Source organism: Methylobacterium mesophilicum, from assembly GCF_036441335.1.
Taxonomy (GTDB): Bacteria; Pseudomonadota; Alphaproteobacteria; order Rhizobiales; family Beijerinckiaceae; genus Methylobacterium; species Methylobacterium mesophilicum_B.
The window spans coordinates 59326-114517 of the sequence record NZ_MLBW01000004.1; the positions used below are offsets into that span (position 1 = coordinate 59326).

Annotated in this window: 51 protein-coding genes and 3 pseudogenes (1 of these 54 cut by a window edge); 28 read left to right on the forward strand and 26 right to left on the reverse strand. The window is 72.2% G+C overall.

Features of this window, described 5'->3' with window-relative positions; genetic code table 11:
• Positions 1–166 precede the first annotated feature (166 nt).
• From MMR14E_RS02575 to MMR14E_RS02595, 5 genes are all read right to left on the reverse strand, one after another.
• The gene (locus MMR14E_RS02575; protein WP_331312676.1) at positions 167–1495 is read right to left on the reverse strand and encodes an MFS transporter; all 1329 of its coding nucleotides are present in this window, start codon (positions 1493–1495) and stop codon (positions 167–169) included.
• 223 nt (positions 1496–1718) lie between these two features.
• Positions 1719–2645 carry a hydroxymethylglutaryl-CoA lyase gene (locus MMR14E_RS02580; RefSeq protein WP_331312677.1) on the reverse strand — a complete coding sequence of 309 codons (927 nt, stop codon included), beginning with the start codon at positions 2643–2645 and terminating at the stop codon, positions 1719–1721.
• Positions 2642–3835 carry a CaiB/BaiF CoA-transferase family protein gene (locus MMR14E_RS02585; RefSeq protein ID WP_331312678.1) on the reverse strand — a complete coding sequence of 398 codons (1194 nt, stop codon included), beginning with the start codon at positions 3833–3835 and terminating at the stop codon, positions 2642–2644. Before MMR14E_RS02585 ends, MMR14E_RS02580 begins: the two co-directional genes overlap by 4 nt.
• A 100-nt stretch (positions 3836–3935) precedes the next feature.
• Complete coding sequence (locus MMR14E_RS02590) at positions 3936–4856, reverse strand: LysR substrate-binding domain-containing protein (RefSeq protein ID WP_331312679.1); 921 nt, start codon at positions 4854–4856, stop codon at positions 3936–3938.
• Between the two features lie 25 nt (positions 4857–4881).
• Positions 4882–5256, reverse strand: coding sequence for a hypothetical protein (locus MMR14E_RS02595; RefSeq protein ID WP_331312680.1), 375 nt, complete (start codon positions 5254–5256; stop codon positions 4882–4884).
• Positions 5257–5486: 230 nt separating this feature from the next.
• Here MMR14E_RS02595 and MMR14E_RS02600 point away from each other — a divergent pair, with 230 nt between their 5' ends.
• From MMR14E_RS02600 to MMR14E_RS02640, 9 genes are all read left to right on the forward strand, one after another.
• Positions 5487–6110, forward strand: coding sequence for a LemA family protein (locus MMR14E_RS02600; RefSeq protein ID WP_376738905.1), 624 nt, complete (start codon positions 5487–5489; stop codon positions 6108–6110).
• Positions 6111–6144: 34 nt separating this feature from the next.
• Positions 6145–6933, forward strand: coding sequence for a TPM domain-containing protein (locus tag MMR14E_RS02605; RefSeq protein WP_419539294.1), 789 nt, complete (start codon positions 6145–6147; stop codon positions 6931–6933).
• Positions 6923–7555: a TPM domain-containing protein gene (locus MMR14E_RS02610; RefSeq protein WP_091980021.1), complete on the forward strand. Its 633-nt coding sequence runs from the start codon at positions 6923–6925 to the stop codon at positions 7553–7555. Before MMR14E_RS02605 ends, MMR14E_RS02610 begins: the two co-directional genes overlap by 11 nt.
• Before the next feature lie 287 nt (positions 7556–7842).
• Positions 7843–9159, forward strand: a complete 1317-nt coding sequence (locus MMR14E_RS02615) for a glycosyltransferase (protein WP_331312681.1) — start codon at positions 7843–7845, stop codon at positions 9157–9159.
• Positions 9156–9395, forward strand: a complete 240-nt coding sequence (locus MMR14E_RS02620) for a ferredoxin (protein ID WP_331312682.1) — start codon at positions 9156–9158, stop codon at positions 9393–9395. The genes MMR14E_RS02615 and MMR14E_RS02620 overlap by 4 nt, the downstream gene beginning before the upstream one ends.
• A gap of 30 nt (positions 9396–9425) precedes the next feature.
• Entirely contained in the window at positions 9426–10454 is a 1029-nt protein-coding gene (locus tag MMR14E_RS02625) for an NAD(P)/FAD-dependent oxidoreductase (protein WP_331312747.1), read from the forward strand.
• A complete protein-coding gene (locus MMR14E_RS02630) occupies positions 10447–11688 on the forward strand; it encodes a cytochrome P450 (RefSeq protein ID WP_331312683.1) in 1242 nt (413 codons plus the stop codon). The genes MMR14E_RS02625 and MMR14E_RS02630 overlap by 8 nt, the downstream gene beginning before the upstream one ends.
• 185 nt (positions 11689–11873) lie before the next feature.
• A complete protein-coding gene (locus MMR14E_RS02635; protein ID WP_331312684.1) occupies positions 11874–13049 on the forward strand; it encodes a zinc-dependent alcohol dehydrogenase in 1176 nt (391 codons plus the stop codon).
• 114 nt (positions 13050–13163) lie between these two features.
• Positions 13164–13832, forward strand: coding sequence for an SOS response-associated peptidase (locus MMR14E_RS02640; RefSeq protein ID WP_331312685.1), 669 nt, complete (start codon positions 13164–13166; stop codon positions 13830–13832).
• Between the two features lie 264 nt (positions 13833–14096).
• Here MMR14E_RS02640 and MMR14E_RS02645 read toward each other — a convergent pair whose 3' ends face one another.
• Positions 14097–14357, reverse strand: a complete 261-nt coding sequence (locus tag MMR14E_RS02645; protein ID WP_331312686.1) for a hypothetical protein — start codon at positions 14355–14357, stop codon at positions 14097–14099.
• A gap of 47 nt (positions 14358–14404) precedes the next feature.
• Positions 14405–14695, reverse strand: coding sequence for a hypothetical protein (locus MMR14E_RS02650; RefSeq protein WP_331312687.1), 291 nt, complete (start codon positions 14693–14695; stop codon positions 14405–14407).
• A 136-nt stretch (positions 14696–14831) separates the two neighbouring features.
• Here MMR14E_RS02650 and MMR14E_RS02655 point away from each other — a divergent pair, with 136 nt between their 5' ends.
• Positions 14832–15053, forward strand: coding sequence for a hypothetical protein (locus tag MMR14E_RS02655; protein WP_331312688.1), 222 nt, complete (start codon positions 14832–14834; stop codon positions 15051–15053).
• Between the two features lie 78 nt (positions 15054–15131).
• Here the strand turns inward: MMR14E_RS02655 and MMR14E_RS02660 are convergent, their stop codons facing one another.
• Positions 15132–16361, reverse strand: a complete 1230-nt coding sequence (locus MMR14E_RS02660) for a hypothetical protein (protein ID WP_331312748.1) — start codon at positions 16359–16361, stop codon at positions 15132–15134.
• Positions 16362–16489: 128 nt separating this feature from the next.
• Between MMR14E_RS02660 and MMR14E_RS02665 the strand changes: the two genes are divergently transcribed.
• From MMR14E_RS02665 to der, 3 genes are all read left to right on the forward strand, one after another.
• On the forward strand, positions 16490–17101 hold the full coding sequence (locus MMR14E_RS02665) for an NnrU family protein (protein WP_331312689.1): 612 nt from the start codon (positions 16490–16492) through the stop codon (positions 17099–17101).
• 152 nt (positions 17102–17253) lie between these two features.
• Entirely contained in the window at positions 17254–17964 is a 711-nt protein-coding gene (locus MMR14E_RS02670; protein WP_331312690.1) for a tetratricopeptide repeat protein, read from the forward strand.
• Between the two features lie 31 nt (positions 17965–17995).
• Positions 17996–19345, forward strand: a complete 1350-nt coding sequence (gene der, locus MMR14E_RS02675; RefSeq protein WP_331312691.1) for a ribosome biogenesis GTPase Der — start codon at positions 17996–17998, stop codon at positions 19343–19345.
• A 122-nt stretch (positions 19346–19467) separates the two neighbouring features.
• On the opposite strand, the gene MMR14E_RS02680 is transcribed toward der, so the two are convergent.
• The 6 genes from MMR14E_RS02680 to MMR14E_RS29140 form a co-directional block, all read right to left on the reverse strand.
• On the reverse strand, positions 19468–20586 hold the full coding sequence (locus MMR14E_RS02680; protein ID WP_331312692.1) for a carboxylate-amine ligase: 1119 nt from the start codon (positions 20584–20586) through the stop codon (positions 19468–19470).
• A 61-nt stretch (positions 20587–20647) separates the two neighbouring features.
• Entirely contained in the window at positions 20648–21058 is a 411-nt protein-coding gene (locus MMR14E_RS02685; protein ID WP_012320823.1) for a dihydrofolate reductase, read from the reverse strand.
• Positions 21059–21121: 63 nt separating this feature from the next.
• A complete protein-coding gene (locus MMR14E_RS02690; protein ID WP_331312693.1) occupies positions 21122–21871 on the reverse strand; it encodes an SDR family NAD(P)-dependent oxidoreductase in 750 nt (249 codons plus the stop codon).
• Positions 21872–21935: 64 nt separating this feature from the next.
• Positions 21936–23411: an amidophosphoribosyltransferase gene (gene purF, locus MMR14E_RS02695; protein WP_091681890.1), complete on the reverse strand. Its 1476-nt coding sequence runs from the start codon at positions 23409–23411 to the stop codon at positions 21936–21938.
• A gap of 131 nt (positions 23412–23542) precedes the next feature.
• Positions 23543–24151, reverse strand: a complete 609-nt coding sequence (locus MMR14E_RS02700; protein ID WP_056523728.1) for a CvpA family protein — start codon at positions 24149–24151, stop codon at positions 23543–23545.
• A 270-nt stretch (positions 24152–24421) separates the two neighbouring features.
• Positions 24422–24757 (reverse strand): DUF6968 family protein, encoded by a 336-nt coding sequence (locus tag MMR14E_RS29140; protein ID WP_419539288.1) that lies wholly within the window; start codon positions 24755–24757, stop codon positions 24422–24424.
• Between the two features lie 699 nt (positions 24758–25456).
• Between MMR14E_RS29140 and alr the strand changes: the two genes are divergently transcribed.
• Both alr and radA read left to right on the forward strand, forming a co-directional pair.
• Complete coding sequence (alr, locus tag MMR14E_RS02710) at positions 25457–26545, forward strand: alanine racemase (RefSeq protein WP_331312695.1); 1089 nt, start codon at positions 25457–25459, stop codon at positions 26543–26545.
• Positions 26546–26589: 44 nt separating this feature from the next.
• Entirely contained in the window at positions 26590–28026 is a 1437-nt protein-coding gene (radA, locus tag MMR14E_RS02715) for a DNA repair protein RadA (protein WP_091681792.1), read from the forward strand.
• A gap of 110 nt (positions 28027–28136) precedes the next feature.
• Here the strand turns inward: radA and moaA are convergent, their stop codons facing one another.
• The gene (gene moaA, locus MMR14E_RS02720; RefSeq protein WP_331312696.1) at positions 28137–29189 is read right to left on the reverse strand and encodes a GTP 3',8-cyclase MoaA; all 1053 of its coding nucleotides are present in this window, start codon (positions 29187–29189) and stop codon (positions 28137–28139) included.
• Positions 29190–29270: 81 nt separating this feature from the next.
• On the opposite strand from moaA, the gene MMR14E_RS02725 reads away from it, so the two are divergent.
• Positions 29271–29693: a DUF971 domain-containing protein gene (locus MMR14E_RS02725; protein WP_331312697.1), complete on the forward strand. Its 423-nt coding sequence runs from the start codon at positions 29271–29273 to the stop codon at positions 29691–29693.
• 172 nt (positions 29694–29865) lie between these two features.
• Complete coding sequence (locus MMR14E_RS02730) at positions 29866–30186, forward strand: cupin domain-containing protein (RefSeq protein WP_091980002.1); 321 nt, start codon at positions 29866–29868, stop codon at positions 30184–30186.
• 221 nt (positions 30187–30407) lie between these two features.
• Here the strand turns inward: MMR14E_RS02730 and MMR14E_RS02735 are convergent, their stop codons facing one another.
• Both MMR14E_RS02735 and mdoH read right to left on the reverse strand, forming a co-directional pair.
• Positions 30408–31073: a L,D-transpeptidase gene (locus MMR14E_RS02735; protein ID WP_012320832.1), complete on the reverse strand. Its 666-nt coding sequence runs from the start codon at positions 31071–31073 to the stop codon at positions 30408–30410.
• Positions 31074–31373: 300 nt separating this feature from the next.
• Positions 31374–33269, reverse strand: a pseudogene (gene mdoH, locus MMR14E_RS02740) (glucans biosynthesis glucosyltransferase MdoH); the annotation flags it as partial.
• Between the two features lie 271 nt (positions 33270–33540).
• Between mdoH and MMR14E_RS02745 the strand changes: the two are divergent.
• Positions 33541–35055, forward strand: a complete 1515-nt coding sequence (locus MMR14E_RS02745) for a glucan biosynthesis protein (RefSeq protein ID WP_331312698.1) — start codon at positions 33541–33543, stop codon at positions 35053–35055.
• A 34-nt stretch (positions 35056–35089) separates the two neighbouring features.
• Here the strand turns inward: MMR14E_RS02745 and MMR14E_RS02750 are convergent, their stop codons facing one another.
• Both MMR14E_RS02750 and zwf read right to left on the reverse strand, forming a co-directional pair.
• Positions 35090–35290, reverse strand: a complete 201-nt coding sequence (locus MMR14E_RS02750; protein ID WP_331312699.1) for a hypothetical protein — start codon at positions 35288–35290, stop codon at positions 35090–35092.
• Between the two features lie 122 nt (positions 35291–35412).
• Complete coding sequence (zwf, locus tag MMR14E_RS02755) at positions 35413–36885, reverse strand: glucose-6-phosphate dehydrogenase (RefSeq protein ID WP_331312700.1); 1473 nt, start codon at positions 36883–36885, stop codon at positions 35413–35415.
• A gap of 219 nt (positions 36886–37104) precedes the next feature.
• Between zwf and MMR14E_RS02760 the strand changes: the two genes are divergently transcribed.
• On the forward strand, positions 37105–37392 hold the full coding sequence (locus MMR14E_RS02760; protein ID WP_331312701.1) for a GIY-YIG nuclease family protein: 288 nt from the start codon (positions 37105–37107) through the stop codon (positions 37390–37392).
• 150 nt (positions 37393–37542) lie between these two features.
• On the opposite strand, the pseudogene MMR14E_RS02765 reads toward MMR14E_RS02760, so the two are convergent.
• Positions 37543–38289, reverse strand: a pseudogene (locus MMR14E_RS02765) (SDR family NAD(P)-dependent oxidoreductase); the annotation flags it as partial.
• Between the two features lie 57 nt (positions 38290–38346).
• Between MMR14E_RS02765 and MMR14E_RS02770 the strand changes: the two are divergent.
• A complete protein-coding gene (locus tag MMR14E_RS02770) occupies positions 38347–39411 on the forward strand; it encodes an endo-1,4-beta-xylanase (RefSeq protein WP_331312702.1) in 1065 nt (354 codons plus the stop codon).
• On the opposite strand, the gene MMR14E_RS02775 is transcribed toward MMR14E_RS02770, so the two are convergent.
• Positions 39398–40516: an acyltransferase gene (locus tag MMR14E_RS02775; protein WP_331312703.1), complete on the reverse strand. Its 1119-nt coding sequence runs from the start codon at positions 40514–40516 to the stop codon at positions 39398–39400. The two genes, MMR14E_RS02770 and MMR14E_RS02775, sit on opposite strands and share 14 nt — an antisense overlap.
• A 594-nt stretch (positions 40517–41110) precedes the next feature.
• Between MMR14E_RS02775 and MMR14E_RS02780 the strand changes: the two genes are divergently transcribed.
• Both MMR14E_RS02780 and MMR14E_RS02785 read left to right on the forward strand, forming a co-directional pair.
• Positions 41111–42430 carry a L,D-transpeptidase family protein gene (locus tag MMR14E_RS02780; RefSeq protein WP_419539290.1) on the forward strand — a complete coding sequence of 440 codons (1320 nt, stop codon included), beginning with the start codon at positions 41111–41113 and terminating at the stop codon, positions 42428–42430.
• A 243-nt stretch (positions 42431–42673) separates the two neighbouring features.
• Positions 42674–43207: a DNA starvation/stationary phase protection protein gene (locus MMR14E_RS02785; RefSeq protein WP_331312704.1), complete on the forward strand. Its 534-nt coding sequence runs from the start codon at positions 42674–42676 to the stop codon at positions 43205–43207.
• A 57-nt stretch (positions 43208–43264) separates the two neighbouring features.
• Here MMR14E_RS02785 and MMR14E_RS02790 read toward each other — a convergent pair.
• Positions 43265–45917 (reverse strand): annotated as a pseudogene (locus tag MMR14E_RS02790) (bifunctional acetate--CoA ligase family protein/GNAT family N-acetyltransferase).
• Positions 45918–46317: 400 nt separating this feature from the next.
• Between MMR14E_RS02790 and MMR14E_RS02795 the strand changes: the two are divergent.
• A complete protein-coding gene (locus MMR14E_RS02795; protein ID WP_331312705.1) occupies positions 46318–46731 on the forward strand; it encodes a MucR family transcriptional regulator in 414 nt (137 codons plus the stop codon).
• Positions 46732–46841: 110 nt separating this feature from the next.
• The gene (locus tag MMR14E_RS02800; RefSeq protein ID WP_331312706.1) at positions 46842–47591 is read left to right on the forward strand and encodes a restriction endonuclease; all 750 of its coding nucleotides are present in this window, start codon (positions 46842–46844) and stop codon (positions 47589–47591) included.
• Positions 47592–47597: 6 nt separating this feature from the next.
• On the opposite strand, the gene MMR14E_RS02805 is transcribed toward MMR14E_RS02800, so the two are convergent.
• From MMR14E_RS02805 to MMR14E_RS02815, 3 genes are all read right to left on the reverse strand, one after another.
• Complete coding sequence (locus MMR14E_RS02805) at positions 47598–48239, reverse strand: DedA family protein (RefSeq protein ID WP_331294624.1); 642 nt, start codon at positions 48237–48239, stop codon at positions 47598–47600.
• A gap of 91 nt (positions 48240–48330) precedes the next feature.
• Positions 48331–48810, reverse strand: a complete 480-nt coding sequence (locus MMR14E_RS02810) for a peroxiredoxin (protein WP_020093824.1) — start codon at positions 48808–48810, stop codon at positions 48331–48333.
• Between the two features lie 102 nt (positions 48811–48912).
• Entirely contained in the window at positions 48913–49254 is a 342-nt protein-coding gene (locus MMR14E_RS02815; protein ID WP_331312707.1) for a hypothetical protein, read from the reverse strand.
• A gap of 187 nt (positions 49255–49441) precedes the next feature.
• Here MMR14E_RS02815 and MMR14E_RS02820 point away from each other — a divergent pair, with 187 nt between their 5' ends.
• Positions 49442–50080 (forward strand): YqgE/AlgH family protein, encoded by a 639-nt coding sequence (locus MMR14E_RS02820; protein WP_331312708.1) that lies wholly within the window; start codon positions 49442–49444, stop codon positions 50078–50080.
• A gap of 86 nt (positions 50081–50166) precedes the next feature.
• Here MMR14E_RS02820 and MMR14E_RS02825 read toward each other — a convergent pair whose 3' ends face one another.
• Entirely contained in the window at positions 50167–51126 is a 960-nt protein-coding gene (locus tag MMR14E_RS02825) for a hypothetical protein (protein ID WP_331312709.1), read from the reverse strand.
• A 392-nt stretch (positions 51127–51518) separates the two neighbouring features.
• On the opposite strand from MMR14E_RS02825, the gene dnaK reads away from it, so the two are divergent.
• From dnaK to MMR14E_RS02840, 3 genes are all read left to right on the forward strand, one after another.
• A complete protein-coding gene (dnaK, locus tag MMR14E_RS02830; protein WP_029359089.1) occupies positions 51519–53435 on the forward strand; it encodes a molecular chaperone DnaK in 1917 nt (638 codons plus the stop codon).
• A gap of 250 nt (positions 53436–53685) precedes the next feature.
• A complete protein-coding gene (gene dnaJ / locus MMR14E_RS02835) occupies positions 53686–54831 on the forward strand; it encodes a molecular chaperone DnaJ (protein WP_331312710.1) in 1146 nt (381 codons plus the stop codon).
• A gap of 139 nt (positions 54832–54970) precedes the next feature.
• Positions 54971–55192: the 5' portion of a phospholipid methyltransferase gene (locus tag MMR14E_RS02840; RefSeq protein ID WP_331312711.1), read on the forward strand. 417 nt of this gene lie beyond the right edge of the window; the window shows 222 of its 639 coding nt (coding positions 1–222); its start codon is at positions 54971–54973; its stop codon lies beyond the right edge, outside the window.

The following is a 55192-nucleotide window of genomic DNA, read 5'->3' on the forward strand; positions in this document are numbered from 1 at the left end:
ACCCGCCTGTCGATCGGCCCGCTGGCCCATACCGGCGGCTTCACCGGCCGGGCCCCCTGCGCCCGCCGGTTCAGGGATCGCCACGGTCTGACACCGCGCGTGCCGGCAATCGGCCGTCACGGGCGCCCCGCAGGTCATCCGACCCGGGGCGCCCACTGCCGCCCGGTCAGGGCGCGCGGTCGCTCCGGCGCAGGCTCGCCGGCATGGCGAAGAGCGCGAGCCCGGCGGCGACGAGGCAGAGCACGCCGATCCCGTACAGGGCCGGCGTGGTCGAGCCGGTCAGGTCCTTCACCCAGCCGACCATCACCGGGCTGACGATGCCGCCGAACTGGCCGAGGGTGTTGATCAGCGCGATCCCGCCCGCCGCGCCGACGCCGGTGACGAGCTTGGCCGGCAGCGTCCAGAAGGTCGGGATCGACGCGACGATGCCGGCGCCCAGCAGCGCCAGGGCGACCATCAGCGGCACGATGTGCTTGTCGAACAGGCCGGCGCCGAAGAAGCCGAGCGCGGCCGCGATGGCGAGGCCGGCGACGAATTTCGGCCGCTCGCCCGAGGCGTCGGACAGGCGCCCGATCACCACCATGCTGATCGCCCCGCAGATGTAGGGGATCGCCGTCAGGAAGCCCACGGACGCCGCCTGCCCGCCGCTCGCGGTCTTGATCAGGTCCGGCCCCCAGAAGTTCAGGCCGTAGGAGCCGATCTGGAGCAGGAAGTAGATCAGCCCGATCAGCAGGAATCCCGGCTGCCTGATCGCCCCGAGGAGGGAGTGGTCGCCGATATCCCGGTTGTGGTGCGCGATCCGGCTCGACAGCAGCGCCTTCTCGGGCTCCGAGAGCCACGTCGCGTCGGCGATCCGGTCGTCCAGGCGCATCAGCACCAGCACGCCGAGGACGAGGCAGGGCAGGCCGCCGGCCAGGAACAGCCATTGCCAGCCGGCGAGGCCGCCGACGCCGTTGAGGCCGCCGAGGATCAGCCCCGCCACCGGCGCGCCGAAGATGCCCGAGAAGGCAGAGGCCACGAACATGAACGAGGTGATCCGCCCGCGATGCGAGGCCGGGAACCAGATGGTCAGGTAATAGAGGATGCCGGGCGCGAAGCCCGCCTCCATGGCGCCGATCAGGAAGCGCAGGGCGTAGAAGTGCCACTCGCTGCGGATGAAGATCATCAGCGCGGTGGCGATGCCCCAGGAGATCATGATCCGGGCGATCCAGCGCCGCGCCCCGACCCGGTAGAGGAACAGGTTCGAGGGGACCTCGAAGATCACGTAGCCGACGACGAACATGCTCGCGCCGAGCCCGTAGGCGACGTTGCTGAAGCCGAGGTCGCTCTGGAGCTGGAACTTGGCGAAGCTGATGTTGATGCGGTCGAAGAACGCGAACATGTAGCAGATCATGATCAGCGGCATGAGCCGCCACGCGACCTTGCGGACGACGCCGGTCTCCGTCACCGCGCCGGCCTCGACGGCAGCCGGCGACCCGGACAGGGCTGCGGTCATGGTTTCCTCCGTAGTGTGTTTTTCGGGGACGTGTCGTGGGCGGTGCCGCCTTCGGGCGGGCGGCTTCCCGCGAAGTCAGGTTCGGGCGCAGCTCAAGGCACACGACGGCGATGCCGCCTTCGCCGGACGAGGCGCGGGTCCCCTCTCCCGTTCGGGCGAGGGAGCGCGTCGCGTCCGACGCGTGGGGCGGGCCGTTGTGAGCCCGCCCCTCTCCGTCTCCGGCTCAGGCCGCCCTGGCGGGTGCCGGGTGCAGGTCGCAGGGCCGTCCGGCCTTGGCGACCTGGCCGGGCACGTCGTGGCCGACGAGGCGCGGCAGGTCCCGCGACAGGCCGATCAGCGCCGGGAGGTCGAGGCCCGTCGGCACGCCCATCTCGTGGGCCATGCTGACGAGATCCTCGGTGCAGATGTTGCCGGTGGCGCCGGGCGCGAACGGGCAGCCGCCCAGGCCGCCGAGCGCCGCGTCGAAGCGCCGGGCGCCCGCGTCGTAGGCCGCCAGCACGTTGGCGAGGCCGAGGCCGCGCGTGTTGTGGAAGTGGAGCGTCAGGCGCCCGGGACCGACCAGCGGCAGGACCCGCGCGACGAGGCGGCTCACCTGCCGGGGATTGGCCATGCCGGTCGTGTCGGCCAGCGTCACGCCGTCGACGCCCAGCGACAGGTAGCGCTCCACCTGCGCGACGACCCTGTCGGCCGGCTGGTCGCCCTCGAACGGGCAGCCGAAGGCGGTCGCCACCGTGGCGTTGGTGCTGAGCGGGGCGCCGCGCACCGAATCCATGATCCGCGCGAAGCCGGCGATCGAGTCGGCCGGGCTCATGCCCATATTGGCGCGGTTGTGGGTCTCGCTCACCGAGGCGACGAGGTTGATCTCGTCGACCCTGGCGGCGAGCGCCCGCTCGGCGCCCTTCGGGTTCGGCACCAGGGCGACGTAGACGGTCCCGGGCCGGCGCCGGATCCCGGAGAAGACCTCGGCCGCGTCGGCGAGCGCCGGCACCGCCTTCGGCGAGACGAAGGACGAGACCTCGATCCGGCTGAAGCCGGCCTCCGCCAGGGCGTCGATCAGCCGGATCTTCTCGGCCGTCGGCACGAAGACCGGCTCGATCTGGAAGCCGTCGCGGGTCGCGACCTCCTGAACGATCAGCGCATCGCCGCTCATGCCACGGCTCCCTTCTCGCGCAGCGCGGCGATGCGCGCCGGGTCGAGGCCGAGCTCGGCGAGGACGGAATCGGTGTGGGCGCCGAGGGCCGGCCCCTGCCAGCGGACCTCGCCGGGCGTGTCGGAGAGCTTCGGCACGATGCCGGGCATCTTCACGGCCGTGCCGCCCGGCAGCTCCGCCTGCAGGATCATCTCGCGCGCCTGGTAGTGCGGGTCGGCCACGATGTCGGCCACCGAGTAGATCCGGCCGGCCGGCACGTCGGCGGCGTCGAGGACGGCCAGCGCCTCCTCCACACTCTTGGTCTTCGACCAGTCGGCGATGGTGCCGTCCAGCATCGCGGATTGCTGGGAGCGGCCCGCGTTGTTGCGCAGCGCCGGGTCGTCCGCGAGGTCGGGACGGCCGATCGCCGTCATGAGACGGCGGAAGATCGGGTCGCTGTTGCCGGCGATGACCACGTAGCCGCCGTCCCGCGTCGGGTAGGTGTTCGACGGGGTGATGCCCGGCAGCGCGCCGCCGGTGCGCGTCCGGACCTCGCCCAGCAGGTCGTATTCCGGGACGAGGCTCTCCATGACGTTGAACACGCTCTCGACGAGCGAGACGTCGATCACCTGGCCGGCGCCCTGCCCGGTCTTGACCCGCAGCAGGGCCATCAGCGCGCCGATGACGCCGTGGAGCGAGGCCAGGGTGTCGCCGATGCTGACGCCGACCCGGGCCGGCGGGGCCTCCGGGCTTCCCGTGGTGAAGCGGATGCCGCCCATCGACTCGCCGATGGCGCCGAAGCCGGGCCGGTCGCGGTAGGGGCCGGTCTGGCCGTAGCCCGAGATCCGGACCATCACGAGGTTCGGGTTGAGCGCCGAGAGCACGTCCCAGCCGAGGCCGAGCTTCTCCAGGCCGCCGGGCCGGAAGTTCTCGACGACCACGTCGGCGCTCGCGGCGAGCTGCTTGACGATGTCGAGCCCCTCGGGCGACTTCAGATTGACGGCGATCGACTTCTTGTTGCGCGACTGGAGATACCACCAGAGCGAGGTGCCCTCGTGCATCTTGCGCCACTTCCGGAGGGGATCGCCCTCGCCCGGGGGCTCGACCTTGATGACCTCGGCGCCGAACTCGGCCATCAACCGCGTCGCGAAGGGCGCGGCGATCAGCTGACCGAGTTCGAGAACGCGGATACCGCTGAGCGGACCGGACACGGCTCTCCTCCATCGTTTGTTGCCCCCGAGATAGGGCTCTTCCCGCGGCGAAGTCCAAACGCGATGCGCCACCGTGCGTTCACCGCGGGAGAACGCACGCTCAGCGGCCGGCGGCCCGGAGATGCTCCAGCAGGAGGGACGCCGCGGGCGACAGCGCGCCCGGGCGGACCACGAGGCGCAGCGTGCGCGCGGCCCAGGGATCGGTGAGCGGCACCGCGGCGAGCCGCATCGGCGGGCCGAGCAGGGCGTAGACGCGCTCCGGCACGGTCCCGAGGCCGAGCCCGACCTGCGCCATGCGGCAGATCGCGTCGAAGCTCGGGACGTGCATGCGCAGCCGCAGCGGCCGGCCGAGGCGCCGGGCCTCGTCGCGCAGGGCCGCGTAGATCGAGCTCTCCGCGTGCAGCCCGACATGGTCGTAGTCGAGGGTGTCGGCCAGCGCGACGGCGTCGCGGTCGCACAGGGGATGCCCGGCCGGCATCACCAGGACGAGGCGGTCGCTCCGGTACGGGTAGGCGGTGAGGCTGCGGGTGTCGGTGTTGTCGGCGCACAGGCCGAGATCGGCGAAGCCCTCCTCGACGCCGGCGACGACGCCGCCGCTCGGCCGCTCCTCCAGGTCGACCCGGATCCCGTCCTGCGCCGCCAGGAAGGCCTGCAGGTCCTCGGGCAGGAACTCCACGATGGCCGAGAGGTTGGCGAGCACCCGAACGAATCCGCGCACGCCCCGGGCGTGCTCGGCGAGTTCCAGGGCGATCTGCTCGGCGCTCGCCAGGATCCGGCGGGTGTGGTGCAGCAGGGTCTCGCCCGCCGGGGTGGGCCGCATGCCGCGCGGCTCGCGGGTGAGCAGGGTGCAGCCCAGCGCGTGCTCCAGCTCGGCGAGGCGCTTGCTCACCGCCGAGGGCGCGATGGCCGCCCGGCGGGCCGCGCCGTTCAGGGTGCCCTCCGCGCAGATGGCCGCGAACAGCCGGAGCGTCTTCAGGTCGAGGCGGCTGAGGGTCGCGGCCGCGGGCAGGTCGGCGGACATCCGGCGGCTCGATCCGGGGGCACCGTCAGTCGCGCGATCCGACCGGCTGGCCGTAGGTGCCGAGCCCGGCCTTGGCCCCCTCCCGGTTGACGAGGCCGAACCGCAGCACCGCCTGCTCCAGGTAGTCGATCGCGTCGACCAGATGGGCGCGCGCCGCGGCGACGCTCTCGTCGCCCTCCTCGACCGGCGTCTCGGCGAGCTTCACGGCGGCGATCAGGACGCGGTCGCGCTCGTCCTCGATCCGCGGATCGCGGGCGAGGTGGCCCCGGACCCGGGCGTCGAACGTCTCGATGACCGACCAGGGCAGCGCGTCCTTGCCGGACGGCGCCCGGTACGCGCGGGCGTGGCGCCGCGCGTCGGCGCTGGCGGCCCTGACATGATCGGCGAGTGCTGCATCCATTCCCGGCCTCCGCGGCGCCGCGCCGATCGATCCCCGGCCGGACCATCGGCTCGAGGGTCCGAACGTGCGCCGACCCGGTCCGTTGCCGACGCCCTTAGCGGGCCGCGCCACAAACCTTCAAGACCCTGTGGGCGAGGGCCTTACCTTGGCGGTTCCGGCCCTTATCTCTCGGGCTCGTGATCAAGCGGCCGAGTCTCGGCCGGCAGATGGGGGACGATATGGGAACGACGCTGACGGCCGGCGCGGTGCGCCGGACATCGCCCGCGGCGCGCCTCCTCGGCGTGCTCTCGGTGATCCTGGTGGCCGCGGGTCTCTCCGGCTGCGGAGCGGTCAACCGGGTGCCGACGCTGCAGGAGCAGGCCAAATCCGCGTGGAGCGAGGTGCAGAACCAGTACCAGCGCCGGGCCGACCTGATCCCCAACCTCGTCGAGACCGTGAAGGGCTACGCCCAGCAGGAGAAGGACGTGCTGATCGGCGTCACCGAGGCGCGCGCCAAGGCGTCGAGCGTGAAGGTCGACGCCTCCACGGTCAGCGACCCGCAGAAGTTCAAGGAGTACCAGGACGCCCAGAACCAGCTCTCGGGCGCGCTCGGTCGCCTGCTGGTGACGGTGGAGAGATACCCCGACCTCAAGTCGAACCAGAACTTCCTCGCCCTGCAATCCCAGCTGGAGGGCACCGAGAACCGCATCGCGGTGGCGCGGCGCGACTACATCACGGCGGTCCAGGCCTACAACACGGAGGTGCGCACGATCCCGGGCCGCTGGATCGCGGCCGTGCTGTACCCCGACGCCAAGCCGATGGAGACCTTCACGGCCACGCCGAACGCCGACCGGCCGCCGAACGTGAAGTTCTAGGGTGGCGCATATGGGCCGGACCGTGTGCCGGGCCATGCCCTTCCGGGCGCGGCACGTCCTGTCGCTCGCCGTCCTGGCGGCGTGCCTGACGATCACCGCGATCGGGGCGATGGCGGCCGAGCTGACCTTCCCGCCGCTGACCGGACGCGTGGTCGACGCGGCGGGCATCCTGACGCCGGAGCAGCGCGGCACCCTGGAGGCCAAGCTCAAGGCGCACGAGGACAAGACCTCGGATCAGGTGGTCGTCGCCACGGTGCCGAACCTGCAGGGCACGACCGTCGAGGACTACGCCAACCGCCTGTTCCGGGACTGGAAGCTCGGGCAGGCCAAAACCAATAACGGCGTCCTGCTGCTGGTGGCGCCGAGCGAGCGGAAGGTCCGGATCGAGGTCGGCTACGGCCTGGAGGGGGCGCTGACCGACGCCCTGTCCAAGGTCATCATCGCGAGCGCCATCACGCCGCGCTTCAAGACCGGCGACTATTTCGGCGGCCTGGACGCCGGCGTCGACGGCATCCTGTCGATCCTGGCCGGAGACGCGCAGGACTGGCAGCGCAAGCCCGAGGTGCGGGCCGACGAGGTCGATCCCACCCAGGTGGCGGTCTTCGTCGTCCTTCTCCTGATCGTGGTCTTCGTCGCGTGGCGCATGAGCCGGGGCGGCCGGTCGAGGCCCGGCGGCCTCGTCATCCTGCCGGGGCCCGGCTCGGGCGGCTGGGGCGGCGGCTTCTCGGACGGCGGCTCGGGCGGCTCCTCGGGCGGTTTCGACGGTGGGTTTTCCGGCGGCGGCGGCTCGTCGGGCGGCGGAGGGGCCTCCGGTGACTGGTAGACGCGCGGCTGTCCTGACACCGGAAGCGCGGGAGCGGCTGGCCCACGCGGTCGGGCGCGCGGAGGCCGGGACCTCCGGCGAGATCGTCGTGATGGTGAGCCGGCGCGCCGGCGCCTACCGCTCGATCGTGCTGCTCACCGCGCTCGTCGCGGCGCTGGTCCTGCCCTGGCCGCTGATCGCCCTGACCGCCTGGAGCGCCGCGTCGATCCTGCTGGCGCAGGCGGCCCTCGTGGCGGCGATCCTCGCGGCGAGCCAGAACGAGCGGCTGCGCATGGCCCTGGTGCCGCGCCGCCTGCGTCGCGCCCGCGCCCGGGAGGCGGCCCGGCGGGCCTTCTGGTCGCGCGGCCTGAGCCTGACGCGCCGGCGCACCGGGATCCTGCTCTACCTGTCGCTCGCCGAGCGGCACGCCGAGATCGTCACCGATCTCGGAGTCCTGCGGGAGATCCCGCCCTCCGCCTGGGACGGGATCCTCGCCGAGCTGATACCGGCGCTGGGGCGCGGCGCCATCGAGGACGGCCTGACCGCCGCGGTCGCGCGCGTCGGGGCCTGCTTGGCGGAACATCTCCCGGCGGGTCCGGGCGACCCCGACGAGCTGCCGAACCGGGTCGTCGTCGTCGACTAAGGTCGCGGTCAGCCGCCGTCCGCCGTCGTCCGAACGGAGGACGCGCCGCGTGCCGGCGGGCCGCACGATCGCTGTGGCCTGTGACACTCCGATATTGCGTCGGACTTCAACCGGATGCGATGGTGCGGCGCCGCACCGAGCACCCTGGGGTTGTGTAACTGTGCTGGACCGGCGGCGATTTCCCCTGTGAGTCCGGCGCGCCGGGGGCCACGGGGCGCCCGCGCCTGAAAGCGCCGGCACCCGAGCAGGAGCGACGCCGGCACGACCGGCGGCGCGAGGAGGCCGTGATGAAGATCCTGATCGCCGCGACGCCGCTCACCGGCCACGTGAACCCGCTCCTCGCCATCGGCCGGACGGCGGCGGCCCGGGGGGATTCCGTCCTCGTGCTCACCGACCCGGCCTTCCGGCCGAAGGTCGAGGCGGCGGGCCTGCGCTTCGCGCCCTACGCCGACAACCACGCCGCCGAGTACCGCGAGACCGAGCTGCCGGCCGGCCCGGAGCGCTACCGCCGCGAGTTCGAGCGCCGGTTCGTGGATCCGATGCCGGTCCAGGCCGCCGCCCTGCGGGCGCTGATCGCCGCCGAGACGCCCGACGTGATCCTGGCCGGCAGCATGTTCCTGGGCGCGCTGCCGCTGCTCCTCGACAGCGCGCCGCGGCCGCCGATCGTGACCGTCAACGTCAGCATCCTGTTCCTCGACCGGCCCGACCACGCGCCCGTGGGCCTCGGCCTGCCGCCGGCCCGCGACCGGGACGACCTCGTCCGCTACGCCACCCTGAAGGCCGGCATGGACGCGGCCTTCGTCAACCCGGTGCGGGCCTACACGGACGCGAAGCTCGCCGCGCTCGGTCTGCCGCCCCTGCCGGCGTCCCTGCCCCACTCGATCGTGGTCCTGCCGGACCTGTTCCTGCAGCCGACCGTGCCGGGCTTCGAGTACGAGTACGGCACCCTGCCGCCGGGCCTGCGCTTCATCGGCCTGCTCCAGCCGCCGACCCCGCCCGCGCCGCTCCCGGGCTGGTGGCCCGATCTGGAGGCGGCGAACGCGGCGGGCCGGCCCGTCGTGCTGGTCACCCAGGGCACGCTGGCCAACGCGGATTTCGGCGAGCTGGTCGAGCCGACCCTGACCGCCCTGGCCGACCGGGACGATCTGCTGGTCCTGGCCACCACCGGCGGCCGCCCCGTGGACGCGCTGAAGGTTCCGGTTCCAGCCAACGCCCGCGTGTCGTGCTTCCTGCCGTTCCGTGAATTGCTGCCGCGGGTGAGCGTGCTCGTGACCAACGGCGGCTACGGCAGCGTCTCGCAGGCGCTCGCCGCCGGCGTGCCGATCGTCTCGGCCGGCCTGACCGAGGACAAGGCGGAGGTGAACGCGCGCATCGGCTGGTCCGGCGTCGGGATCAACCTCGGGACCAACGCGCCGGGCCCGGAGGCGGTCGGCGCCGCGGTGGCGCGTGTGCTCGAAGAGCCCGGCTTCCGCGCGCGCGCCGGGGCGCTGCGGGACGCCTTCGCGGCCCGGGACGCCATGGCGTCGATCCTGACGGCTCTGGACGATCTCGCGCGCGCCGGGGCCGATGCCGGGATCGCGCGCCCGCTCGCGAGGTCGGCGTGAAGCCGGCCTCCGACGCGGCGGCGCTCCGGGTCGTCGTGGATCTCAACCGCTGCCAGGGCTACGCCCAGTGCTGCTACGCCGCGCCGGACGCCTTCGCGATCCGCGGCCACGAGATCCTGTTCTACGATCCCGCGCCCCCGGCCGACCGCCGCGGCGCCATCGAGCGGGCCGTGCAGGCCTGCCCGGTCCGCGCCATCAGCCTCCAGGCCGGCCCGGACGACGGGGGCGCGCCGTGAGCCCCGAACCCGCCGGCATCGTGGTGGTCNCTGGCCTACGAAGCCCTGCTGATCGCCACCGGCGCCGAGGCCCGGCCCTGGCCGGCCGAGACCGGCGGCGGGCTCGCCGGCATCTTCACCCTGCGAGGGCGCGACGACGCGGCCGGCCTGCGGGACGCCCTTCTGGCGCGCCCGCGTCAGGTGCTCATCGTCGGCGGTGGCCTGATCGGCTGCGAGGCGGCCTCCTGCCTGCGCGACCTCGGGCTGCCCGTGACCCTGGTCGACCCGAACGCCGCGCCCCTGGCCCGGGGTCTCGGGACCTTCGTGGGCGGCGTGATCGCCGAGCGCCTGCGGGAATCCGGCGCCACGTTCCGCCCCGGCACGATGGTGCGGGCCTTCGAGGGTGACGCGTCCGGGCACGTCGCCCGGGCCCGGCTGGCGGACGGCAGTGCCATCGAGACCAACCTGGTCATCGCCGCCCTGGGGGCGACCCGGGCGACCGGCTGGCTGCGGGACGCGGGCCTGCGCGCCGATGCCGGCGGCGTGACCTGCGACGCGGCCTGCCGGGTCCTCGACGCCGCCGGGGCGCCCTGCCCGGACATCTACGCCGCGGGCGACGTCGCCCGGTGGCCGATCCCGCTCTACGGCAACCGCCTGATCGCCGTCGAGCACTGGGGCAACGCCGTCGAGCAGGCCGCGCACGCCGCGCGCAACTTGCTGGCAGGCCCCGGCGACCAGCGCCCCTACGGCCACCTGCCGGCCTTCTGGTCGAGCCAGTTCGGGATCAACATCAAGCTGGTCGGGGTCCCTGACGGCGCCGATTCCGTCGCTGTGGTGCAGGGGTCCCGGGCCTCCCGCCGCTTCCTCGCCGTCTACGGCCGCGCCGGGCGCAGCGTCGCGGCCGTCTCGTTCGATCAGGCCCGCTGGCTGCCGGCCTACGCGGAGGCGATCACGGCCGGCGACCCGTTCCCGCCGATCACCGACGCCACCGACCGGCCCCGCGTCGAGATGGCGGCCCCGGGCTTCCCGCCGCGCCGCGCCGCCCCGGCGCGACCTTCCGCCGAGACCGTCGATGTCTGACGACGCGCTGTTCGCCGCCGTGATGGATCCGGCCAACCGGGCCGACCCGTACCCGCTCTATCGACGGCTGCGGCGGCAGCCGGTCTCCCGCCAGCGCGACGGCAGCTACGTCGTCTCCACGCACGCGGCGATCCGCAGCCTGCTGTTCGACCCGCGGCTCAGCTCCGAGGACCTGCCGCCGCCCCGGCGGCCCCGCACCGGCAACCCGCTCAAGGACCTGATCCTCAACCCGATCAAGAACCGCATCAGCGCCACGCACCGCCCGTTCATCTTCCGCGACCCGCCGGACCACGACCGGCTGCGCAGCCTGGTGATGCGGGAATTCTCGATCGCGCGGGTGCAGGCGCTGCGGCCGCGGATCGCCCGGGAGGTGGACGGCCTGATCGACGCGTGCCGGGACCGGCGGGAGGTCTGTCTCGTGAGCGACCTCTCCTACCCGCTGCCGGTCACGGTGATCTGCGAGCTGCTCGGCGTGCCGCGCGAGGACGAGCCGCGGTTCCAGGCCTGGGCGACGCAGCTCGCCACGGCCGTCGAGCCGGACGCGCGCCACGACGACGCGACCCGGCGCCAGATCGTCGGCGCCTTCGACGAGATCGCCGCCTACATGCGCGACCTCATCCGCGAGAAGCGGCGGCGCCCGGCCGACGACATGCTGAGCGGCCTCGCCGCCCCCGGTCCGGACGGCCGGAAGCAGATGAGCGACTTCGACCTCCTGTCGACGGCGGTCCTGCTGCTGGTCGCCGGCCACGAGACCACCGTGAACCTCATCACCAACGCCATGCTGACCCTGCTCCGGCATCCCGAGGAGCTGGAGCGGCTCCGGTCCGATCCGGAGCGCGCGCCGCGCCTGATCGAGGAGGTCCTGCGCTACGAGCCGCCGGTGCATTTCCGGACCCGCAAGGCCCTCGGCGCGATCGCGGTGGCCGGCGAGATGATCCCGAAGGGCGCGCCCGTCATTCTGATGTTCGCCGCCGCGAACCGCGATCCCGACCGGTTCGCGGAGCCCGACCGCTTCGATCCCGACCGGGCCGACATCGAGCATTTCGGCTTCGGCGGGGGCCTGCACTACTGCGTCGGCGCGCCGCTGGCGCGGCTCGAGGCCGAGATCGCCCTGGTGGCGCTGAGCCGCCGCCTCGTCGCCCCGCGCCTCGCGGTCGATCCGCCGCCCTACCGGCCGGGCGCGTCGCTCCGGGGACCGGAACAGCTCGGGATCGGCATCGACGGGATCGCCTGATCCGGACCGGGTCCGCGCGAGTCGTAAAGCGCCGGTGAACGGGGCTGTTTCACGTGAAACATTTGTAAACCCCTTCGCCCGCGGCGGGCGGGCGGCGGCTCCGGAACTTGGCCGTACCGCGGCGGGCTTTACGGGAGAACGGCCGAGACGGCCGCGATCCCGAGAGCTCCCGGAGAGACGACGCCATGAAGGCACTGTGCTGGCACGGCCGCAACGACATCCGCTGCGACACGGTCCCGGATCCGGTCATCGAGGATTCCCGCGACGTCATCATCAAGGTCACGAGCTGCGCGATCTGCGGCTCGGACCTGCACCTGATGGACGGCCTGATGCCGACCATGAAGAGCGGCGACGTCCTCGGTCACGAATTCATGGGCGAGGTCGTCGAGGTCGGACAGGGCTTCACCAAGTTCAAGAAGGGTGACCGGATCGTCGTGCCCTTCAACATCAATTGCGGCTCCTGCCGGCAGTGCAAGCTCGGCAATTTTTCCGTGTGTGAGCGCTCGAACCGCAACGCCGAGATGGCGGCCGCGCAGTTCGGCTACACGACGGCCGGCCTGTTCGGCTACTCGCACCTCACCGGCGGCTACGCGGGCGGTCAGGCCGAGTACGTGCGCGTGCCCATGGCGGACGTCGCGCCCATGAAGGTGCCGGACGGCATGGACGACGAGTCCGTCCTGTTCCTCACCGACATCCTGCCCACCGGCTGGCAGGGCGCCGAGCACTGCGAGATCCGGGGCGGCGAGACGATCGCGGTCTGGGGCACCGGCCCGGTCGGCATCTTCGCAATCCAGTCGGCGAAGATCATGGGAGCGGGGCGGATCATCGCCATCGAGACCGTACCCGAGCGGATCGCCCTCGCCGAGAAGGCCGGCGCCACCGACGTCATCGACTTCATGAACGAGGACGTGTTCGAGCGGATCAAGGAGATCACCAAGGGCCAGGGCGCCGACGGCGTGATCGACTGCGTCGGCATGGAGGCGAGCGCCGGCCACGGCGGTCTCACCGGCATGCTGTCGACGGTGCAGGAGAAGCTCACCGCCACCGAGAGGCCCTACGCGCTGGCCGAGGCCATCAAGGCGGTCCGCCCCTGCGGGATCGTCTCGGTGCCGGGCGTCTACGGCGGGCCGATCCCGGTCAACATGGGCTCGATCGTCCAGAAGGGCCTGACCCTCAAGAGCGGGCAGACCCACGTGAAGCGCTACCTCGAGCCGCTGACCAAGCTGATCCAGGAGGGCAAGATCGACACGACCTCCCTGATCACCCACCGCTCGCAGGACCTCGCGGCGGGGCCGGACCTCTACAAGGCCTTCCGCGACAAGAAGGACGGCTGCGTGAAGGTGGTGTTCCACCTGAACTGAGGCGGCGGCGTCCCGGTCTGCGGTCGGCCGGGACGCGCCCGCTCCGCCGGGCTGGGCGCGGCGTCCCGGAAGCGTGTAAGCCGGCCCCGTGCTCACCGACCGCGCGGGACGTCCATGTGCAATCTCTACAGCCTGCGGACCGGCCCCGCGGACCTGCGCCGGGCCTTTGGCATCGCGGAGGATCGCACCGGAAACCTCCCGTCGTTGCCGGCTATCTTTCCCGACCAGCTGGCGCCGGTGGTCCTGAACGGCGCGACCGGCCGGGACCTCGCGATGATGCGCTGGGGCATGCCGGGGCCGAAGGCGTTCGGCGAGCATCCGATCACCAACGTGCGCAACGCCGCGAGCCCGCACTGGCGGCCCTGGCTCGGGGTCGCCCACCGCTGCCTCGTGCCGGTCACCGCCTTCAGCGAGTACGCCGACACCAAGCCGCGCAAGACGCCGGTCTGGTTCGCCCTGGACGAGGACCGGCCGCTCTTCGCCTTCGCGGGGATCTGGCGGCCCTGGACCGGCGTGCGCGGCACGAAGCGCGAGAACCCCGACCGGGTCGCCGAGGAGCACCGGCTCTTCGCCTTCCTGACCACGGAGGCGAACGGCGTCGTCGGGCCGGTCCATCCCAAGGCCATGCCGGTCCTGCTCACGAAGCCGGAGGAATGGGCGACGTGGCTGGAGGCGCCGACCGCGGAGGCGCTCCGGCTCCAGAGGCCGCTGCCCGACACGGCGATGCGCGAGGTCGCCCGCGGCGCCCGCTCGGACGGGCCGGAGGCCGAAACCGAGGCGTGAGAGGCGCTAGCCGCCGGCCGGCTCGCCGGAGGCGCCGTCGGGCGCGGCCGACCGGGTGCGGCCGCAGGCGCGGGCGGGACCGGCGGCAGCGCGGCCATGCCGACGGCGTGCACCGCCAGGAAGGTGGCGGGCCGGGCCTGCGCTGGGGCGGCGCAGGTCAGCAGCAGGAGAAGCAACGGAGCGCGCATCGGCCGCCCTGGAGAGGAACCGGGGCCTGTCTAGCCCGGCCGCCTCAACGAAGCCTTTCGCCGCGGCGCGAGCACCCTACTGGATGGGGCCGCGGTCCCGCGCCTGAAGCAGCCGCAGGGCCTCGCCCAGGACCGCGTGGAGGTCGGCCGCGCCCTGCTGGCTCAGCGGCAGGCCGACCCGCTGCCCGTGGATCGTGTCGAGGACCAGCATGGCGAGGTCCTCGCCGATCAGCAGGTTGGCTCCGGGCAGGCAGAGCGGCAGGACGAAATCGCCCTCGACCTCGCCGAGAGCGTCGACCGCGTCCGCGGGCCGGAAGGGCGGTTTCCGATCGGTCATCGCTCCCCTCCTCGCACTTCTCCCGGTGCCGAGCCCGGCGCCGCGGCTCAGCCGCGGTCCGGCATCCGCACCGACCGCACCGTGAGCGTGTCGATCTCCAGCGAGCCGACCTCCAGGGTGCCGACCCGGGCGCGGCCCACCGAGAGGCGGCCGATCGCGAAGGCGCCGACCGCCACGACGCCGAGGGCCGCGGCCCCGAGGGCCAGGGCGCCCAGGGCCGACGCCCCGATCGCCCCCGCGCCGACGGCGCCCGATCCCAGGATCGCCGTGTCGTGGGACGGGATCACCCCCGTCCCGCCGGGGCGGCTCTGCGCCTCCGGAACCCTCGAACGCGACATGCGGATTCTCTCTAAGCGGGCGACTCCGGAGCCAGCTATACCCGACGTTAACCGCGTTTTCACGCCGCTCGGACACGATGGCGCTCGATCCCGGCCGGCCCGGACCGCGCGTCCGCCGCCAGAGAGGACGTCGCCCGTGCAGCACCTGTTCCAGGCCGTCGCGATCTTCGCGTTCGGCTGCCTGCTGATCCATGCCGGTCGCGCCTATGCCCGGGCGACCACGGTCCTGCTCTCCGCGACCGCGCTGATGCTGAGCGTGACCCTCGGCACCGTGCTCTGCCAGCGGATCGGCGTTTCCGGGCGCTCCGTCGCGGCCGGCCCGTCCTACACGGTGGCGCTCGGCCGGCCCGCTCCGTAGAGCCGCGGCCCGGTCGGGCGGGATGCGGCCGAAGCTCGGGTCGGTGTCGCGCGGGAGGGGCCCGTCGGTCGAGCGGGATCAGGGCCAGACGCGGATCGCCACCGGTCGGCGCAGCAGGTCGCGGTCGGAGGTGATCGTGCAGCCCTCCGTGCGCAGGCTCGCGTAGGTCAGCAGCGCCCGGTCGCCGACGTCGTCGAAGTTGCGGCCGCGCGCATCCGGGTCGAGCAGCGACGGGTAGGCGAGGAGCGGCGCCGTCGCCGCGCACGGGTCGTCGTAGAGGGTCGCGCCCTCCAGGAGCAGGCGCGGGCTGTCCCAGGTGACCAGGTCGCGGGAGGTCGTCCAGTAGAAGCCCGACCGGGGAAAGCCCTCACCCGCCTTGGCCATGAACACGGCGATCCAGGCGCCGGAGCCGCGGTGCCGGACGACGGCGCCGACCGGGCCCGGGAACGGCCCGACCGGCCGGCAGGTCGCCGTGTTCGGGCGGGCGGCGCGGTAGGGGTCCGGGAAGGCGGCGGTGAAGCCGGTGCCGGTCCAGGCCCGCCACCGGGTCGGGTCGGCCGGGTCGTCGCTGCGGAACAGGCAGACCCCCGCCTCCTGGTCGCTGCCGGGCCGGGTCCAGCCGGTGGTCGAGACGAGGACGTAGCGCCACCTTCCGTCGGCCACGATGTTCGACGGGTTGAAGAAGCCGCGGTGGCGGCCCTGGTCGATCTCCTGCCGGAACGGCGCCCCGGCGACGACCGTGGGCGGGCTCTGCCGCGCGAAGCTGCGGCCGCCATCCGCCGAGGCGGCGGCGGTGATCGTGTTGTACCAGCAGGCCATGTAGCTGGCGGCCGGGCAGCGGCCGGGATGCTCGTTGGCCTGGTACTCGTGGTGGAGGAGCGCGGCCACGCGGGTCCCGTCGTCGGTCCAGGTCGCGGTGATCCAGGAGCGGTCGTCGTAGGCGGCCGGGTCGGGCTTCTCGCCCGAATCGAGCACCACCGCGCAGTCGAGCTTGAGATGTTCGAGGTCGGGGCCGCGCAGCGCCCGGTTGCGGTAATGCATCCCGTAGAGCGCCACCGCGCCCGACGCGTCCCGGAAGGCGCGCGCCGGCGCGTCGGGCACGTCGGCGCCGTCGCAGGCGTCGCGCCCCGCCTTGAAGACGAGCGCGGGCGGCCCGACCAGGGTCAGCGCCGAGAGCGGCGGCTCGGGCGCGGCCGCGGCTGCGTGCGGGAGGAGCGGGAGCAGAGTCGGGAGGATGCGCCGCGCGGCCGTTCCGGATCCGCGGCGCGCGGCGCGCGCCCGTCCGGCGATCCCGTTCGCCCATCCCATGGTCGCCACCCGGCTGCGTCCCGGCCGCGCCTGGACAAACAGGCGGAGATTCGCTTGAGAACCCTTACAGAGTGCTTGCCGCGTGCTCGCCGCCGACCGGACGCGCGCGGCCCGACCGAAAGTCATCCATGGTTCTCCTGATCCTCGGGCTGGTGCTGTTCCTCGGCACGCACGCCTTCTCGATGGCCCGCACCCGGCGCGCCGCGATCGTCGGCCGGATCGGCGAGGGCCGCTACAAGCTCGGCTACACCGCCCTGTCGCTGCTCGGCCTCGTGCTGATCGGGATCGGCTTCCACGATTACCGGCTCGCCGGCTACATCCCGGTCTGGGATCCGCCCGTCTGGACGCGCCACCTCGCCCTGACCCTGGTCTGGGCCGCCTTCGTCTGCCTCGCGGCCGCCTACCTGCCGGGCCATATCCGCGCCAAGGCCAAGCACCCGATGCTGCTCGCCGTGAAGATCTGGGCGACGGCGCACCTCCTCGCCAACGGCGATCTCGGCTCGATGCTGCTGTTCGGCGGCTTCCTCGCCTGGGCGGTGGCCGCGCGGATCAGCGCCAAGCGCCGGGACCTCGCCCCCGGGGCGGTCGCGGCCCAGCACGGCGGCCCGGCGACGGCGCCCCTGGGCTGGCGCAACGACGCCCTGGCCCTGGTGATCGGCACGGCCGCGTGGTTCGTCTTCGCCCGCTACCTGCACTACCCGGTGATCGGCGTGCCGGTCTGGCCGGGCAGCGCGGCCTGAGCCGGCACCTGAGGCGGCCCTTGAGACATGCCTGAGACATGGCCTGAGACATGGCCTGAGACATGGCCTGTCGCCAACCCGCCGCCCGTGTGTTAGGCGCGGGGCCCGAACGAGACGAGGTGGTCCGCTGAAATCATGCGGGCCGGGATAGAATGGCCGAGAACAACGAGTTCCTTCGCGAGGTCGACGAGGATTACCGCCGCGACCGGATCCTCCAGATCTGGAAACGCTACAGCGGCGTGATCATCGCGCTCGCCGTGCTCGTGGTGGCGGGCGTCGCGGGCTGGCGCTACTGGCAGGCCCAGCAGCGCGCGGCCGCCGAGGTGGCCTCGGTGCAGTTCGACGACGCCAACCGCCTCGCCAAGGACGGCAAGGTCGCGGAGGCCGACAAGGCCTTCGACACGCTGGAGGCGCAGGGCCCGGCTGGCTACCGCCTGCTCGCCCGCTTCCGGGCAGCGGCCGAGGCCGGCAAGCGCGATCCGGCGGCGGGGGCGGCGGAGTTCGACAAGCTCGCCGACGATACCGGCCTCGGCGACGGCCTGCGCGACCTCGCGCGCCTGCGCGCCGCGCTGCTGCGCCTCGACGGGCCGAACCCGGACCCGGCGCTCGCCAACCTCCAGGGCCTCGCGGCCGGGACGCCGTTCCGCCACACCGCCCGCGAGATGCTCGGCCTCGCCGCCCTGAAGAAGGGCGATTACGAGGACGCCAGCCGCTGGTTCGACCAGATCGTGGCCGATCCCGACACGCCGCGGAACCTGCGCGAGCGGATCGAGGTCTACGCGGCGATCGTGGCGGGCGGTCCCGTGACCGTGACCGCCGCCAAGCCCGAGCCCGCCGCGCCGCCCCCGCCGATCACGCGCTGATTTCATCGTCCGGACTGTCTCGAGAACCACCATGGATATGCCGACCGTCGCGATCGTCGGGAGGCCGAACGTCGGCAAGTCGACCCTGTTCAACCGCCTCGTGGGCAAGAAGCTCGCGCTGGTCGACGACCGCCCGGGCGTGACCCGCGACCGGCGCGAGGGCGACGTCGCGTTCGGCGGCCTCCAGTTCCGGGTGATCGACACCGCCGGCCTGGAAGAGGCCGACGAGAAGACCCTCACGGGCCGGATGCGGATGCAGACCGAGGCGGCGATCCTCGCCGCCGACGTGGTCCTGTTCGTCATCGACGCCCGCGCCGGCGTGCTGCCGGCCGACCAGCCCTTCGCCGAGCTGGTGCGCCGCGCCGGCTGCCCGGTGATCCTGATCGCCAACAAGGCCGAGGGCGGCGCCGGTCTCGCCGGCGCCTACGAGGCCTTCACCCTCGGGCTCGGCGACCCGATCCCGTTCTCGGCCGAGCACGGCGAGGGCCTGGGCGAGCTGCACGAGGCGCTCAAGGGCGCCCTGCCCCAGCACGACGAGGACGAGGAGGCCGACGACGACGCCCCCGGCGGCCGCGCCCTGAAGGTCGCCATCGTCGGCCGCCCGAATGCCGGCAAGTCGACCCTGATCAACAACATGCTCGGCGAGGACCGGCTGCTCGTCGGCCCCGAGGCCGGCATCACCCGCGACTCGATCTCCCTGGACTGGGAGTGGCGCGGGCGGCGGATCAAGCTGCACGACACGGCCGGGATGCGCCGCCGCGCCCGGATCGACGACAAGCTGGAGAAGCTCGCGGTCTCGGACGGCCTGCGCGCCGTGCGCTTCGCCGAGGTGGTGGTGGTGCTCCTCGACGCCACGATCCCGTTCGAGAAGCAGGACCTCACGATCGTCGACCTCGTCGAGAGCGAGGGACGCGCCCTGGTGATCGGTCTCAACAAGTGGGACCTGGTCGCCGACCAGCCGGGCCTGCTCAAGCAGCTCCGGGAGGATTGCACCCGGCTGCTACCGCAGGTGCGCGGCGTCGCGGTCGTGCCGCTCTCCGGCCTCGCGGGCGACGGTGTCGACAAGCTGATGCAGGCGGTGGTGCAGGCCGCCGAGGTCTGGGACCGGCGCGTCTCCACCTCGCGCATCAACGACTGGCTGAACGAGGCTACCTCCCGCAACCCGCCCCCGGCGGTGTCGGGCCGGCGGATCAAGATCCGCTACGCCACGCAGGTGAAGAGCCGGCCGCCGCACTTCGCGCTGTTCGGCAACCAGCTCAACGCCCTGCCGAAATCCTACACGCGCTATCTGGTGAACGGCCTGCGCGAGGCGTTCGACCTGCCGGGCACCCCGATCCGCCTGTCCCTGCGGACCTCGCAGAACCCGTTCGACAAAGGCTGATCCGACCTCCGGTCGTCCTTGCGAGCGGAGCGAAGCAACCCAGACAGCGTCACGATGGCCGACGCCGCGCAACCCTGGGTCACTTCGCTGCGCTCGCGATGACGGCGCGGGTGCGGCACTCCTCAGCGCGCCGCGTCGGCGATCCAGTCCACCGCGGCCGCCAGGGCGGCGCGCTCGTCCTGCCCGGCGGCGAGCGCGGCCTCGTAGGCCGCGATCTGCCCGTCCGCGCTGGTCCCCTCCGCCACGATCGCCCGCGCGCGGGCCAAGTCCGCCGCGCAGCCGAGGGCGTCCGCGTCCTCCGCCACCAGCGCGAGCACCGCCTCCAGCGCCTCGGCGAACGGCACGGCCTCGCCCCGCGCCTCGTCGATCAGGGAGGCGGCGACGCCGCCGTGCTGGGCGCGCCAGAGGTTCTCCGAGGCCAGCGCCCGCGAGACGCCGTCGAGCCCGGCATGGAGGTCGGGCCGGCGCGCGCACAGGCGCACGAGGCAGCGGAACAGGGCCGCGATGCAGAGCGAGTCGTCGAGGCGCGTGCAGGCGTCGGCGATGCGCAGCTCCAAGGTCGGGAACTTGATGGAGGGCCGCAGCGACCACCACAGGAAGCTCGCGTCCGCGATGGCGCCCGACCGGGTCATGATGGCGACGAACCGCGCGTGGGCGGCGGCGTCGGCGAACAGTTCCGGCAGGCCGGTGCGCGGCAATTCCCCGAAGACGCTGAGCCGGTAGGCCCGCAGGCCCGTCGCCTCGCCCTGCCAGAACGGCGAGGAGGCCGACAGCGCGAGCAGCAGCGGCTGGAACGGCAGCAGCCGGTTCATCAGGTCGACGCGCGCGTCGGGATCCGGCACCTCGACGTGGACGTGCATCCCGCAGATCAGGGCCCGCCGCGCCGCGATGCCGACATCCGACAGGATGCCCTTGTAGCGCTCCCCGTCGGTGGCGGTCTGGCGCGACCAGCGCGCCAGGGGATGGGTGCCGCAGGCCAAGAGCCGCAGGCCGTTCTCGGCCGCGATCCCGGCGAGCTGCCGCCGCTGGCCGCCGAGATTCTCCCGGGCGGCGGCCGCGTCGGTGAGCGGCGGCGTGCAGACCTCGACCTGCGCGGCGACCAGTTCGCGGCCCGTCTCGGGCAGCTCCGCCTTCACGCGGGCGTGGAAGGCCGCGAGGTCGCCCCGCGGCGTCCCGCGGGTCTCGGCGTCGGCCAGGAAGTACTCCTCCTCGATGCCGAAGCGGTAGCTCGGGGCGCTCATCGTGGTCTCCGGGAAACGCGACGCGTGCGCGCCAACGCGCCGGCGGGGACGAAGGTGCCGCTCAGGGTGTCCGCAGCGGCCCGCCGACCAGCCAGGCGGGATCGAACCAGCGGTCGGCCTCGCCGTCGTAGGGAAGGCGCGTGATGTCCCAGTTCTGGATGTACCGGGCGTAGACGTTCCACACCGCGATCCCGCCGCCGACGAAGATCCGCCGTCCGGGATAGCGCTTGAGCACCGCCTCCGGATCCTCGTGGCTGCGGATCACGTCGATGGTGCGGTCCTTGAAGGCGAATTCCGGCACCGAGGCCACCGTCTTCGGCCCGGCGATCAGCACGTGGCCCATGGTCAGGGCGAAGAAGCGCGTCACGTCCTCCACGAAGAGCGGGTCGGTGTTGCCCTCCCAGGGCAGGTGGCCGTTGAGGCCGAGCTGGCCCCGCAGGCCGATCGCGCAGATGCAGCGGACGTCGATCATCGCAAATCCCAAACCCGGCGGGCTCCGCCCGCCACCCGCCGGGGCCGCAGGCCCCGGACCCCTTTACTCGGGCGCGCGGAAACGCAGCACCCGGTCGGTGGGGAAATCGTACAGCTTCCCGGTCTCGGCCCAGTCCGGTGCCGCGAGCCGCACGAAATGGGGGGCGAGGTCCTCGGGCGTCCGGAGGGTCTCGGGGTCCTCGCCGGGCATGGCCGAGCGGCGCATGCCGGTCCGCAGGGGGCCGGGATTGAGCAGCATGGCCCGGATCGCCGTGCTCTCGTTCTCGGCCGCGTAGGTCCGCACCAGGGCCTCCAGCGCCGCCTTCGAGACCGAGTAGGGCCCCCAGTAGGGCCGGCACTTCGAGGCCGCCCCCGACGAGACGAAGATCGCGCGGCCCGCGTCCGACATGCGCAGCAGCGGGTCGAGGGAGCGGATCAGGCGCCAGTTGGCGGTGACGTTCACGTCCATCACCTGCCCCCAGATCTTCGGGGTGATGTGGCCGATCGGCATGAGGGCGCCGAGGATGCCGGCATTGGCGACCAGGATGTCGAGGCGCTTCCAGCGCTCGTTGATCGCCGCGCCGAGGCGGTCGATCGCGTCGTAGTCGGCGAGGTCGAACGGCACCAGGGTGGCGCTGGAGCCGGCGGCGCGGATCGCGTCGTCGAGCTCCTCCAGGGCGCCCACGGTCCGGGCCACCGCGATGACGTGGGCGCCAGCCCCGGCCAGCGCCAGGGCGGCGGCGCGCCCGATGCCGCGGGACGCGCCGGTGACGACCGCGACGCGGCCTTCCAGGATTCTCTGAGACTCAGCCATGGCGAGGACCTAGCGCATTTCCGCGCGCAGGGGATGCCCGATCGCGCGAAACGGCCGGATCCTGTCAGTCGGCCTCGGCCAGCATGGCGAAGCGCTTCGGGCCGGCGATGGACAGGTCGGTCAGGCCGGTCGGGTAGTCGCCCGTGAAGCAGTGGTCGGTGTATTGCGGGCAGGCCGCGTTGCGCGCCTCCTCGCCCATCGCCCGGTAGAGGCCGGGGATCGACAGGAAGGCCAGCGAATCGGCGCCGATATACTTGCGCATCGCCTCGAGATCGTGGGTCGCGGCGAGCAGCTTCTCCCGCTCGGGCGTGTCGATCCCGTAGAAGTCCGGATAGGTGATCGGCGGCGAGGCGATCCGGAAATGCACCTCCGCGGCGCCGGCCTCGCGCATCATCCGGACGATCTTCACCGAGGTCGTGCCGCGCACGAGGCTGTCGTCCACGAGGACGATGCTCTTGCCCTCGATCGCCGCGCGGTTGGCCGAGTGCTTCATCCGCACGCCGAGCTCGCGCACCGACTGGGTCGGCTGGATGAAGGTCCGGCCGACGTAGTGGTTGCGGATGATCCCCATCTCGAACGGGATCCCGGTCTCCTGCGAGAAGCCGAGCGCCGCCGGAACGCCGGAATCCGGCACCGGCACGACGATGTCGGCCGGCGCCGCGGCCTCGCGGGCCAGCTCGCGGCCGATCGCCTTGCGCACCGCGTAGACGCTCTTGCCGTTCACCACCGAGTCCGGCCGGGCGAAGTAGATGTACTCGAAGATGCAGGGCCGCATCGGCACGGCGTCGGCGAAACGGATCGACTCGATCCCCTCCTCGGAGATCACCACGATCTCGCCGTTCTCGATGTCGCGCACGAACCGGGCGCCGATGATGTCGAGCGCGCAGGTCTCGGAGGCCAGCATGTAGCGGCCGTCGAGTTCGCCCAGCACCAGCGGGCGGATGCCCAGCGGGTCGCGGGCGCCGATCAGCTTCTTGTTGGTCAGCGCCACGATCGCGTAGGCGCCCTGGATCGCCTGCAGGGCGTCGATGAATCGCTCGATGATCCGCGGCTTCCGCGAGCGGGCCGCGAGGTGCAGGATCACCTCGGTATCCGAGGTCGACTGGGTGATCGCGCCGTCGCGCACGAGGTCGCGGCGGATCGACAGGGCGTTGGTCAGGTTGCCGTTGTGGGCGACCGCGAGGCCGCCGCTGGCGAGTTCCGCGAAGAGCGGCTGGACGTTGCGCAGGATCGTGCCGCCGGTGGTCGAGTAGCGCACGTGCCCGATGGCGGCGCGGCCCTTGAGGCGGGCGATCGTGTCGCCGTCCGAGAAGGAATCGCCGACGAGGCCGGGGCGGCGCTCGGAATGGAACACCGAGCCGTCGAAGGAGACGATGCCGGCCGCCTCCTGGCCCCGGTGCTGCAGGGCGTGCAGGCCGAGCGCGACGATCGCCGAGGCGTCCGGATGGCCGAAGATGCCGAAGACGCCGCACTCCTCGCGGAGGGTGTCGCCGTCGAGATCGAGATCGAAGGTGTCGGTGGAGGCGGCGGCGTGTGACATGGGGCTGTCGATCACTCACAGATCCCGGCGGCGACGGGCCGGCGCGCCGGTCGTCGCGGAAGCAATCCGTACACCACCGGAACCGCTATCTAGGCGTTCCGCGCGACGAGACCTACGGCGAATACCGCAGATCAGCGTCGCGTCGGGGTCGGCGCGGTCTCGGTCCGGCGCTGCGGCGCCGCGTCGGTCTCGGCCGGGGCGTCGGCGGAATCGCTCGGCGGCGCGCCGGTCTTCGGCTTCTTGAACTGCTTGAGGAAGCCCTCCGGATTCTCCGGCAGCTGCGCCACCAGGGCGTCGCCGGACTTCTCCAGCATCGGGCGCGTGCGGGCCTGGGCGGCCCAGTCCGGCACCTTGCCCTGCACCAGCCAGGACAGGAACACCCAGCCGATCACGCAGATCAGGAAGCCGCGGGCCGCGCCGAACAGGAAGCCGAGGGAGCGGTCGACCGCGCCGATCCGCGAGTCGAGCACGACGTCGGAGATCTTCACCGTGATGATCGACACGACGATCAGGGTGCCGAGGAAGATCGCCGCGATCGAGGCGACGAGCGCCACGGTGTCGCTGTTCACGTGCTGCTTCACGGTGGGCAGCAGCATGGGGTGGAGCGTCCACGCGACCGCGGCGGCCGCGACCCAGGCGACGATCGCCAGGACCTCGCGGGTCACACCACGCACGGCCGCGAGCAGCGCGGAGACCGCGACGATGCCGAGCACGGCGAGATCCAGGACGGTAAACGGCATCGTTGAGCTTTTTGGTACCCGCGGGGATAGCGCGTCGGCCGTGCGGCTCCCCCGGACCGCGGCGGATTTATACCAAGCCCGACCTCGGCCGTCACCCTGGGGTGGTCCGGCAACGCCGTCCCTGTGCTGCTAATGCATCAATTGCTTCTGCCACAGTGCAGCATGCGCAGCGCCGTGAGGCCCGGTGCGACGGTAGCTCCTCATAGATCATTTCCGCGGACGGGCTTCTTGAGACGCGAACTCCATCGGACCAGAACGCGCGCTTGGTGTTCAGCCTTCGAACGCCTTGTCTGCTCCGATGAGCATATCACGGCCGTTCTTGGGCACCGGAAATCCGTATCCGTCCCCGGATTTTTCCCATTTCAAGTCGCCAGCCAGATGGTGGGGGCTGACATACAGTTCCATGCCGATCTTCTGTAAAGCTAAATGGAGAGCTTGGATCGAATCGACACCAGCAGCGAAGCTTTGCCTTTTCTGGTCCGGCCAATCGATCGTATATCTACACACCCACACCCCGTCCTGCGACTCGGGGGCATAGATTGAAACTTCAACTGACCTATTACCCAAAGACGATAATAATTCTAAGTTCCTGCGGCCGATTATCATAATTACCTCAAAAATTTAGGGGCGGAATCTGATGGCCGCGTTCACATGCAACCAGCCTAACCATTGCCTGAGCGTAGCAGGCTCGAAGGCCGGTAAATTTACAAACAATCAAATCACGCCGATATTGCTCGTCGCAATCCTCCTGAGACGCGGCGAGCGCGAAGAGGGAAGTTTTCTGAACTTTCTCGTTCCGCGGTTTCGAGGAAGGACCAGGGGTGCCATTATTTGCCCATTGTCCGCCGCCGTCTTGCCCAGCAGGAACACGGGGATGATTTGGATTATATTCCTTCAGCAGAAGTGATTGCTAAAGGTTTGCCATGCGAAGTTCGAGCAGACAGAGTTCCATTTTCCTGCTCGCAATCGCAGACCTCATCTTTAGATGCATTTGCATGTTGCGCCCCCAGGAAAGAGCCAGCTTATATGATCAAATTCCTATTGTCAATGGCTTGATGCGATGGCTTGGTGACGGACCGGAGATCAAAGACGTTCCTCGATAAGCCGGCCCGGTCTGCCAATGGCATTTCAAATGCTGGCATCCCGGCGCAGCATGAAGGGACAAACCCTGGCGGCGTCGCGGCTATAGGTTTTCCATCTTATTCTCCACTCTGCACTCTACCCCTTAGTCGTAACCCGTCGAAAAGCGAGGCAGCACAGCAAGCATGGCCGCGCAGACGGCAATTGGATGGTAAGCATTTCAAGATGGAAAAGTCGGGAATGATCGAGATGGCCCACGGCGCCCGGCTGACGATCGACCTCGGGACGATCGCGGCCAACTGGCGGGTCCTGGCGGCCCGCGGCGCCGGCGCCGACTGCGCCGCCGTGGTGAAGGCCGACGCCTACGGCTGCGGCGTCGGCCGCGTCGGGCCGGCCCTGTGGGCCGCCGGCTGCCGGACCTTCTTCGTCGCGCACCTGTCCGAGGGCGTCGCCGCCCGGGCCGCCCTGCCGGAGGCCGCGATCTACGTGCTGAACGGCCTGCCTCCGGGCGCCGCGGCGGCCTTCGCAGCCCACGGGCTGCGCCCGGTGCTCGGCAGCGTCGAGGAGCTGTCGGACTGGGCGGCGTTCGCGGGGGACCGCCAGCCCGCGGCGCTCCACGTCGATACCGGCATGAACCGGCTCGGCCTGTCGGTGCCCGAGGCGCTGGAGCTTGCCGGGGACGCAAGGATCGCGGCCGCCGGGATCGACCTGCTCCTCAGCCACTTCGTCAGCGCCGAGAAGCCGGAGGACCCGGTCAACGCCCGGCAGATCGCCGATTTCGCCCGGGTCCGGGCGGCCTATCCCGGGCTCCGGGCCTCGCTGGCGAACTCGTCGGGAATCTTTCTCGACGGGGCCCGGCACGACCTGCTGCGGCCGGGCTACGCCCTGTTCGGCGGCAACCCGACGCCGGGCGCCGCGAACCCGATGCGCCCGGTGGTGCGGCTGGAAGCGGCGATCGCGCAGGTGCGCGGCGTCGCGGCCGGCGCCACAGCGGGCTATAACGGCTGCTGGACCGCCGCCGCGCCGAGCCGGCTGGCGACCCTATCGCTCGGCTACGCCGACGGCGTCCCCCGGGCGATCAGCGGGCGCGGCCGGGCGCTGGTCGGCGGCGTCCCGTGCCCGATCCTGGGCCTCGTCTCCATGGACCTGATCATCCTCGACGTCACGGCGGCGCCCGCGGCCCGGCGCGGGGCGGAGGCGGTGCTGATCGGCGACAGCCTCGACATCGACGCGGTCGGCCGCGCCGCCGGCACGATCGGGTACGAGATCCTGACCGGACTGGGTTCTCGATATGTTCGAACTTATGTAGGCTGACGCGACTCCCCCTGACACGCCGGACGGCCGGCGCCCGGACCCGTATGGCCAAGATCCACCAGACCTTCGTCTGCCAGTCCTGCGGGGCGGTCTACAACCGCTGGCGCGGGCGCTGCGAGGCCTGCAACGGCTGGAACACGATCGTCGAGGAGGCGCCCTCGGCGCCCGGCCAGTCGGGGCCCGCCGCGACGCGGCCGTCGCGCAACCGCGGCCGGGTCTTCCCCCTGGAGGGCCTGACCGGCGAGGCCAAGGAGGCGCCGCGCATCCCGTCGGGGATCGGCGAGCTCGACCGGGTGACCGGCGGCGGCTTCGTGCGCGGCTCGGTGATCCTGCTCGGCGGCGATCCCGGCATCGGCAAGTCGACCCTGCTGATGCAGGCCTCCGCCGCCATGGCGGGCACGGGCGAGCGGGTCGCCTACATCTCGGGCGAGGAGGCGGTCGGGCAGGTGCGCCTGCGGGCCGAGCGGCTGGGCCTGAGCGCGCGCCCGGTCCAGCTCGCCGCCGAGACCAACGTCGAGGACATCGTCGAGACCCTGAGCCAGGGGCGCCCGCCCGCGCTGGCGATCATCGACTCGATCCAGACCATGTGGACCGAGACGGTGGAATCGGCCCCCGGCACGGTCACGCAGGTGCGCTCCTCCGCGCAGGCGCTGATCCGCTTCGCCAAGACCACCGGCACGGCGGTGATCCTGGTCGGGCACGTCACCAAGGACGGGCAGATCGCCGGTCCCCGGGTGGTGGAGCACATGGTCGACGCGGTCGCCTCCTTCGAGGGCGACCAGGGCCACCATTTCCGCATCCTGCGCGCGGTGAAGAACCGGTTCGGGCCGACCGACGAGATCGGCGTGTTCGAGATGACCGACGCGGGCCTCAGCGAGGTGCCGAACCCCTCGGCCCTGTTCCTGGCGGGCCGCGACCATCAGGCGGCGGGCACCGCGGTCTTCGCCGGGATGGAGGGCACGCGGCCGCTGCTGGTGGAGATCCAGGCCCTGGTGGCGCCCTCGTCGCTCGGCATGCCCCGGCGCGCCGTGGTCGGCTGGGACCCCAACCGGCTGTCGATGGTGCTCGCCGTCCTGGAGGCCCATGGCGGCATCCGGCTCGGCAGCCACGACGTCTACCTGAACGTGGCGGGCGGCCTGCGCATCACCGAGCCGGCGGCCGACCTCGCGGTCGCCGCCGCCCTGGTCTCGTCGCTGTCGGGGGCCGTGCTGCCGCCCGAGACGGTCTATTTCGGCGAGATCGGCCTGTCGGGGGCGATCCGGCCCGTGGCGCAGGCCGGGTCGCGGCTGAAGGAAGCGCAGAAGCTCGGCTTCGCCAAGGCGCTGATCCCGCAGGGCCGCGGCGAGGGCGAGAAGGCGCTCTCCGTGGAGACGCTGCGCCACATCGCCGACCTGGTGGCGGGGATCAGCGCGGGGGCGCCGCGGCGGGGATCCGGCCAGCGCGGGCGGCAGCAGGCCCGCTACGCCGACGAGGAGATGTGAGCGCTCCCGTCCTTGCGAGCGGAGCGAAGCAATCCAGGGATGCGCCACATTCCGGCAGCGCGCGGCGCCCTGGATTGCTTCGCTCACACTCGCAAGGACGGTCGAGGCGTCTACCCCCCCGTCACGCTCATGTGCCGCGGCACGGCGGCCGGGCGCTGGCGCTCGATGACGAAGTCGTGGCCCTTGGGCTTGCGGGTGATCGCCTCGACCACCGCCTGGGCCAGCACCGCGTCGTCCTGGGAGGCGCGCAGGACCGCCCGCAGGTCGGCCGAATCCTCCTGGCCCAGGCACATGTAGAGCTGCCCGGTGCAGGTCAGGCGCACACGGTTGCAGCTCTCGCAGAAATTATGGGTCAGCGGCGTGATGAAGCCGAGCTTACCCCCGGTCTCCTCGACGCGCACGTAGCGCGCCGGGCCGCCGGTGCGGTCGGGCAGCGGCGTGAGGGTGTAGCGGGTCTCCAGGCGCTGCCGGGCGACCGACAGGGGCAGGAACTGGTCGGTCCGGTCCGCCTCGATCTCGCCGAGCGGCATGACCTCGATCAGCGTCATGTCCATGCCGAGGCCGTGCGCCCAGGCGATCATGGCAGGGATCTCGTCGGCGTTGACGTCGCGGAGCGCCACCGCGTTGATCTTCACCTTCATCCCGGCGGCCCGCGCCGCCGCGATGCCGTCGAGCACCACCTTGAGGTCGCCCCGGCGGGTGATCTCCCGGAACTTGTCCGGGTCGAGGGTGTCGAGCGAGACGTTGATCCGGCGCACGCCGAGGCTCGCCAGCTCGTCGGCGTAGCGGGTGAGCTGCGTGCCGTTGGTGGTGAGCGTCAGCTCCTCCAGCGCCCCCGAATCGAGGTGGCGCGAGAGCCGGCGGAACAGGTGCATGATGTCGCGGCGCACGAGCGGCTCGCCGCCGGTGATCCGGAGCTTGCGCACGCCCCGGGCGATGAACACCCCGCAGAGCCGGTCCAGCTCCTCCAGGGTCAGCAGGTCGCGCTTGGGCAGGAACTCCATGTGCTCGGACATGCAGTAGGCGCAGCGCAGGTCGCAGCGATCCGTCACCGAGATGCGCAGGTACGAGATCGCCCGCTGGAACGGGTCGATCAGCGGCGCCGGCCCGGCGGTCGCGCCGAGAGCGGACGTCTGCGGCGTCAGGGAGCTGTCATCGAGCATCGTCCGGCATATGATGCCACCGGCGGTCGCGGGCAAGCAGGTCCCGCGCCGCAGCCCCAGATTGCGTGAGGAGTGTGGCCCGTGACCGAGGATCTGTGGCCGACCGAGATCCGCCTGTCGGCCGACCGGCGGGTGCTCAACGTCGCCTTCGAGGACGGGGCGCGCTACGCCCTGCCGGCCGAGTACCTGCGGGTGTCCAGCCCCTCGGCCGAGGTGCAGGGCCACTCGCCGCTGGAGCGGAAGGTGATCGGCGGGAAGCGCGCCGTGGCGATCCTGGCGGTGGAGCCGGTCGGCAATTACGCGGTGAAGCTCGGCTTCGACGACATGCACGACACCGGCATCTACGGCTGGGGCTACCTCCACACGCTGGGCCGCGAGTACGAGACGCGGTGGAACACCTATCTCGGCGAGCTCGCCGAGCGCGGCCTGGACCGCGAGACCGCGCGCACCGCCCCGGTGAAGCAGGGCGGAGGCTGCGGGTCGGGCTCGTGCGGCTGCCACTGAGGGCGTCCGCTCCCGCTTACTCAGGCCCCGAGCCTCGTCTTCGCGAGTGGAGCGAAGCGATCCAGAGTGGCGCCACGATTTCGGCGTCGCGCATCCCCGGGTCGCTTCGCTGCGCTCGCGATGACGGCGGAGTCGAGCCGCGCACCCGTCAGCCCGCACCTTCGGAGCCGCCATGGCCTTCGCCTGCACCATCCCCGCGACGCCCACGATCCAGCAGGATGACGCCGCCGTGCGCATCACGCGCTGGGATTTCCCGCCCGGCGGCGTGACCGGCTGGCACGAGCACGGCTGGCCCTACTTCGTGGTGATGCTGGTGGACGGGATCCTGCGCGTCCACGACGGCGCGGCGGTCAGCGAGACGGCGCTCGCGGCCGGGCAATCCTACATGCGCCCGGCCGGCATCCGGCACGACGTGATGAACGGGTCCGACCACCCGATCGCGTTCATCGAGATCGAGGTGAAGCGCCCCGACGCGCTGGTCACCCTGCCCTGATCCGGTTTCCGTTTGAACGCTTCGGTTGATGTGCCTCTCCCGTCATCACGAGCGAAGCGATGGGACCCAGGGCAGCGCGACCTCTGCAGGCGTGGCGCCGCTGGATTGCTTCGCTCCGCTCGCAAAGACGGCCGTGCCGAAGCCATCGACCGGAAACCCTACGAAACGCAAAAAAGGGCCGACCTCGCGGCCGGCCCCCTCGTCGAAGCTCCGAAGAGGAATCAGCGCTGGACGATGACCTTCGTGCCGACCTTGGCGCGGGTGTACAGGTCCGTCACGTCGTCGTTGGTCATGCGGATGCAGCCCGACGAGACGGCGGTGCCGATCGTCTCCGGCTCGTTCGAGCCGTGGATGCGGTAGATCGAGCCGCCGAGATACATGGCGCGGGCGCCGAGCGGGTTCTCGAGACCGCCCTTCATGTAGCGCGGCAGGTCGGGCCGGCGCTTCAGCATGGTCGCCGGCGGGCGCCAATCCGGCCACTCGCGCTTCATCGTGATGGTCTGCACGCCGCCCCAGGTGAAGCCCGGCCGGCCGACGCCGACGCCGTAGCGCAGGGCCTGGCCGCCGCCGAGCACGTAGTAGAGCCGCCGCTCGGCGGTGGAGACGACGATCGTGCCGGCGCCGTAGGGGCCGTTATAGGCCACCGTCTCGCGCGGGATCGCCGACATCTGCGGGACCGCCGCGTCGGCGTTCAGCGGGTCGGCGGGGTTCAGGGCGGCGTTGGCCACCGGCACCGCGACGGTCTCGACGGCCTGCGGGCGGACACGCACGGTGAGCGCGTCGTTCAGCGGCTGGCGGGTCAGCGGGTCGATCTCGTAGGCCAGTGCCGGCGCGGCGCAGGCGGCCGCGCCGAGAAGCCCGATCAGGGCGGGGAGAAAACGACGCATCAAAGCCTCTCGGGGCAGGCGCGGACTATGGCGGGAACGCGGCGAAGACCGCGGCACGATGCCGTGCCGATCCTCGCCAAGGGGTAAACGCTCGCGCCTCAAATCCAAGCCTGAAACCGCCCCGGCGGGGCGGTTCCGCCCGCCCGTGACTCGATGGCAACACTGTGGCAGCTTGGCCGTAACGGGCCGGGATCGAGGCCGCGGGTCCCGGCGTTCGCGGCCCGGGTCCGCGGCCGTGTCCGGGGTCCGCGGCGCCCCGTCGGGCCGCGTCAGGCCTCGTCGGCGGCGAGCCAGATCGCCGGCTCGCGCGCGGCCGGGCGGTGNGGGCAGGCCGCGCAGCTGGGCGAGTTCGGCGAGTTCCGGCGCCTGCGCGGTGTCGTCGGCGTTCAGGAACAGGCCCCGGGCGCGGGCGGCGCGGCCGAGATCGGCCCGGCTGGTCCAGACGCTCTGGGCCGGGCTCGTGAGCAGCGCCAGGGCGATCGGCGCCAGCCAGAGGGCGAGCCACGGGCTCCCGACGAGGGCCAGGGCGAACACCATCAGCGCGCCGACCACCACGGCGTCGGCCTGGAGCCGGAAGGCCTCCGCCCAGGAGACCTGCCGGTCGTCCCGGTCCTGCGTGTCCCAGCGGACCACCCGGCCGAAGAAGGTCGAGACCACGGCGCCGGCGGTGAACAGGGTCAGGACCGGCCACAGGACCACCCACACGGCCTGCTCCAGGGCGGCGCTCGCGAGCAGGGCCCGCGCGCCGCCGAAGGCCGCCCGGCGCTCCGCGGAGGCGAGGACGTGGCCGAGGCTCAGGAGCTTCGGCAGGGCCAGCACGGCGACGCTGAGGGCGGCGAGCCCGTGGGCGGCGGCGCCCTGCCCGGTCAGCCCGTAGGCCAGCAGGCCCAGATCGCCGGTCCGGGCGGCCTGCCACGCGGCGAGGCCCAGGAACGCGATCCAGAGCGGCAGCACCCCGTACGAGAGGATGCCGACGAGGAGGTGCCAGCGGCTCGCCGCGCGCAGGCCCGCCCAGGGCAGCACCCGCAGGTGCTGGAGGTTGCCCTGGCACCAGCGGCGCTCGCGGCCGAGCAGGTCGACGAGGTTGGTGGGCATCTCCTCCCAGGTGCCGCCCATCTCGGGCAGCAGCCGCACCTCCCAGCCGGCGCGCACCATCAGCGCGCCCTCGACGATGTCGTGGCACAGGATCTCGCCGCCGAGCGGCTCCCGGCCCGGGAGCCGCGGGAGCTGCGCGTTCTCCGCGAAGGCCTCGACCCGCAGGATCGCGTTGTGGCCCCAGTAGCTGCCCTCCGGGCCCTGCCAGGTCTCCAGGCAGCGCAGGGCCAGCGGCGCGTAGAGGCGGACGGCGAATTGCTGGATGCGGGCGAAGAGCGTGTCCCGGCCGGCCGCGTACGAGACGGTCTGGATCAGGCCGGTGCGCGGGCTCGCCTGCATCAGCCCGACGAGCCGGCCCATGGCGGCGCCGGTCATCAGGCTGTCGGCGTCGAGCACGATCATGAACGCGTACTCGCCGCCGTAGGTGCGGCAGAACTCGCCGATGTTGCCGGCCTTGCGGCCGACATTCTCCGTCCGGCGCCGGTAGCGGATCCGCGGCAGCGCCGGGTCCGAGGCCGCCCAGGCCTGGATGCGGGCGTACTCGTGCTCCTCCACGGCGGCGATCGCGCCGTCCCGGGTGTCGGAGAGGACGAAGATGTCGATGCCCCGCGCCTCGGCGCGGGCGAGCGAGCGGGCCATCACCCGCAGGCGGGCGAAGACCGCGACCGCGTCCTCGGCGTGGATCGCCACCACGGCGGCGGTGCGTCCGGCCCCGTCCGCCACGGCGCCCGCCTGCTCGGAGCGGCGCTCCAGCGCGGACTTCGCCCGGTCGCCCAGGAGGGCGGCGACGAACCCGTAGACGTACTGGCAGGCGACGAAGGCCTGCCAGCCCATCACGAGGCCGAACAGCACCAGGACCGCCCAGGCCAGCGGGCTGACGCCCGCCGGGTAGGCGAGCGCGGCGAGCCAGACGAGGCCGACGGCGGTGGCGAGGCTCGGGACGGCCAGGGCGAGGCGGCGGGCGCGCAGGGCGCTGCTCGGGGCGCTGCTCGGGGCGCCAGTCCACACCTCGCGGCAGGCAGCGCTCTCCGACGGATCGGGTAGGGCGGGAGCCGCGTTCCGGTGCGACCGCTCGGCGGAGGAGGTGACGCGTGACGACATGGCGCGAGGAACTCGACCGTGGAAGGCTGCCGGCCGCCCGGCCGTCCGGGGCCGGGGACCGATGACCGTGGATACCGATGTGCGGGGTGAGGATACGGAGTCGACCCGGCAGCCCAGGCCGCCGGAAGCCGAACGGATCAATCCCCCCTCCCGGCGCCGCGTTCTTCGAACAGTCGTGGCCGCGGCTGCCGGCACGGTTCTACCTAGCGCGACGGATCTGAATGGGTCCAGAACGTGGGCCGGGCCGGCGCTTCCGCCGCAGGGCGACGCGATGACCTTCGAGACCCTCTCGGCCGAGGCGGCGCGGCGCGCGGCCGCGCCCTACGCCCCGCCGCCCGAGGATCTGCCGCCGACGCTCGCCGCCCTCGACTACGACGGCTATCGGGCGATCACCTTCCGGCCGGACGCCAGCCTGCGGCTCGGCGCGCATTTCAGCGCGCAGCTGTTCCACCGCGGCTTCCTGCAGCGCCGGCGCGTGGCGCTCCACCTCCAGCCGCTCCGGGGACCCGCGCGCCCGATCCCCTACGACACGCGGCTGTTCGACCTGGGCGCGCGGCTCGCCGGCCAGAGCTTCCCGGCGGATCTCGGCTTCGCGGGCTTCCGCCTGCACTACGCCTTCCCGGACACGCCGGCCTGGCGGCCGAAGGGTTTTCAGGAGGAGTTCCTCGTCTTCCTGGGCGCCTCCTACTTCCGCCTGCGCGCGGCCAACCAGGAATACGGGCTCTCGGCCCGGGGGCTTGCCATCGGCACCGGCGCCCCGGAGGGCGAGGAATTCCCCGACTTCGTCGCCCACTGGATCTGCGAGCCGGAGCCGGAGGCGCGCACGCTCACGGTGCTCTCCCTCCTCGACAGCCCGAGCGTGGCCGGCGCCTACCGGTTCGCGATCGCGCCCGGCGACCCGGCCCGGATCGCCGTCACCGCGGCGCTCCACCCGCGCCGGGCGCTCCCGAAGCTCGGGTTGGCGCCGCTCACCAGCATGTTCCTGTACGGCCAGAACGGGCCCGGGGCGCGGGGCGCCAAGCCCTTCGACGACTTCCGGCCGCAGGTGCACGATTCCGACGGGCTCTGCGTCGCGGCCGGGTCCGATCCGGCGCGGATCGACCGGATCTGGCGGCCCCTGGTCAACGGGCGCGCGCAGCCGCAGATCTCCGCCTTCGCGGCCCGGCCGCTCGCCGGCTTCGGGCTGCTGCAGCGGGAGCGGAGCTTCGCGGCCTACCTCGACGTAGAGGCGCGCCACGAGGCGCGGCCGGGCCTGTGGGTGGCGCCGGACACCGCCGGGGGCGCCTTCGCGGACGGCGCCGTGCAGCTCTTCGAGATCCCGTCGGGCGAGGAGTACATGGACAACATCGTGGCGGCCTTCGTGCCGGCGGCCCCGGCCCAGCCCGGCGCGCCGCTGCACGTCGCCTACGGCCTGACCACGGTGGGGGCCGAGCCGGTGCCGGCGATCCCCGAGGCCGCCCTCGCCCGGGTGGCGTCGACGCGGCTCGGCTCGGCGGAGCGCCTGCGCCCGTCGAACCCGCCCGACCCGCGGCGGCGCCTCTGCGTGATCGACTTCGAGGGTCCGGGCCTGCCGAAGGGTCCCGACGCCGCGGTCGCCGCGGAGGTCTCGGCCAGCGCCGGCACGATGCACGAGCCGGTGGCCAACTACGTGCCGCAGACCGGCGGCTGGCGGATCTACGTCGAGTGGCGCCCGCCGGAGCCGGTGCCGCCCGGCGACGTCGTGCTGCGCGCCCGGCTGGTCCGCGGGACGACGCCCCTCAGCGAGACCTGGGACGCCGCCGTCTAGGCTCCGCCATCGCGCGTCGCGAAGACGGCGTGTCTCAGGCGGTCCGGCGCTCCTGCTCCAGGCGCCGGGCCAGGCGGGTGGCGCCGTAGACCTCGCTCAGGCGGCGGCGGGCCGCGCAGACCGGCGGGGCCCGCCGCTCGTCGTGGGCGGCCGCGATGACGCGCAGGGCGGCGGCGACCGAACGCTCCAGGCGGCGCTCGGCCTGGACGGCCGCGTCCCGATGATGGTCCAGCATGTGATGATCCCTCGTGCTGCGCCGTCTCCACCCTCTGGCGGGGCGGTATCCGGCAGCGCCGACAGATTTCACACCCGGCTTGACGGTATCAAGGCAGCTTGGCCGTGGGCCGCCGTGCATCGTTACCGTAATTCCTCGTGCCACGTGCGCCCGTCGCGCTCGATCAGCGCGATGGCGGCGGTCGGGCCCCAGCTGCCGGCCGGGTAGGGTCGGGGCGCCTCCGGCCGGTCGGCCCAGGCCTTCAGCACGCCGTCCGCCCAGGCCCAGGCGGCCTCGACCTCGTCGCGGCGCATGAACAGGGTTGCGTTGCCGCGGACCACATCCATCAGCAGGCGCTCATAGGCGTCCGGGTAACGCTGCTTGAAGGTCTCCTCGAAGGAGATGTCGAGGTCGGTTGGGCGCAGGCGCAGGCCGCCGGGACCGGGATCCTTGGTCATCACCTCGAGCTTCATGCCCTCCTGCGGCTGCAGGCGGATCACGAGGCGGTTCGGCTCGCGGCCGAAGGCCTCCTCGGGGAAGATCGAGAACGGCGAGGCGCGGAACTGCACCACGATCTCGGAAAGCTTCTGGGGCAGGCGCTTGCCGGTGCGCAGGTAGAACGGCACGCCGGCCCAGCGCCCCGACTGGATCTCGACCTTCATGGCCACGAAGGTCTCGGTCCGGCTCTCGTGGCCGAGCTCGGCGAGGTAGCCCTCCACGGGCTTGCCGTCGACGGCGCCCGCCACGTACTGGCCGCGGACCGTCACCAGCGGGATGTCCTGGCTGGTGATCGGCTTCAGGGCGCGCAGCACCTTGAGCTTCTCGTCGCGGACGGAGTTCGCCTCGAGATTGAGCGGGCTCTCCATGGCGGTGAGGCACAGCAGCTGCAGGATGTGGTTCTGCAGCATGTCGCGCATCGCGCCCGACGTGTCGTAGTAGCCGGCCCGGCCCTCGACCCCCACCGTCTCGGCGACCGTGATCTGGACGTGATCGATCACGTCCGAGGTCCAGAGCCGCTCGAAGATCGTGTTGGCGAAGCGGAGCGACAGCAGGTTCTGGACCGTCTCCTTGCCGAGATAGTGGTCGATCCGGAAGATCTGCGATTCGGGGAAGACCTCGCCGACCGCGTCGTTGATCGCCCGGGCCGATCGCAGGTCCTTGCCGATCGGCTTCTCCAGCACGACGCGGGACTTCTCGCCGACGAGCCCGTGGGCCGCGAGATTGCGGCAGATCGATCCGTAGAGGTCGGGGGAGGTGGCGAGGTAGTAGGGCCGGACCTGGTTGGGCCGCTCGTCGAGCTTGGTGACGAGGTCGGTCCAGCCGCTGTCGCCGGCCCCGTCCACCGCGACGTAGTCGACGTGGTCGAGGAAGCGGTGGAGCATGTCGTCGGTCAGGTCGGACGCCGGCACGAAGCGCTTGAGCGCGTCGCGGGCGTGCTCGCGGAAGGCGTCGAGGGACAGTTCCGAGCGCGAGGCGCCGATGATCCGGCTGGTCTCGGGGATCTGGCCGTCCCGGAATCGGTAGAACAGGGCCGGCAGCAGCTTCCGCGCGGTCAGGTCGCCGGTCGCGCCGAACACGACGCAGTCGAAGGAAGCGACGGGGATGATCGTGGCCAAGTGCGGCTCCCGGGTGTCGTGCGCTGATCTCGTGCGGCGGCTGCGTCGCACTGACCTAGCCCGTGTGCAAGGGCTTCGCCAGACGAGGGGCGCAGGCCAGCGCTGTCCGGTTCAGGGGGCGGTTGCGACAGGTCCGGGCAACCCGCTGGCGTCACGCTCCGTCTCCGCGAGCGCAGCGAAGCGACCCGGGGCCGCGCGGGGGCGCCGAAGGACGGCACGATGCGCGAGCCGGCCGTCTACATCCTGGCGAGCCGCCGCAACGGTACGCTGTACACGGGCGTGACCTCGAACCTCGCCAGGCGGGTCTACGAGCACCGGGAGGCGCTGCTCCAGGGTTTCACCAGCCGCTACGCTTGCGAGCGCCTGGTCTGGTACGAGCGCTATCCCCCGATGAATGAGGCCATCACCCGCGAGAAGCGGATCAAGGCGGGCTCTCGGAAGAAGAAGCTCGCGCTGATCGAGGCGATGAATCCGGACTGGAACGACCTGTATCCCGATCGCGCGTGAACGGGTCCGGGGTCGCGGCTCTCTGGATTGCTTCGCTGCGCTCGCAGAGACGGCGAACGCGGCAACCCGCGCGCAGCCACGCGACGAGTCTCGCTCCTCCGTCATCACGAGGGCAGCGAAGTGACCCAGGGTAGCGCGCGGCCGCGTGGGTCACCCCTCCATGTACCGCTTGAACGCCGCGGCGTAGTCCGGATGCCAGCGCGAGAGCGCGGGCCGGTTCTCGACGATGTCGCCGGACGCCCAGGCGATCCGCTTGGCGTCCTGGGCCCGGGTGGTCTCGTTGTCGGGACAGAGGATGTAGAAATCGCCGGCCGCGAGCCGCTCCAGCAGGAAGGTCACGGTCTCGTCGGGCGTCCAGGCCCCCGCGGGCTTCTCGGCGACGCCGCGGGCCTTCGTGAGTCCCGTGTAGACGAAGCCCGGGATCAGCAGGTGTGCGGTCGTGTGGCAGCCCTCCCGGTTGCGCAGCTCGTGGGCGAGCGCCTCTGTGACCGCCTTCACGCCCGCCTTCGAGACGTTGTAGGGCGCGTTGCCCGGCGGGGTGGTGATGCCCTGCTTCGAGCCCGTGACGATGATCGCCCCGGGCTTGCCGCCCGCGATCATGCCGGGCGCGAAGGCGTGGATGCCGTTGACGACGCCACCGAGGTTGGTGCCCAGGATCCGCGTCCAGGTGTCGGCGTCGGAGAACAGTTTTCCGCCGGCCTCGATCCCGGCATTCAGCATCACCAGGGCGGGCGGCCCGGCCTTGGCGACGGCCGCCGCCAGGGCCTCGACGGCGCCCCGGTCCGACACGTCGGTGGGCACGGCGCGCACCTCGACGGCGGCGAGTTCGGCGACGGCGGCCCGGGCCGCGTCCAGGGCCGGCCCCGGCAGGTCGGCGAGCCAGACATTCATGCCGGCGAGCCGCTGGTCCAGGTCTTCGGCGCGCCGACGCTGCGCTTCCGCGACCCGGACGGCATGATGCTCGCGCTGGTGGGCGTCGATGTCGGGGACGCGGAGGGCTGGGCGTCGAGCGAGGTGCCGTTCCACCGCTTCGACGCGACGCCCGCCTACCGGCAGGCGGTGGCGCGGGAATGCGGCATCCTCGTCTGCGGCACCGAGATGAAGATGGAGGAGGTCCTGCCGGCGCCCGGCAAGACCGACTTCGCCCGCGGCGACGCGATCCTGCGCTTCGCGAGAGGGAACGGCCAGCGCATGCGCGGCCACACGCTCGTCTGGCACGCGGCGCTGCCGCCCTGGGTCGGGCCGCTGCTCGGCCGGGCGAGCGCCGTCCAGGCCGAGGACTTCATGCGGCGCTGGATCGAGACGGTGGCGGGCCATTACCGGGGCCAGATCGTCGCCTGGGACGTGGTCAACGAGATCCTCGGCAACGAGGCCGATCCCGACCGCGGCGGCGGCCTGCGCGACTCCCCCTGGCTCGCCTCGATCGGGCCCGGCTACGTCGACCTCGCCTTCCGGATCCTGCACGAGACCGACCCGGCCGCCGCCGGCACGTGGAACGAGGACGCGGTGGAGCAGGGCGTGCCCTGGATGGAGGCCAAGCGCACCAAGGTGCTCCGCCGCCTGGAGGCGATGCGGTCCCGCGGCGTGCCGATCCGGCGCTTCGGGCTGCAGTCGCACCTCACCAGCACGATCCCGATCGACCAGGGCCAGCTGCGGCGCTTCCTGCGGGAGATCGGCCAGATGGGGCTCGGCATCGAGATCACCGAGCTCGACATCGACGACCGCGCCTTCCCGTCCGACGTGGCGACCCGCGACCGGATGGTGGCCGACTACGCCCGGCGCTACCTCGACGTGGTGCTGGACGAGCCCGCCTGCCTCGATGTCCTGACCTGGGACATCTACGACCCGGACACGTGGCTGAACGACCATCCCTACCGCAAGCGGCCCGACGGCCTGCCGCAGCGGGCGCTGCCGCTCGACGCGCAGTTCGGCCGCAAGCCCCTGTGGCACGCCATGAAGGCGGCCTTCGCGGCCGCGCCCGATCACAGGGCCGCCCGCGAGAAGCTCAGGCGGGCGTGACGCCGGCCCGGCGGCCGTCCTCGGCCAGGCTCGGCTCCGGCGGCCGGTCCGCCAGGAGCCGGCGGCGGAGGCGCGCGCAGGGGCGCTCGACGAGCCCGTACATGCCCCAGCACCACAGCAGGGTCACCGGGAAGGCCGCCAGCATCAGCCCGACGCCGTGCAGCCCCGGCCGCAGGTGCTGCGCCAGGGCCACCACCGTCATGTGGGCGAGGTAGAAGCTGTAGGACCAGAGCCCGAGCTGCCGCATCGGCCGGCTCGCCAGCAGCCGCACCAGGGGCCCCTCGCCGTGGAGCAGGTACGCGAAGGGCACGAACAGGGCGGCGCTCTGGAGCGTGTAGCGCAGGCTCTCCCGGAAGGCGGGATCGCGGACCGCCAGGGTCCCGAGGATCACCGCGAGGCTCGCCGCGACGTGCCGGGGCGCGGGGCGCCACGCCCGGTCGGCCGGGATTACCGGGTTGTTCCACAGCCCGAGGCCGCACCCGAACAGGATCGCGTCGATCCGGGTGTGGGTCCAGCTGTAGTTCAGGCTGTAATCCGGCAGCCGCCAGACGTTGACGCACCGGATCGCCAGGACGGCCGCGCAGAGCCCCAGGCAGGCCAGGGCCGCGCGGCGCGGCCGCAGGCGCCCGAGCCAGAGCAGGAAGACCAGCGGGAAGACGAGGTAGAAGTGCTCCTCGATGGCGAGGCTCCAGAGCGGCACCGGCAGCACCGCCTCGGTGCCGAACAGGCCGGGATAGTTCGTCAGGAAGGTCGCCTGCCCGAGGATCGCCGCCGGCGCGACCGGCATCCAGTCGAGCCACCCGGCCGCGTACAGCGCGCCGGAGGCGAGCAGGGTCAGGTACATGGGCGGCAGGATGCGCAGGCTCCGCCGGAGGTAGAAGGCCGGAAGCGACACCGTTCCGGTCCGCGCCCGCTCGATCCGCAGGAGCGTGGTGATCAGGTAGCCGCTGAGAAAGAAGAAGACGGTCACGCCGAAGCCGCCCGGCACCACGTGGCCGTAGCCGCAATGGGCCGCGAACACGATCAGGATGGCGAGCGCCCGCACCCCGTCGAGCTGCGGCAGGTAGGGCATCGTCTTCGGGATCGGGTCTCCGGAATCCGGCATGCTGGGGACCGACCTCCTGTCCGGACCTGGGCAGCCGTGGCGGCCCGGCCCTGCGGTGTCCGACGGAACGCTTCGACGAAGGTGTCCTACTCCGTCATCGCGGGCGCCGGGGCCAGCAACGCATGAATGTATGAGCGCGACGTTCACGCCGACCGACATCCGCGACGTCACACGCGGATGAATCAATTGCGGCATCGTGAATCCCGATCCTGCCCGCACTCGGGGTCGGAGGAGATTGGTAACCACGCCGGCCCATCATCCGGCCCGGTCGCGCCGCCTGAGCGCGTCGGGAGTGTTGCGTATGGTCCCGGTCCAGCCCCGCCGTCACGCCCGCCCCCGCGCCGCGCTGGGCGCGGGCCTGTCCCTGCTGGCCCTGCTCGGAGCGCCGGGCGCCGCCCCGCCGCGAAGGGCCAGGAGCCCCGGGCACCGGAGGCGAAGGCCGAGGCGAAGGGCGCGGCCGGCAAGCCGGCGGAGGCCAAGCGGGCCGACACCAAGCGGGCCGACACCAAGCGGGCCGACACCAAGCCGCCCGAGACCCGGGCGACCGAGGCCGCGCCGGAGCCCGTCCCGCCCCAGGACGCGAAGGCCCAGGACGTGAAGGTCCAGGACGCGAAGGCCCAGGACAGCAAGGCGTCGGACGCCAGACCGTCCGAGACCAAGTCCCAGCCCGCCAAGCCTCAGGACGCGGCGAAGCGATCCCGCGAGCCGGCGCCGCTGGTCTACGCCAAGGTCTCCGCCGACCCGAACCCGACGCTGACCCCGCGGACCTTCCTCGACACGCTCCGGGCGGCCGAGCGCTACGCGGCCTTCGCGGAGGCCGGCGGCTGGGAGCGGCTGCCCGAGGATCTCGCGCGCCTCAAGCCCGGCGAGCGCCACCCGGCGATTCCCGCCCTGCGCCACCACCTGACCCTCACCGGCGACCTGCCGGCGGACGCGCCGCCGAACGACCGCCTCGACCCGCCCCTGGTGGCGGCGATCGCGGCGTTCCAGGCCCGTCACGGCCTGCCCGACAGCGGGATACTTGGCCGGCTCACCATCAACGCGCTCAACGTGCCGGCCACGGTGCGCCAGCGGCAGCTCGCCGCCTCCGCGGCCCGGCTGATGGGCTCGAAATTCCCCTTCGGCGAGCGCTACGTGGTGGTCAACATCCCGTCCGCCGCCGTGGAGGCGGTGGAGAACGGCGCCGTCGCGCGCCGCTACGTCGCGGTGGTCGGCTCGCCCGACAAGGCGACACCGCCGGTGGAGACGCGGATCACCGACATCAACTTCAACCCGACCTGGACCGTCCCGGCCTCGGTGGTGAAGAACGAGATCATCCCGCAGATGCGGAAGAACCCGGGCTATCTCGCCAAGAACCACATCCGGATCCTCGGCCCGGCCGGCGAGGTCGACCCGACCCGGATCGACTGGGCCGGCGAGAAGGCCGTCAACTACACGCTGCGCCAGGATTCCGGCTTCGACAATTCGCTGGGCCAGGTGCGGATCGACATGCCGAACCGCTTTGCCGTCTACATGCACGATACCCCGGCGAAGTCGCTCTTCGCCGCGAGCGTGCGCTTCCACAGCCACGGCTGCGTCCGGGTCGGGCAGGTGAAGGAGCTCGTCGGCTGGCTGCTGCAGGGCACCGACGGCCCCAACGGGCCGGGCACGAGCTGGGGCCCGATCGAGATCGAGACCGGCATCGCCGACGGCGAGCGCCGCGACATCAAGCTCACCAAGCCGATCCCGGTCACCTTCGTGTACCTCACCGGCTTCGCCACGCCGGACGGGAAGGCGCATTTCCGCGACGACATCTACAACCTCGACACGCCGGCCGCCGAGCCCGCCGCCACCGGCGCGATCCCGCCCGCGACGGGCGCGGAGGCGGGTGCCGCGAAGCCGGCCACCGATTCGCGCCCTTCTCGACCTTCGTGACCTTGGCGCCGGTGAGGATCTTGATCCCCTGCTTCTCGAAGCGCTTGCGGGCGAGGCCGGGCCGCCACCGAGCGCCGCAGTTTGGAATCCGTCGAACCTATCCGCTAAAGCCAACCCAGCCATGCGATTCTCGGCACGCCGGAACATCCCGGCGGACCGGTCATTGGCTCGCTGAAGGCGCCCCTGCCCCTCCCCGGAGAGACGGAGCGACGCGCCGAGCCACCGAAACGCACGGAGACGACCATGGCCAAGGCCAAGCCGAGCAGCCGCATCGAGAGCGCGCGCCTGAACACCCCGACCGACCTCGATCCGAGCGACGTCCGGACGATCGCCGAGGGCCTGACGATCCTGAGCTCGGACCTGTTCGCGCTCTATATCAAGACCAAGAACTTCCACTGGCACATGAGCGGACCCCATTTCCGCGACTACCACCTCCTGCTGGACGAGCAGTCGGCCCAGATCTTCGGGATCATCGACGCGGTGAACGAGCGCGCCCGCAAGATCGGCGGCACGGTGCTGCGCTCGCTCGGCCAGGCCAGGAGCCTCACCCGCGTGGCCGACAACGACGCCGCGTACGTCTCGCCCCTCGACATGCTCAAGGAGCTGCGCGACGACAACAAGGCCCTCACCGCCAACATGCGGACGCTCCACGGCGTCACCGACGAGGCCGGCGACGTCGCCACCACCTCGCAGCTCGAGGAGTGGATCGACCAGTCCGAGGAGCGGACGTGGTTCCTCTACGAGACCACCCGCGACGCGACCGACAGCGGCCACTGAGCCGCACCGTCCGGCACCGGCGCGGCCGGTGCCGGGCCTGGCAGGTTCGAACCGCCGCTAGCCGGCGGCGAGGTCGAGGTGCACCTTCACGAGGCCCGGATCGTCCGGATCGCGCGCCTGCGCGAAGCCGAGGCGGCGGCAAACCGCCAGCATCGGCCGGTTCTCGGCCAGGACCGTGCCCTCGACCCGCCCGATCCCCTCGGACCGGGCCCAGTCGATCATCAGGCGCATCAGCGCGAAGGCGAGGCCCGTCCCCCGGGCGTCGCGGCCGACCGCGATCGCGTACTCGCCGCTCTCGTGGTTGGCGTCGGCGTGGAGCCGGACCGCGCCGAGCATGCGCTCGCCGCCCGCCGGCCCGATCTCCGTGGCCACGAACGCGATGGCGCGGGCGTAGTCGAGCTGCGTCAGGCGGGCCAGGAAGTCGTGGCTGAACGCGCGCACCGGCCCGAAGAACCGCAGCCGGAGATCCTCCGGATCGAGACCCTTGAAGAAGGCCAGGAACAGCCCCTCGTCCTCCGGTCGCACGGGCCGCACCCGCACGGTCCGGTCCTTGAGGTTCAGCGTGCGGATCCACTCGGCCGGATAGGGCCGGATCGCGAAGCGCGGGTGGCCGCGGCCGAGGGCGCCGCGCTCCGCGCGCCCGATCCGGACCCGGGCGTCGAGGGCCAGCACGCCGGTCTCGTCGGCCAGGAGCGGATTGATGTCGAGCTCGCGCACCTGCGGCAGGTCGGCGGCGAGCTGGGACAGCTTCACCAGCGTCAGCGCGATCGCCCCGAGATCGGCCGCCGGCACGTCGCGGTAGGCCTCCAGGCGCCGCGCGACCCGGGTGCGGGCGATGAGGTCGCGCGCCAGGGTCAGGTCGAGCGGCGGCAGGCCGAGGGCGCGGTCGTCGATCACCTCCACGGCGGTGCCGCCCCGGCCGAACACGACCACAGGGCCGAACACCGCGTCCTCGGCGAGGCCGGCGATCAGCTCCCGGCGCTGGCCGCGGCGGACCATCGGCTGGACAGCGAAGCCGGTGACGCGGGCGTCGGGCCGCTCGCGGCGGGCGCGGGCCAGGATGCTGCGGGCGGCCTCCGCGACGTCGGCCTCGCTGGTCAGGTCGAGGTGGACGCCGCCGATGTCGGATTTGTGCACGATGTCCGGCGAGACGACCTTCAGCGCCACCGTCCCGCCCGCCGCGATGATCGGCCACGCGGCCGCCGCGGCCGCGTCCGTGTCGGGGGCGAGCGTGATCGGGACGGTCGGGATCCCGTAGGCCTGGAGGAGGCCGTTCACCGCCACCGGATCGAGCCACGCGGCGCCCTGGCGCAGGGCGGCGGCGACGATCGAGCGCGCCCGCGCCGTGTCGGGCGAGAAGTCCCGCGGCAGGGAGTCCGGCGTGCGCATCAGGTCGTCCTGCGCCTCGCGGTAGCGCACGAGGTGCAGGAAGCCCTCGATCGCCTCGGAATCGGTGGTGAAATGCGGGATCCCGGCCTGCGCGAAGGTCTCGCGGGCCGCCTCCGCGTCGCCCAGCGTGACCGCGAAGACCGGCTTCTTGCGGGTCTGGCCGGCGCGGGCGGCCCTGACGGTCGCGGCGACGGCCTCGGCGACTGCGCCGGCCTCCGAGCGGATCGTCGGCACGTGGATCGCCAGCACGGCGTCGCTCGTCCGATCCGTCAGCAGCGGCGTCAGCGCGGCGGCGAAGGCCGGGCCGGCGGCGTCGATGCCGAGATCGAGGGGATTGCCCGGCGCGCGGCCCTCCGCCTCGGCGGGCGCCGCCAGGGTCCCGGCCCGCTCGATCAGCCGGTCCGCGGCGAGGAGGCCGATGCCGCGGCCGTTCGACACGATCGCCAGCCGGTGACCGGGGAACGGACGCTGGCGCCCCAGGGTCTCCACGGCCGAGAACATCGCGTCGAGATCCGGCACCGCCAGCAGGCCGGCCCGCCGGAAGGCCGCGGCGTAGACCGCGTCCGGCCGGGCCAGGGCGCCGGTATGGGTGACGGCGGCGCGGGTGTCGGGGCGGTGCCGGCCGGCCCGCAGGACCACGACGGGCTTGGCCCGGGCGGCGGCGCGGGCGGCCGACATGAACCTGCGGGCATCCGCGACCCGGTCGAGGCAGAGCAGGATCGCGCGCGTGCGGTAATCGGCGGCGAAGTGGTCGAGGCAGTCGGCCACGCCGATGTCGAGCACGCTGCCCAGCGACAGCACGGCCGAGAAGCCCGTGCCGTGGCGGGCGCCCCAGGCGACGATGGCGGCGGCGACCGTGCCGGATTGCGAGACGAGGGCGAGGTCGCCGGGCTCGGGGGCGTGGGCGAACAGGCTGGCGTTGAGCTTGGCCCCCGGGACCGCGAGGCCGGCGCTGTCGGGCCCGAGCAGGCGCAGGCCGTGCGCGCGGGCGATCCGGTGGGCCACCGGACCCGGATCCTCCGGCCCGGAGCCGAGCCGCGCCGTGAGGATCACGGCCGCCCCGNACGACCTCGGGCACGCTCGGGGGCGGCACCGCGATCAGGACGAGGTCGGGGGCGGCGGGCAGGTCCGCGACCCGCGGCACGCAGGGGAGTCCCTCGACGGCCGCGTGATCGGGCTGGACCGGCATGATCGCGCCGGGAAAGCCCGCGGCGCGCAGGCTGTCCAGCACGCTGCGCCCGAGCGAGCCCGCGCGCGCCACCGCGCCGACCAGCGCGATCGAGCGGGGCGCCAGCAGCTTGTCGAACCGGTAGGTGCTCACGACCGGCGGCTCACGACATCGTCACGGGACGCGGTCCCGCAAGCCGTTCCTGGCGGCACGCATCTGGCCCCCTCGCTCACGTCCGAACGGGCGGGCGCCCGGGCGCCCGCCGCCCTCCCAGATGGCGCGATCCGGCGCGCCTGCAACGCCCGGCCGGCACGGGCCGGCCGGAAATCGCGTGGTCGCCGCGCGCGCCCTCCAGACCGCCCTTTTGTCCAATATCGAGCGCCATTTATCCACTCTAAGACGGCACTTGTGGGTGTGTGTCGATTGGTCTTGCTATTAAATTCGCACCACCATAGTAACTGCCCCTTAACTACCCTGTATCGGGTCGAGCAGAGACAGATTCCGGCCGGCGCCGGTGGTCGGTGGCCGGCTGGGATCGAGTGGAGGTTACGGGATGGACGCCACGGGTGAAGGGCAACCGGACTATCTCGCGCTGTCCGTCGACATCGTGTCGGCCTTCGTGAGCAACAATCCGGTCCCCGCGCCGGAACTGCCCGGGCTGATCGCGGCCATCCACGCGACGCTGCACGGGCTCGGCGAGCCGTCCGCGCCGCCGGCGGAGGAGCTGCGGCCGGCCGTGTCGGTCCGGCGCTCGGTCCAGCCCGACTTCATCGTCTGCCTGGAGGACGGCAAGAAGTTCAAGTCGCTGAAGCGCCACCTGCGGACGCACTACAACCTGACGCCGGAGGAGTACCGGGCGAAATGGGGCCTCCCGCCCGACTACCCGATGGTGGCGCCGAACTACGCCGCGGCGCGGTCCAGCCTCGCCAAGAGCATGGGTCTCGGCCACCAGCGCCGGAAGGGCTGACGGCGCGGCGCTGTCAGCCGCGCCCGCGTCCACAGCTTTCGGAGCCCGGTTAGGTATCGGGCAAGCCGCGCTTGCGAGGGTCCGGGGCCCGTCAGCGCCCCAGAGACCCGATGCCCGGCAAGCCCAGCCTCGTCGCCCGCCTGTTCTGGACGGCCGTGATCGGCCTGCCGTTCGGGCTCTGGTACGGCCGGCCGGCGCTCGCCGCGACGGGCCTCGCGCTCGCGCTCGTCCTGCTCCGCCATCTCGGGCGCCCGCGCCGGTTCCGGGCCCGGGTGCGCCGGATCGCCCGCGCCCATGCCGAGACGCTGGCGCTGCGGCGGCGTCAGGAGAGCTACAGCGACCCCTACGGCAACTGGATCGAGGACGGCTGGCTGCGCGAGCGCGATTACTTCCTCGAGCGGACCGTCCTGCCGCAGCTCGGTCCCCGCTTCGCCGACCTCGCCGAGGCCGAGCACGCGCGGATGCTGGCGATCATCGAGGCCGAGGCGGCCGCCGTCGCGCTCCCGGAGGAGGACGAGGCGCCCGGGGACGGGCTCGACTACGAGCGCTACTGCGCCGCGCGCCTGGTCCGGGCCGGCTGGCGCGCGCACCGGACGCCGGCGAGCGGCGACCAGGGCGCCGACATCGTGGCGGTGCGGGACGGTTTGCGCCTCGTCGTGCAGTGCAAGCGGCTGAGCAAGCCCGTGGGCAACGCCGCCGTGCAGGAAGCCGCCGCGGCCCTGCGCTACTGGGACGGGGACCGGGCCGCCGTGGTGTCGAACGCCGGCTTCACGCCGGCGGCGCGCCGGCTGGCCACGGCCACCGGCGTCCTCCTCCTGCACCACGACGCCCTCGAGGGCTTCGACCTCGCGGAGACGTGATGCCCGTCAGGCGAGCGGGCCGGGGATGGCGATCTCCGCCTCGCTGAGCAGGCGCGCCTCGTGGCGGCGCACGAACAGCCACAGGGCCAGGCCGCCGAACACCACCAGGGCCAGCAGGGTCAGGCCCACCGGGCCGACGATGTGCTCGATCTGGCGGCCGCAATAGTACGAGCCGATGCCCATGCTGCCGGCCCAGACGATGCCGCCGAGGGCGTTGAAGGCGAAGAAGCGGCGGGCATCCAGCCGGTTCACCCCGGCGAGCAGGGCCGCGTAGGCGCGCAGCATCGCGGTGAAGCGGCCGAAGAACACGATCTTCCCGCCGTGCTGGCGGAACAGGTACTGGCCCAGCTTGAGCCGCCCGTGATCCAGGGCGATGAGGTGGCCGTAGCGCAGCAGCAGCGGCATGCCCCAGCGCCGCCCGGCCCAGTAGCCGACATTGTCGCCCAGGATCGCCGCCCCCGCGGCCGCGGCGATGACCAAGCCGATGTTCAGGTTGCCGGTGCTGCCGGCGTAGACGGCGGCCGAGATCAGCACCGTCTCGCCCGGGCACGGCACGCCGGCGCTCTCGAGGGTGATGATCACGAAGATCGCGATGTATCCGTAATTCGCGATCAGCTCGGCGATGGGCAGGTCGTTCAGGAAGGCCATGCGGTCCTCGGGCCGGTCTCCGGGCAAAGCCCGGCGACACAAGCGGACGGAACGTGGCCTTAAGAGGGCCGACCTGCGGCGCGCGGCGCGCTCAGAGGACTTTCAGCAGGGCCTCGGCGCCCGAGGCCTCCGCCTTCGAGGGCGTCTCCTCGACGTTGAGGATCCGGACGACGCCGTCCTCGACCAGCATCGAGTAGCGCTTCGAGCGCATCCCGAGGCCGAAGCCCGTGCCGTCCATCTCCAGGCCGAGGGCCTTGGCGAAATCGGCGTTGCCGTCGGCGAGGAACTCCAGGCCCTCGGCACCGCTCGCCTTCGACCACGCGTCGAGCACGAAGACGTCGTTGACGCTCGTCACCGCGATGGCGTCGATGCCCCGCCCGAGGATCTCGTCGCGGTGGGTGACGAAGCCCGGCAGGTGGTTGCGGTGGCAGCTGGGGGTGAACGCGCCCGGCACGCCGATCAGGACCACGCGCCGGCCCTTGAACACGTCGTCGGTGGTGCGCGCGATCGGGCCCTCGGGGCCGATCACCCGGAAGGTGGCCTGGGGCAGGTGGTCGCCGACCTGGATCATCGCGGGTCCCTCGTTGTCGCGCGCTGGGTTGGCGCGCGTGAGCAGCGCGCCTGACCTAGCGTGGCAGGGGGTGCCTGTCGAGGATCGGGAGCGGCCTGCGGCTCACGGTCCGAGAAGCTTGACGAAGGCCGCCCCGGCGCCGAACAGCGCGGCCCCGGCCGTCATGCCGGACAGCGCCACCTGCCAGGGCGCGAGACTCCGGTCCCGGCCGATCTTGGCGGCCTCGGCCGCGAGCTTGGTCTGCTCGACGGCCGTCTTCGAAGCCTCGGCCGTCATCTTGAACTGCTCGGCCGCCAGCTTGGTCTGCTCCGCGGCCAGTTTCGACTGCTCGGCGATCAGCTTGTGCTGCTCGGCGACGAACTTCCGCGTCTCCTCGTGCGCGCGCTCGATCCGGGCGCGCTGCTCCTCGATGTCGAACGCGGTCGGAGAGGCGGAGCCAGCCATGATGGTCTCGGTCTCGAACGTGGCCGGAGCGATCGCCCTCGCGCGCCGGCCGGGACATTCTGCGGCGCGCATGAGACCCGCACAAGCTTGGGGGAGGCTTGCTGCGTCCCTTTTGCCCGCTGGACAACGGAGGGGCGCGGCGTAGCATGGACGCATGGCGCACCCTCCGCACCGCAGGCCCGATCCCATGTCGGCAGCGTCGTCCCAGGCCGGGAAGGCGGCGCCGCTCCGCACGGAGCTGTCGGGCCCCCAGTTCCTCGACGGGCAGTTCCTCGTGGCCATGCCCGGCATGGCCGACGAGCGCTTCGCCCGCTCGGTGATCTACGTCTGCGCCCATTCCGCCGACGGAGCCATGGGCATCATCGTCAACAAGGCGGCGACCGACATCAGCATGCCGGACCTCCTGGTCCAGCTCGACGTGGCGCCCGAGGCGGACGCGATCCGCCTGCGCGAGCGGGTCGGCCACATGCCGGTCCTGATGGGCGGCCCGGTCGAGGGACGGCGCGGCTTCGTGCTCCACAGCGACGATTTCCACATCCAGCAGTCGACGCTGATCATCGACGACGGCATCTGCCTGACCGCGACCGTGGAGATCCTCCGCGCCATCGCCAGCGGCGAGGGCCCGGCCAGCGCCGTGCTGGCGCTCGGCTACGCCGGCTGGCAGGCGGGGCAGCTGGAGAGCGAGATCATGGCCAACGGCTGGCTCAACTGCCCGGCCGACCCGGCCCTGATCTTCAACGCCGACCTCGACGCCAAGTACGACCTCGCCCTGCGGGCGAACGGCATCGACCCGGCGATGCTGTCGATGACCGCCGGCCGGGCCTGAGCCGGGCGCGCTCGCCAGGGCGGCACAGCGTCTTCGCGAGCGGAGCGAAGTCGGTTGCGCCGGGCCGCTGGCCGTTACCGGGCGGTCTACTCCGGAACGGCGTCGCCGCCGCCGACCGCGTCCGGGTTCATGCCCTCGACCGCGGGCTTGGGCCGCGGCCGGCGGGGCGCCACGGAGGCGGTGGGCGTCGCCGTGTTGGCGCCGAGCCGGGTGGCCAGGGCCAGGGCGCGGTTCTCCGTCACCCGCAGATGGCAGAACCCGTGCGTGCCCTCGCGCGCGTAGGTGCGGCAGAGCTGCTCCCGGTCCGACGAGAACGCCGCCTGCTCGCTGACGATCGGCCGGACATCCTCGCGCCGGGCCCGCTGGGTCATCAGCTTGTAATTGTCCCGGACGGCCTTGTCGGCCACGCCGCGGGCGGTGTCGAACTCGCCGGCCCGCGGGATCAGGGTGGCGGCGCCCGGCCCCCAGAGGCCGACCGGCGTGGTCGCGCAATCCGCCGCCGAGAAGGTGCAGACCGGGCCCGAGCCCAGGCTCGAGACCAGGACGCCGCCGTCGGTCACGTCGAAGCGCAGCGGGCACTCGGCCCCGGCGGCCTCGAAGCGCGGCACGCCCTCGGGCTTGCCCTCGGCGGTGAGCGTCACCGGATTGCCGCCCGCGAGCGGCACCGTGCACGACTCCGCCGGCTGCGAGATCTTGGTGCCGGGCAGCTTGATCCGCGCCGTGACGGCCGTGCCGGAGCGCTCGAGCTTCAGCGAGCCGGACAGGCCGTTGAGCTGCAGCTCCTGGCCGATCACGCCGTCCTCGGAGGGCGTCTTCAGCACGACCGGGCGGGCCGGCGCGGGGGCCGGCCGGGGCGCCTCGGGGGCCGCCGGTGCCCCGGGCGCCGGCTCCGGCAGGCCGCGCGGCGGCACCGGCGGCCGCTCCGGCTTGATGCCGAACAGGCGCTCGAAGAAGTTCTGGGCCCGCGCGGGGGGCGCGGCGAGCATCCCGGGCGCCGCGACGGCGACCGCCAGGATCGGGAGCAGGAGGCTGCGGGTCGGGCGCATCGGACTCTACGACGGGGACACGAAGTGGCGGGGCCACGCGCAACCCCTTGTCGAAACGTTAACACGCCGTCGATGGCGCCGACGTGGCAGCGAAGCAACAAAATGCAGCCACGCCACCGGGGCGAGGCCGGTGGTACGGTGAGATCCTGCCGGAATGACAAGGGGATGGCGCGGATCTGCATGCCCGATCCCGCCGCGCAGGCTTCGCCTTGCGGGCCCGGAACGGGCTTCTTATATCGCCCTCGACGCGGGATTGCGCGCTGGGTTTCAGCCGTTCACGGCCCTTGATCCGGCCCGGGTCCCATACTCACATCACCCCCGACACCGCCATGGGCCGAGCTGCTTCGGGGCTCGGCGGTCTGCTTGAACGCGACACAAAGAGGGATCCCACCATGGGTAAAGTTATCGGCATCGATCTGGGCACCACCAATTCCTGCGTGGCCGTGATGGAAGGCACGCAGCCCAAGGTCATCGAGAATTCGGAAGGCGCGCGCACCACGCCGTCCATCGTCGCCTTCACGGACGACGGCGAGCGGCTCGTCGGCCAGCCGGCCAAGCGCCAGGCGGTCACGAACCCCGAGCGCACGTTCTTCGCCATCAAGCGGCTCATCGGCCGGACCTACGACGACCCGATGACCCAGAAGGACAAGGGCCTCGTGCCCTACAAGATCGCCCGCGGCGACAACGGCGACGCCTGGGTCGAGGCGGACGGCAAGAAGTACTCGCCCTCGCAGATCTCCGCCTTCACCCTGCAGAAGATGAAGGAGACCGCCGAGTCGCATCTCGGCCAGCCGGTCACGCAGGCGGTCATCACGGTCCCGGCCTACTTCAACGACGCCCAGCGTCAGGCCACCAAGGACGCCGGCAAGATCGCGGGCCTCGAGGTGCTGCGCATCATCAACGAGCCGACCGCGGCGGCGCTGGCCTACGGCCTCGACAAGAAGAAGTCCGGCACGATCGCGGTCTACGACCTCGGCGGCGGCACCTTCGACGTCTCGATCCTGGAGATCGGCGACGGCGTGTTCGAGGTGAAGTCGACGAACGGCGACACCTTCCTGGGCGGCGAGGACTTCGACAACCGCATCGTCGAGTACCTGACGGCGGAGTTCAAGAAGGAGCAGGGCATCGACCTGACCAAGGACAAGCTCGCCCTCCAGCGCCTCAAGGAGGCCGCCGAGAAGGCCAAGATCGAGCTGTCCTCGGCCACCCAGACCGAGATCAACCTGCCCTACATCACCGCCGACAACACCGGCCCGAAGCACCTCGCGCTGAAGCTCAGCCGCGCGAAGTTCGAGTCGCTCGTCGACGATCTGGTGCAGCGCACGATCGAGCCCTGCCGCAAGGCGCTCAAGGATGCCGGCGTCTCGGCCTCCGAGATCGACGAGGTGGTGCTGGTCGGCGGCATGATCCGCATGCCGAAGATCCAGGAGGTGGTGAAGTCGTTCTTCGGCAAGGAGCCCCACAAGGGCGTGAACCCCGACGAGGTCGTGGCCATCGGCGCCGCCGTGCAGGCCGGCGTGCTCCAGGGCGACGTCAAGGACGTCCTGCTCCTCGACGTGACCCCGCTGTCGCTCGGCATCGAGACGCTGGGCGGCGTGTTCACCCGGCTCATCGACCGCAACACCACGATCCCGACCAAGAAGTCCCAGACCTTCTCGACCGCGGAGGACAACCAGAACGCGGTCACGATCCGGGTCTTCCAGGGCGAGCGCGAGATGGCGGCCGACAACAAGCTGCTCGGCCAGTTCGACCTCGTCGGCATCCCGCCGGCGCCCCGCGGCATGCCGCAGATCGAGGTGACCTTCGACATCGACGCCAACGGCATCGTCAACGTGACGGCCAAGGACAAGGCGACCAACAAGGAGCATCAGATCCGCATCCAGGCCTCGGGCGGCCTCTCGGACGCCGACATCGACCGGATGGTGAAGGACGCCGAGGCGAACGCCGAGGCCGACAAGAAGCGGCGCGAGCTCGTCGAGGTGAAGAACCAGGGCGAGAGCCTGATCCACGCCACCGAGAAGTCGGTGACCGAGTACGGCGACAAGGTCCCGGCCGCCGACAAGGGCGCGATCGAGACCGCGATGACCGCGCTCAAGACCGCGCTCGAGGGCGACGACGTCGAGACCATCAAGGCCCGGACCACGGACCTGATGCAGGCCTCGATGAAGCTCGGCGAGGCCATGTACGCCGCCAACCAGGCGGCCGGCCCGGATGCGGGTGCCGAGGCGGCGGCTTCCGAGAAGAAGGACGACGTCATCGACGCCGACTTCCAGGAGGTCGACGAGAAGGACCAGAAGAAGCGCGCCTGAGGCGCGGATCTGATACGACCGCGCGGGGCCGGAGCGATCCGGCCCCGCCTTTGCGTGAGAAGCGTATTCAGAAGCTCCGTCATGCCGGGCCTGCGGGACCCGGAATCCGGACCCGCCGGCAGATCGTGGATCTGCGTCGTCGGCGCTTCCGGCTTCCGGGCTCGTCGGCAGCCACCCGGAACGGCGGCGCGGTGGTAGAAGCGTCGCGGCCCGGGTGACGGGACGGGACGGGAAGGCACCTGAGGGCGGGATGTCGAAGCGGGACTATTACGAGATCCTGGGGGTCACCAAGACCGCCACGGAAGGCGAGATGAAGGTCGCCTTCCGCAAGCTCGCGATGACCTATCATCCCGACCGGAATCCCGGCGACAAGGATGCCGAGATCAAGTTCAAGGAAATCAACGAGGCCTATCAGTGCCTCTCGGACGGCCAGAAGCGCGCCGCCTACGACCGGTTCGGCCACGCGGCCTTCAGCCAGGGCGGCGGCGGCCCCGGATTCGGCAACGAGTTCGGCGACTTCATGTCGGACATCTTCGACAACTTCTTCGGCGACGGCCGCGGCGGCGCCGCGCGGGGCCGGGGCCGCGGCGGCACGCCGGGCCGCGAGCGCGGGGCCGACCTGCGCTACAACCTGGAGATCACACTCGAGGAGGCCTTCACCGGCAAGGCCGAGACCATCAAGATCCCGACCTCGATCACCTGCGAGGTCTGCGACGGCTCCGGCGCGAAGCCCGGCTCGAAGCCGCGGACCTGCCCGACCTGCGCGGGCTACGGACGGGTCCGGGCGGCGCAGGGCTTCTTCGCCATCGAGCGGACCTGCCCGAACTGCCACGGCCGCGGCGAGATCGTCGACGATCCCTGCGCCGCCTGCCAGGGCGCCGGCCGGGTCAACCGCGAGCGCACCCTCTCGATCAACGTGCCGGCGGGCGTCGATGACGGCTTGCGGATCCGGCTCGCCGGCGAGGGCGAGAGCGGCCTGCGCGGCGGCCCGGCGGGCGACCTCTACGTCTTCCTGTCGATCAAGCAGCACGAGTTCTTCCAGCGCGACGGCGCCGACCTGTTCTGCCGTGTGCCGATCTCGATGGTGACGGCCGCGCTCTCGGGCGAGATCACCGTGCCGGTGATCGACGGCTCGCAGACGCAGGTGCGCATCCCCGCCGGGACGCAGACCGCCAAGCAGTTCCGCATCAAGGGCAAGGGCATGCCGGTGCTGCGCTCGCGGGAGGTCGGCGACCTCTACATCCAGGTCTTCGTCGAGACCCCGCAGAACCTGACCAAGCGGCAGCGCGAGCTGCTCCAGGAGTTCGACCAGTCGGCCTCCCCGGAGAACCATCCCGAATCCGCGGGCTTCTTCTCGAAGGTCCGGGACTTCTTCGGTGGCGCGGTCCGGCCGTGAGGCCGGATCCGAAACCCGGGACGGCCCGTTATGCAAGCGGCCCGCGTGGCACGCATCCCCTAGGCGCGGCGCCGGCTTGACTGTAAGACAGCGCCGTCTCTAGCCATTCATTCTCATCCGGCATCAAGGAATCCAGGACTTGCCGCCGCTCCGCCGTCCCAACGCGAAGGCTCCTGCGGGCAGGAGCGCGATATTCGGGCCGCGGCGCGACCCCCTCGAGGACGAGGCCCGGTTCCTGCGGTCCTGGTTCGAGCGCCCGCTGGTCACGGGGGCCGTGACGCCCTCGGGCAAGATGCTCGCGCGGACCATGGCGGCCTACGTCGACCCGCGCCTCGAGGGGCCGGTGGTCGAGCTGGGCCCC

What these genes read in the sequence shown, in the direction of transcription:
- MMR14E_RS02575 (WP_331312676.1), bottom strand. Translation starts at nt 1,495, where the DNA reads ATGACCGCAGCCCTGTCCGGGTCGCCGGCTGCCGTCGAGGCCGGCGCG.
- MMR14E_RS02580 (WP_331312677.1), bottom strand. Translation starts at nt 2,645, where the DNA reads ATGAGCGGCGATGCGCTGATCGTTCAGGAGGTCGCGACCCGCGACGGC.
- MMR14E_RS02590 (WP_331312679.1), bottom strand. Translation starts at nt 4,856, where the DNA reads ATGTCCGCCGACCTGCCCGCGGCCGCGACCCTCAGCCGCCTCGACCTG.
- MMR14E_RS02595 (WP_331312680.1), bottom strand. Translation starts at nt 5,256, where the DNA reads ATGGATGCAGCACTCGCCGATCATGTCAGGGCCGCCAGCGCCGACGCG.
- MMR14E_RS02605 (WP_419539294.1), top strand. Translation starts at nt 6,145, where the DNA reads ATGCCCTTCCGGGCGCGGCACGTCCTGTCGCTCGCCGTCCTGGCGGCG.
- MMR14E_RS02615 (WP_331312681.1), top strand. Translation starts at nt 7,843, where the DNA reads ATGAAGATCCTGATCGCCGCGACGCCGCTCACCGGCCACGTGAACCCG.
- MMR14E_RS02630 (WP_331312683.1), top strand. Translation starts at nt 10,447, where the DNA reads ATGTCTGACGACGCGCTGTTCGCCGCCGTGATGGATCCGGCCAACCGG.
- MMR14E_RS02635 (WP_331312684.1), top strand. Translation starts at nt 11,874, where the DNA reads ATGAAGGCACTGTGCTGGCACGGCCGCAACGACATCCGCTGCGACACG.
- MMR14E_RS02640 (WP_331312685.1), top strand. Translation starts at nt 13,164, where the DNA reads ATGTGCAATCTCTACAGCCTGCGGACCGGCCCCGCGGACCTGCGCCGG.
- MMR14E_RS02645 (WP_331312686.1), bottom strand. Translation starts at nt 14,357, where the DNA reads ATGACCGATCGGAAACCGCCCTTCCGGCCCGCGGACGCGGTCGACGCT.
- MMR14E_RS02650 (WP_331312687.1), bottom strand. Translation starts at nt 14,695, where the DNA reads ATGTCGCGTTCGAGGGTTCCGGAGGCGCAGAGCCGCCCCGGCGGGACG.
- MMR14E_RS02660 (WP_331312748.1), bottom strand. Translation starts at nt 16,361, where the DNA reads ATGGGATGGGCGAACGGGATCGCCGGACGGGCGCGCGCCGCGCGCCGC.
- MMR14E_RS02665 (WP_331312689.1), top strand. Translation starts at nt 16,490, where the DNA reads ATGGTTCTCCTGATCCTCGGGCTGGTGCTGTTCCTCGGCACGCACGCC.
- MMR14E_RS02670 (WP_331312690.1), top strand. Translation starts at nt 17,254, where the DNA reads ATGGCCGAGAACAACGAGTTCCTTCGCGAGGTCGACGAGGATTACCGC.
- der (WP_331312691.1), top strand. Translation starts at nt 17,996, where the DNA reads ATGGATATGCCGACCGTCGCGATCGTCGGGAGGCCGAACGTCGGCAAG.
- MMR14E_RS02680 (WP_331312692.1), bottom strand. Translation starts at nt 20,586, where the DNA reads ATGAGCGCCCCGAGCTACCGCTTCGGCATCGAGGAGGAGTACTTCCTG.
- MMR14E_RS02685 (WP_012320823.1), bottom strand. Translation starts at nt 21,058, where the DNA reads ATGATCGACGTCCGCTGCATCTGCGCGATCGGCCTGCGGGGCCAGCTC.
- MMR14E_RS02690 (WP_331312693.1), bottom strand. Translation starts at nt 21,871, where the DNA reads ATGGCTGAGTCTCAGAGAATCCTGGAAGGCCGCGTCGCGGTCGTCACC.
- purF (WP_091681890.1), bottom strand. Translation starts at nt 23,411, where the DNA reads ATGTCACACGCCGCCGCCTCCACCGACACCTTCGATCTCGATCTCGAC.
- MMR14E_RS02700 (WP_056523728.1), bottom strand. Translation starts at nt 24,151, where the DNA reads ATGCCGTTTACCGTCCTGGATCTCGCCGTGCTCGGCATCGTCGCGGTC.
- MMR14E_RS29140 (WP_419539288.1), bottom strand. Translation starts at nt 24,757, where the DNA reads ATGATAATCGGCCGCAGGAACTTAGAATTATTATCGTCTTTGGGTAAT.
- alr (WP_331312695.1), top strand. Translation starts at nt 25,457, where the DNA reads ATGGAAAAGTCGGGAATGATCGAGATGGCCCACGGCGCCCGGCTGACG.
- radA (WP_091681792.1), top strand. Translation starts at nt 26,590, where the DNA reads ATGGCCAAGATCCACCAGACCTTCGTCTGCCAGTCCTGCGGGGCGGTC.
- moaA (WP_331312696.1), bottom strand. Translation starts at nt 29,189, where the DNA reads ATGCTCGATGACAGCTCCCTGACGCCGCAGACGTCCGCTCTCGGCGCG.
- MMR14E_RS02730 (WP_091980002.1), top strand. Translation starts at nt 29,866, where the DNA reads ATGGCCTTCGCCTGCACCATCCCCGCGACGCCCACGATCCAGCAGGAT.
- MMR14E_RS02735 (WP_012320832.1), bottom strand. Translation starts at nt 31,073, where the DNA reads ATGCGTCGTTTTCTCCCCGCCCTGATCGGGCTTCTCGGCGCGGCCGCC.
- MMR14E_RS02745 (WP_331312698.1), top strand. Translation starts at nt 33,541, where the DNA reads ATGACCTTCGAGACCCTCTCGGCCGAGGCGGCGCGGCGCGCGGCCGCG.
- MMR14E_RS02750 (WP_331312699.1), bottom strand. Translation starts at nt 35,290, where the DNA reads ATGCTGGACCATCATCGGGACGCGGCCGTCCAGGCCGAGCGCCGCCTG.
- MMR14E_RS02760 (WP_331312701.1), top strand. Translation starts at nt 37,105, where the DNA reads ATGCGCGAGCCGGCCGTCTACATCCTGGCGAGCCGCCGCAACGGTACG.
- MMR14E_RS02770 (WP_331312702.1), top strand. Translation starts at nt 38,347, where the DNA reads ATGATGCTCGCGCTGGTGGGCGTCGATGTCGGGGACGCGGAGGGCTGG.
- MMR14E_RS02775 (WP_331312703.1), bottom strand. Translation starts at nt 40,516, where the DNA reads ATGCCGGATTCCGGAGACCCGATCCCGAAGACGATGCCCTACCTGCCG.
- MMR14E_RS02785 (WP_331312704.1), top strand. Translation starts at nt 42,674, where the DNA reads ATGGCCAAGGCCAAGCCGAGCAGCCGCATCGAGAGCGCGCGCCTGAAC.
- MMR14E_RS02795 (WP_331312705.1), top strand. Translation starts at nt 46,318, where the DNA reads ATGGACGCCACGGGTGAAGGGCAACCGGACTATCTCGCGCTGTCCGTC.
- MMR14E_RS02800 (WP_331312706.1), top strand. Translation starts at nt 46,842, where the DNA reads ATGCCCGGCAAGCCCAGCCTCGTCGCCCGCCTGTTCTGGACGGCCGTG.
- MMR14E_RS02805 (WP_331294624.1), bottom strand. Translation starts at nt 48,239, where the DNA reads ATGGCCTTCCTGAACGACCTGCCCATCGCCGAGCTGATCGCGAATTAC.
- MMR14E_RS02810 (WP_020093824.1), bottom strand. Translation starts at nt 48,810, where the DNA reads ATGATCCAGGTCGGCGACCACCTGCCCCAGGCCACCTTCCGGGTGATC.
- MMR14E_RS02815 (WP_331312707.1), bottom strand. Translation starts at nt 49,254, where the DNA reads ATGGCTGGCTCCGCCTCTCCGACCGCGTTCGACATCGAGGAGCAGCGC.
- MMR14E_RS02820 (WP_331312708.1), top strand. Translation starts at nt 49,442, where the DNA reads ATGTCGGCAGCGTCGTCCCAGGCCGGGAAGGCGGCGCCGCTCCGCACG.
- MMR14E_RS02825 (WP_331312709.1), bottom strand. Translation starts at nt 51,126, where the DNA reads ATGCGCCCGACCCGCAGCCTCCTGCTCCCGATCCTGGCGGTCGCCGTC.
- dnaK (WP_029359089.1), top strand. Translation starts at nt 51,519, where the DNA reads ATGGGTAAAGTTATCGGCATCGATCTGGGCACCACCAATTCCTGCGTG.
- dnaJ (WP_331312710.1), top strand. Translation starts at nt 53,686, where the DNA reads ATGTCGAAGCGGGACTATTACGAGATCCTGGGGGTCACCAAGACCGCC.